This is a genomic window from Brevibacterium epidermidis NBRC 14811 (assembly GCF_001570805.1).
GTDB lineage: Bacteria > Actinomycetota > Actinomycetes > Actinomycetales > Brevibacteriaceae > Brevibacterium > Brevibacterium epidermidis.
On the sequence record NZ_BCSJ01000011.1, the window covers coordinates 228129 to 285523 of the forward strand.

At 63.8% G+C, this 57395-nt stretch carries 52 protein-coding genes and 4 tRNA genes (2 of these 56 cut by a window edge); 47 read left to right on the forward strand and 9 right to left on the reverse strand.

Features of this window, described 5'->3' with window-relative positions; all coding sequences use genetic code 11:
* The 29 genes from guaB1 to murA all read left to right on the forward strand — a co-directional run.
* Nucleotides 1-1243, forward strand: the 3' portion of a protein-coding gene (guaB1, locus tag BEP01S_RS08240; RefSeq protein WP_062242160.1) for a GMP reductase. The gene continues 215 nt to the left of window position 1, outside the view; the window shows 1243 of its 1458 coding nt (coding positions 216-1458); its start codon lies beyond the left edge, outside the window; the stop codon is at nucleotides 1241-1243.
* A 131-nt stretch (nucleotides 1244-1374) separates the two neighbouring features.
* Complete coding sequence (locus tag BEP01S_RS08245) at nucleotides 1375-2706, forward strand: hemolysin family protein (protein ID WP_039210646.1); 1332 nt, start codon at nucleotides 1375-1377, stop codon at nucleotides 2704-2706.
* Nucleotides 2703-3764, forward strand: a complete 1062-nt coding sequence (locus BEP01S_RS08250) for a hemolysin family protein (RefSeq protein ID WP_062242162.1) — start codon at nucleotides 2703-2705, stop codon at nucleotides 3762-3764. The genes BEP01S_RS08245 and BEP01S_RS08250 overlap by 4 nt, the downstream gene beginning before the upstream one ends.
* Nucleotides 3765-4121: 357 nt before the next feature.
* Entirely contained in the window at nucleotides 4122-5159 is a 1038-nt protein-coding gene (locus tag BEP01S_RS08255; RefSeq protein WP_062242164.1) for a M15 family metallopeptidase, read from the forward strand.
* Nucleotides 5160-5271: 112 nt separating this feature from the next.
* Nucleotides 5272-5347, forward strand: a tRNA-Arg gene (locus BEP01S_RS08260).
* 122 nt (nucleotides 5348-5469) lie between these two features.
* Nucleotides 5470-6240, forward strand: coding sequence for an ABC transporter ATP-binding protein (locus BEP01S_RS08265; protein ID WP_062242166.1), 771 nt, complete (start codon nucleotides 5470-5472; stop codon nucleotides 6238-6240).
* Nucleotides 6237-8786 (forward strand): ABC transporter permease, encoded by a 2550-nt coding sequence (locus BEP01S_RS08270; RefSeq protein WP_039210654.1) that lies wholly within the window; start codon nucleotides 6237-6239, stop codon nucleotides 8784-8786. Before BEP01S_RS08265 ends, BEP01S_RS08270 begins: the two co-directional genes overlap by 4 nt.
* A 49-nt stretch (nucleotides 8787-8835) precedes the next feature.
* Complete coding sequence (locus BEP01S_RS08275; RefSeq protein WP_062242168.1) at nucleotides 8836-10011, forward strand: MFS transporter; 1176 nt, start codon at nucleotides 8836-8838, stop codon at nucleotides 10009-10011.
* An 84-nt stretch (nucleotides 10012-10095) separates the two neighbouring features.
* Nucleotides 10096-10920, forward strand: coding sequence for a DALR anticodon-binding domain-containing protein (locus BEP01S_RS08280; RefSeq protein WP_161792717.1), 825 nt, complete (start codon nucleotides 10096-10098; stop codon nucleotides 10918-10920).
* The gene (gene lysA / locus BEP01S_RS08285; protein WP_062242170.1) at nucleotides 10920-12359 is read left to right on the forward strand and encodes a diaminopimelate decarboxylase; all 1440 of its coding nucleotides are present in this window, start codon (nucleotides 10920-10922) and stop codon (nucleotides 12357-12359) included. Before BEP01S_RS08280 ends, lysA begins: the two co-directional genes overlap by 1 nt.
* Nucleotides 12360-12393: 34 nt before the next feature.
* On the forward strand, nucleotides 12394-13701 hold the full coding sequence (locus tag BEP01S_RS08290) for a homoserine dehydrogenase (protein WP_039210660.1): 1308 nt from the start codon (nucleotides 12394-12396) through the stop codon (nucleotides 13699-13701).
* Nucleotides 13702-13703: 2 nt separating this feature from the next.
* Complete coding sequence (thrC, locus tag BEP01S_RS08295; RefSeq protein ID WP_062242171.1) at nucleotides 13704-14789, forward strand: threonine synthase; 1086 nt, start codon at nucleotides 13704-13706, stop codon at nucleotides 14787-14789.
* Between the two features lie 2 nt (nucleotides 14790-14791).
* On the forward strand, nucleotides 14792-15694 hold the full coding sequence (gene thrB / locus BEP01S_RS08300; protein ID WP_062242173.1) for a homoserine kinase: 903 nt from the start codon (nucleotides 14792-14794) through the stop codon (nucleotides 15692-15694).
* Nucleotides 15695-15918: 224 nt separating this feature from the next.
* Nucleotides 15919-17940 (forward strand): transcription termination factor Rho, encoded by a 2022-nt coding sequence (gene rho, locus BEP01S_RS08305; protein WP_062242175.1) that lies wholly within the window; start codon nucleotides 15919-15921, stop codon nucleotides 17938-17940.
* Between the two features lies 1 nt (nucleotide 17941).
* Nucleotides 17942-19018 carry a peptide chain release factor 1 gene (prfA, locus tag BEP01S_RS08310; RefSeq protein ID WP_062242177.1) on the forward strand — a complete coding sequence of 359 codons (1077 nt, stop codon included), beginning with the start codon at nucleotides 17942-17944 and terminating at the stop codon, nucleotides 19016-19018.
* A gap of 37 nt (nucleotides 19019-19055) precedes the next feature.
* A complete protein-coding gene (gene prmC / locus BEP01S_RS08315) occupies nucleotides 19056-19937 on the forward strand; it encodes a peptide chain release factor N(5)-glutamine methyltransferase (RefSeq protein WP_280512734.1) in 882 nt (293 codons plus the stop codon).
* A gap of 78 nt (nucleotides 19938-20015) precedes the next feature.
* Nucleotides 20016-20666 (forward strand): L-threonylcarbamoyladenylate synthase, encoded by a 651-nt coding sequence (locus BEP01S_RS08320; protein ID WP_062242181.1) that lies wholly within the window; start codon nucleotides 20016-20018, stop codon nucleotides 20664-20666.
* Nucleotides 20667-21776 (forward strand): MraY family glycosyltransferase, encoded by a 1110-nt coding sequence (locus tag BEP01S_RS08325; RefSeq protein WP_062242183.1) that lies wholly within the window; start codon nucleotides 20667-20669, stop codon nucleotides 21774-21776.
* On the forward strand, nucleotides 21773-22219 hold the full coding sequence (locus BEP01S_RS08330; protein ID WP_062242185.1) for a Cg1360 family ATP-synthase-associated protein: 447 nt from the start codon (nucleotides 21773-21775) through the stop codon (nucleotides 22217-22219). The genes BEP01S_RS08325 and BEP01S_RS08330 overlap by 4 nt, the downstream gene beginning before the upstream one ends.
* Nucleotides 22220-22482: 263 nt before the next feature.
* Complete coding sequence (gene atpB, locus BEP01S_RS08335; RefSeq protein WP_228281799.1) at nucleotides 22483-23295, forward strand: F0F1 ATP synthase subunit A; 813 nt, start codon at nucleotides 22483-22485, stop codon at nucleotides 23293-23295.
* 81 nt (nucleotides 23296-23376) lie between these two features.
* A complete protein-coding gene (atpE, locus tag BEP01S_RS08340; protein WP_039210675.1) occupies nucleotides 23377-23601 on the forward strand; it encodes a F0F1 ATP synthase subunit C in 225 nt (74 codons plus the stop codon).
* 19 nt (nucleotides 23602-23620) lie between these two features.
* Nucleotides 23621-24172 (forward strand): F0F1 ATP synthase subunit B, encoded by a 552-nt coding sequence (locus tag BEP01S_RS08345; protein ID WP_039210678.1) that lies wholly within the window; start codon nucleotides 23621-23623, stop codon nucleotides 24170-24172.
* On the forward strand, nucleotides 24172-24978 hold the full coding sequence (locus BEP01S_RS08350) for a F0F1 ATP synthase subunit delta (RefSeq protein WP_062242187.1): 807 nt from the start codon (nucleotides 24172-24174) through the stop codon (nucleotides 24976-24978). Before BEP01S_RS08345 ends, BEP01S_RS08350 begins: the two co-directional genes overlap by 1 nt.
* 81 nt (nucleotides 24979-25059) lie before the next feature.
* Entirely contained in the window at nucleotides 25060-26694 is a 1635-nt protein-coding gene (gene atpA / locus BEP01S_RS08355; RefSeq protein WP_062242190.1) for a F0F1 ATP synthase subunit alpha, read from the forward strand.
* Between the two features lie 31 nt (nucleotides 26695-26725).
* Nucleotides 26726-27658, forward strand: a complete 933-nt coding sequence (locus BEP01S_RS08360) for a F0F1 ATP synthase subunit gamma (RefSeq protein ID WP_062242192.1) — start codon at nucleotides 26726-26728, stop codon at nucleotides 27656-27658.
* Between the two features lie 26 nt (nucleotides 27659-27684).
* Nucleotides 27685-29133 carry a F0F1 ATP synthase subunit beta gene (atpD, locus tag BEP01S_RS08365; protein ID WP_062242194.1) on the forward strand — a complete coding sequence of 483 codons (1449 nt, stop codon included), beginning with the start codon at nucleotides 27685-27687 and terminating at the stop codon, nucleotides 29131-29133.
* Between the two features lie 3 nt (nucleotides 29134-29136).
* Nucleotides 29137-29397 carry a F0F1 ATP synthase subunit epsilon gene (locus tag BEP01S_RS08370; RefSeq protein WP_025776911.1) on the forward strand — a complete coding sequence of 87 codons (261 nt, stop codon included), beginning with the start codon at nucleotides 29137-29139 and terminating at the stop codon, nucleotides 29395-29397.
* A gap of 22 nt (nucleotides 29398-29419) precedes the next feature.
* Nucleotides 29420-29887 (forward strand): DUF2550 domain-containing protein, encoded by a 468-nt coding sequence (locus tag BEP01S_RS08375; RefSeq protein WP_025776910.1) that lies wholly within the window; start codon nucleotides 29420-29422, stop codon nucleotides 29885-29887.
* Nucleotides 29887-31200, forward strand: coding sequence for a UDP-N-acetylglucosamine 1-carboxyvinyltransferase (gene murA, locus BEP01S_RS08380; RefSeq protein ID WP_039210690.1), 1314 nt, complete (start codon nucleotides 29887-29889; stop codon nucleotides 31198-31200). Before BEP01S_RS08375 ends, murA begins: the two co-directional genes overlap by 1 nt.
* A 194-nt stretch (nucleotides 31201-31394) precedes the next feature.
* Here the strand turns inward: murA and nucS are convergent, their stop codons facing one another.
* Entirely contained in the window at nucleotides 31395-32090 is a 696-nt protein-coding gene (gene nucS, locus BEP01S_RS08385; protein ID WP_062242196.1) for an endonuclease NucS, read from the reverse strand.
* 30 nt (nucleotides 32091-32120) lie between these two features.
* Here nucS and BEP01S_RS16580 point away from each other — a divergent pair, with 30 nt between their 5' ends.
* Nucleotides 32121-32417 carry an Rv1322 family protein gene (locus BEP01S_RS16580; protein WP_082018987.1) on the forward strand — a complete coding sequence of 99 codons (297 nt, stop codon included), beginning with the start codon at nucleotides 32121-32123 and terminating at the stop codon, nucleotides 32415-32417.
* A 127-nt stretch (nucleotides 32418-32544) separates the two neighbouring features.
* Here the strand turns inward: BEP01S_RS16580 and BEP01S_RS08390 are convergent, their stop codons facing one another.
* The gene (locus tag BEP01S_RS08390; protein WP_062242198.1) at nucleotides 32545-34191 is read right to left on the reverse strand and encodes a coiled-coil domain-containing protein; all 1647 of its coding nucleotides are present in this window, start codon (nucleotides 34189-34191) and stop codon (nucleotides 32545-32547) included.
* A 231-nt stretch (nucleotides 34192-34422) separates the two neighbouring features.
* Between BEP01S_RS08390 and BEP01S_RS08395 the strand changes: the two genes are divergently transcribed.
* From BEP01S_RS08395 to ettA, 9 genes are all read left to right on the forward strand, one after another.
* On the forward strand, nucleotides 34423-35613 hold the full coding sequence (locus tag BEP01S_RS08395; RefSeq protein ID WP_062242200.1) for an acetyl-CoA C-acetyltransferase: 1191 nt from the start codon (nucleotides 34423-34425) through the stop codon (nucleotides 35611-35613).
* An 86-nt stretch (nucleotides 35614-35699) separates the two neighbouring features.
* Complete coding sequence (locus BEP01S_RS08400) at nucleotides 35700-36014, forward strand: thiamine-binding protein (RefSeq protein ID WP_039210699.1); 315 nt, start codon at nucleotides 35700-35702, stop codon at nucleotides 36012-36014.
* 88 nt (nucleotides 36015-36102) lie between these two features.
* Nucleotides 36103-36309, forward strand: coding sequence for a hypothetical protein (locus BEP01S_RS08405; RefSeq protein ID WP_039210701.1), 207 nt, complete (start codon nucleotides 36103-36105; stop codon nucleotides 36307-36309).
* Between the two features lie 118 nt (nucleotides 36310-36427).
* Nucleotides 36428-36501, forward strand: a tRNA-Arg gene (locus tag BEP01S_RS08410).
* A gap of 124 nt (nucleotides 36502-36625) precedes the next feature.
* On the forward strand, nucleotides 36626-38323 hold the full coding sequence (locus BEP01S_RS08415; protein ID WP_062242202.1) for a dynamin family protein: 1698 nt from the start codon (nucleotides 36626-36628) through the stop codon (nucleotides 38321-38323).
* Complete coding sequence (locus BEP01S_RS08420) at nucleotides 38320-39900, forward strand: GTPase (protein ID WP_062242204.1); 1581 nt, start codon at nucleotides 38320-38322, stop codon at nucleotides 39898-39900. The genes BEP01S_RS08415 and BEP01S_RS08420 overlap by 4 nt, the downstream gene beginning before the upstream one ends.
* Nucleotides 39901-40091: 191 nt before the next feature.
* The gene (locus BEP01S_RS08425; protein ID WP_167348269.1) at nucleotides 40092-40778 is read left to right on the forward strand and encodes a single-stranded DNA-binding protein; all 687 of its coding nucleotides are present in this window, start codon (nucleotides 40092-40094) and stop codon (nucleotides 40776-40778) included.
* A gap of 101 nt (nucleotides 40779-40879) precedes the next feature.
* Complete coding sequence (locus tag BEP01S_RS08430; RefSeq protein ID WP_039210708.1) at nucleotides 40880-41593, forward strand: DUF6993 domain-containing protein; 714 nt, start codon at nucleotides 40880-40882, stop codon at nucleotides 41591-41593.
* Between the two features lie 108 nt (nucleotides 41594-41701).
* Complete coding sequence (gene ettA, locus BEP01S_RS08435) at nucleotides 41702-43384, forward strand: energy-dependent translational throttle protein EttA (RefSeq protein ID WP_039210712.1); 1683 nt, start codon at nucleotides 41702-41704, stop codon at nucleotides 43382-43384.
* A 178-nt stretch (nucleotides 43385-43562) separates the two neighbouring features.
* Here ettA and BEP01S_RS08440 read toward each other — a convergent pair whose 3' ends face one another.
* Entirely contained in the window at nucleotides 43563-43808 is a 246-nt protein-coding gene (locus tag BEP01S_RS08440) for a hypothetical protein (protein ID WP_062242208.1), read from the reverse strand.
* On the reverse strand, nucleotides 43805-44713 hold the full coding sequence (locus tag BEP01S_RS08445; RefSeq protein ID WP_062242210.1) for an acyl-CoA thioesterase: 909 nt from the start codon (nucleotides 44711-44713) through the stop codon (nucleotides 43805-43807). Before BEP01S_RS08445 ends, BEP01S_RS08440 begins: the two co-directional genes overlap by 4 nt.
* Before the next feature lie 167 nt (nucleotides 44714-44880).
* On the opposite strand from BEP01S_RS08445, the gene BEP01S_RS08450 reads away from it, so the two are divergent.
* Both BEP01S_RS08450 and BEP01S_RS08455 read left to right on the forward strand, forming a co-directional pair.
* Complete coding sequence (locus tag BEP01S_RS08450; RefSeq protein ID WP_244882168.1) at nucleotides 44881-45351, forward strand: acyl-CoA thioesterase; 471 nt, start codon at nucleotides 44881-44883, stop codon at nucleotides 45349-45351.
* Nucleotides 45348-46019 (forward strand): DUF8185 domain-containing protein, encoded by a 672-nt coding sequence (locus tag BEP01S_RS08455; protein WP_062242212.1) that lies wholly within the window; start codon nucleotides 45348-45350, stop codon nucleotides 46017-46019. Before BEP01S_RS08450 ends, BEP01S_RS08455 begins: the two co-directional genes overlap by 4 nt.
* Before the next feature lie 48 nt (nucleotides 46020-46067).
* Here the strand turns inward: BEP01S_RS08455 and BEP01S_RS08460 are convergent, their stop codons facing one another.
* The 3 genes from BEP01S_RS08460 to pepN are packed head-to-tail and all read right to left on the reverse strand — an operon-like array spanning nucleotide 46068 to nucleotide 50202.
* On the reverse strand, nucleotides 46068-46469 hold the full coding sequence (locus BEP01S_RS08460) for a globin (RefSeq protein WP_039210718.1): 402 nt from the start codon (nucleotides 46467-46469) through the stop codon (nucleotides 46068-46070).
* Nucleotides 46453-47544, reverse strand: a complete 1092-nt coding sequence (locus tag BEP01S_RS08465) for a mechanosensitive ion channel family protein (protein WP_167348270.1) — start codon at nucleotides 47542-47544, stop codon at nucleotides 46453-46455. Before BEP01S_RS08465 ends, BEP01S_RS08460 begins: the two co-directional genes overlap by 17 nt.
* Nucleotides 47545-47556: 12 nt before the next feature.
* A complete protein-coding gene (pepN, locus tag BEP01S_RS08470; RefSeq protein ID WP_062242214.1) occupies nucleotides 47557-50202 on the reverse strand; it encodes an aminopeptidase N in 2646 nt (881 codons plus the stop codon).
* Nucleotides 50203-50395: 193 nt separating this feature from the next.
* Between pepN and BEP01S_RS08475 the strand changes: the two genes are divergently transcribed.
* From BEP01S_RS08475 to BEP01S_RS08485, 3 genes are all read left to right on the forward strand, one after another.
* Entirely contained in the window at nucleotides 50396-51001 is a 606-nt protein-coding gene (locus tag BEP01S_RS08475; protein WP_039210721.1) for a mycothiol-dependent nitroreductase Rv2466c family protein, read from the forward strand.
* 64 nt (nucleotides 51002-51065) lie between these two features.
* Nucleotides 51066-51539 (forward strand): ribose-5-phosphate isomerase, encoded by a 474-nt coding sequence (locus BEP01S_RS08480; protein WP_039210723.1) that lies wholly within the window; start codon nucleotides 51066-51068, stop codon nucleotides 51537-51539.
* Between the two features lie 13 nt (nucleotides 51540-51552).
* Nucleotides 51553-52665 carry an alcohol dehydrogenase catalytic domain-containing protein gene (locus BEP01S_RS08485; protein WP_062242216.1) on the forward strand — a complete coding sequence of 371 codons (1113 nt, stop codon included), beginning with the start codon at nucleotides 51553-51555 and terminating at the stop codon, nucleotides 52663-52665.
* A 10-nt stretch (nucleotides 52666-52675) separates the two neighbouring features.
* On the opposite strand, the gene BEP01S_RS08490 is transcribed toward BEP01S_RS08485, so the two are convergent.
* Both BEP01S_RS08490 and BEP01S_RS08495 read right to left on the reverse strand, forming a co-directional pair.
* On the reverse strand, nucleotides 52676-53902 hold the full coding sequence (locus BEP01S_RS08490; protein WP_062242219.1) for a hypothetical protein: 1227 nt from the start codon (nucleotides 53900-53902) through the stop codon (nucleotides 52676-52678).
* Between the two features lie 172 nt (nucleotides 53903-54074).
* Nucleotides 54075-54148 (reverse strand) — tRNA-Pro (locus tag BEP01S_RS08495).
* Nucleotides 54149-54313: 165 nt separating this feature from the next.
* On the opposite strand from BEP01S_RS08495, the gene BEP01S_RS08500 reads away from it, so the two are divergent.
* The 3 genes from BEP01S_RS08500 to tig form a co-directional block, all read left to right on the forward strand.
* A tRNA-Gly gene (locus BEP01S_RS08500) sits at nucleotides 54314-54387 on the forward strand.
* Between the two features lie 63 nt (nucleotides 54388-54450).
* On the forward strand, nucleotides 54451-55857 hold the full coding sequence (locus BEP01S_RS08505; protein ID WP_062242221.1) for a glycoside hydrolase family 15 protein: 1407 nt from the start codon (nucleotides 54451-54453) through the stop codon (nucleotides 55855-55857).
* Between the two features lie 212 nt (nucleotides 55858-56069).
* Nucleotides 56070-57395, forward strand: the 5' portion of a protein-coding gene (gene tig / locus BEP01S_RS08510; RefSeq protein ID WP_039210727.1) for a trigger factor. It continues 36 nt past the right edge of the window; only the first 1326 of its 1362 coding nucleotides appear in the window; it begins with the start codon at nucleotides 56070-56072; its stop codon lies off the right edge, out of view.

A 57395-nucleotide genomic window follows, 5' to 3' on the forward strand; every position in this document is an offset into this window, starting at 1 on the left:
GCCCCAGGACATCCCGCTGACCGCCGCGCAGGAGACCATCGCCTGGGTGAAGAGCCGTGACCGGATCTTCGAGTCCGCTCTGCGCTTCGCACCCGAGGACACAGTCCTCAACGCCCTGCATGTGCTGGCCAAGCGTCCGCACGGCTTCGGCGTCGTAGTCGATGCCGCGGGACGGCTCGAAGGCATCATCAATGCCGCGGACCTGCGCGGAGTCGACCGCTTCACCTCGGTGGCGGAGCTGCTGGACTCCTCACCCCATGTCATCCGCGCCTCCGAGGTCGACTGGGAGGACACTGCACAGCTGGAGTCCCTCTTCGAGTCGATGACGGAGTCGCGAGCTGAGTTCGCCGCCGTCGTCGACGACGAGAGCACTGTGCTCGGCAGCCTGACTCCGAAGTCGCTGCTGCGCTCCTCTATATACACGCCCAATGTCGATGAGCAGGGACGGCTGAAGATCGCCGTGGCCATCGGCGTCAACGGCGCAGCTGTCGAACGCGCCACGTCCCTGGTCGAGGCCGGTGCCGACGTCCTCGTCGTCGACACCGCCCACGGCCACCAGGTGAAGATGCTCGACACGCTCTCGGCGATCGCCGATGCCGAGCTCGGAGTGCCGATCGTGGCCGGCAACGTCGTCACCGCCGAAGGCGTCCGTGACCTCGTCTCCGCCGGAGCCGACATCGTCAAGGTCGGAGTCGGCCCCGGAGCGATGTGCACGACCCGGATGATGACCGCCGTCGGTCGTCCGCAGTTCTCCGCAGTGTTGGAATGCGCCGAGGCGGCTCGCGAGCTGGGTGCTCATGTGTGGGCCGACGGCGGAGTCCGCTACCCCCGCGACGTCGCCCTGGCTCTCGCCGCCGGTGCCTCGCAGGTGATGATCGGGTCCTGGTTCGCCGGAACCCACGAATCTCCAGGGGATCTGCTCGTCGACGGCGAGGGCCGGAAGTACAAGGAGAGCTTCGGTATGGCTTCGGCTCGGGCCGTGGCCAATCGCACCCGCACCGAATCGGCCTTCGCGCGGGCACGGAAGGGACTGTTCGAAGAGGGCATTTCTTCATCAACCATGTACATCGACCCTGAATCTCCTGGGGTTGAGGACCTGCTCGACGGCATCACTTCGGGCGTGCGCAGCTCGTGCACCTACGCCGGAGCCGGTGATCTCGGGGAATTCGCGCGCTTGGCCGCGGTCGGAGTCCAGAGTGCCGCCGGATACGAAGAGGGCCGACCGCTGTCGGGAAGTTGGTAAGATCTCCTCATGCACAGTGACAGTCCCGGCCGGCGGGAAGCCGGCGCCCCAGATGATGACCCTCACCCCGCGAGGGTCTCAGACTTCACCAGCTCTGCTGAGCAGATAGCGATCGGCGGGGACAGTCACTGATGGAATGGATACTCCTCGCCCTCGCACTGCTGCTCATCCTCGGCACCGGCGTCTTCGTCGCAGCCGAATTCTCACTGCTGACCCTCGACCGCCATACTGCCGATAAGGCGGTCGAGGAAGGCGTCTTCGGTGCGAAGACGCTGCGGGCCTCGATGACCCACCTGTCCACCCAGCTCTCGGCCGCTCAGGTGGGCATCACGATCACCACTCTGCTCACCGGTTACCTCATGGAACCATCGTTGGGCAGGCTGCTCGCGCCTCTGTTCGAGACCTGGGGCCTCGGCCCCGGTGTCGCGGCACCGCTGGCACTGACCATCGCCCTCATCGTCTCCACCGTGGGATCGATGATCTTCGGAGAGCTCGTGCCGAAGAACCTCGCCATCGCCGTGCCGCTGGCGACAGGCCGCATCGCCGCCCCGATGCAGTACGTATTCTCGATCGTCTTCAAACCGGTCATCGCGGTCCTCAACGGCACGGCGAACAAGATTCTCTTGTCGATGGGCGTCGAGCCTCAGGAAGAGGGTTCGGTGGGCCGCTCCCCGGAGGAGCTGACCTCACTTGTGCGCCACTCCGCGGAGGAAGGTGTGCTCGACGAGCAGACGGCAGGTCTGTTGGAGAGGACGCTGAGCTTCTCCGAGCGAACGGCAGAGGACGTGATGACTCCGCGCACACGCATGTCCACTGTGGACAAGGACACCACCGCCCGGCAGATCATCGAACAGGCACGGGACACCGGATTCTCCCGGTTCCCCGTCGCGGCCGAGGACAAAGACCACATCGTCGGCGTCGTCCACGTCAAACAGGCCTTCGCTGTGCCTCCTGGCAATCGTGATGACGCCTACGCCGGAGGGCTGATGACCGAAGTCCGTGAGATTCCCGAGACCCAACGTCTCGATCCGCTTCTCCTGGAGCTGCGGGCCACCGGCCTGCAGATGGCCGTGGTCGTCGACGAGTTCGGCGGAACAGCCGGAGTCGTCACCCTCGAGGACGTCGTCGAAGAGCTTGTGGGCGAGGTCGCGGATGAGCATGACCGAATGCGTGTCGCGGCACGACCTGCCCGCGACGGCTCCTGGATCGTGCCCGGACAGCTGCGACCCGATGAGATCTCTTCGAGGGTCGGGGTGACCATCCCGGAGGACTCGGACTACGAAACTCTGGCCGGATTCGTGCTCAAGGAGCTCGGGCGGATTCCCGAACCGGGGGACGAAGTGCGTACGGAAGATGCCCGCATCGTGGTCGAACGGATGCACGGACGACGCATCGAACGCCTCCGGGTGGTGCTGCGCGCCGCCGATGCAGGAGCGTTCGACACAGGAGGTGAGAGCCGATGAGCGCCGATTGGTTCGGACTGGTCTGGCTGGTCGTTCTGCTGCTGGGCAACTCCTTCTTCGTCGCCGCCGAATTCGCCGTGGTCGCGGCCAAACGCTCACAGATCGAGCCTCGGGCAGCCGAAGGCTCTGCAGCGGCGAAGACAGCGCTCTACGCGATGGAGCACGTGTCGCTGATGCTGGCGATCTGTCAGCTCGGCATTACCGTCTGCTCCCTGCTCCTGGGTAATGTGGCCGAGCCGGCCATCCATCATCTGCTCGCAGGTCCGCTCGAGGGCCTGGGCATTCCAGCGGGACTGTCCTCGACGATCTCCTTCGTCCTGGCACTCGGCGTCGTGACCTACCTGCACGTGGTGATCGGCGAGATGGTGCCGAAGAACTTGGCTCTGGCGGCGTCCGGCCAGGCCGTGATGCTGCTGGCGACACCGTTGGTGTTCCTGGCCCGCGTCTTCGGCTTCGTCATCCGTCCTCTCAACGGACTGGCCAATGGGATCCTGCATCTGTTCAAGATCGAGGCCCGTGACGAGGTCAACGAGGCCTACACGATCGAACAGGTCGAATCGATCGTGGCCGAGTCGAAGAGAGAGGGTCTGCTCAGCGATGACACCGGACTGCTCAAGGGTGCTATCGAATTCAGCGACAAGACCGCCTCGGACATCATGGTTCCGATGTCCGAGCTCATCACGATCTCGGACAAGGTGACTCCGAACGAGCTTGTGACACTGGTCGGGAAGACCGGGTTCTCGCGGTACTTCGTCGTCGGTGATGACGGGTATCCGCAGGACTACCTCCACATCAAGGACGTCCTCTACGCGGACACCGAAGAGTCCTTCGACGCTCCTGTGCAGAGCAAGCGCTTCCGCCCCCTGTTCACTGTCACCGCCGATGACGAGGTCGAAGAGGCTCTGGCGCAGATGCAGAAGGCGGGAATCCACGTCGCTCGTGTCATCGACTCGCAGGCACAGGTGCTCGGTCTGCTGTTCCTCGAGGACGTGCTCGAAGAGCTCGTCGGCGAGGTCCAGGACGCGATGCAGCGGGGACGTTTCGACTTCCGCAGATAGCAATCCTCGCCGCCTGAACAGCCGGCCGCGCTCAGTCGCCTCGGCGGCGGTCTCCCGAAGACAGGAGGCCGCCGCCGAGGCGCTGTACGGCGGTCTTCGCCGCCGTCGATCGGCATAGAGTCCGATTCGTGACCGTCTGTGTAACGGTTCATAACGAAACAGTGATTCAGGACACCTGGATTATGGCGCCTGTAGTGATTCGTGATCAGTCATTTTCAGAGAATGGCCTGGTCACACGCCGTGTATGAACTGAAGGTGACATTCTGTAACGATGTCGTTATAGTGTTGTGACATAAGCTTTCGGGCGCCCGGCAGAGGGCTTCCACCGCACAACTTTCATCAACAGTATGGAGCACTATGTCGAGTGAGCTCTCGACCGTCGAGGCGCCGCCGGTTCGCCGGCGTGATCTGCGCAAGCAGAACGCCTCCTCGCAGGTTTCGACGATCAACTCTTCGCATCCCGTGACATCGCAGTCGCGGAGCAGCGCATCCGCAGCCCTCTCGCCCCGTCGTGCGGCCATGGCCGCCGAGGCCCGCGCCGCAGCGGGTTCACCTCGACGGGCAGCGATGGCCAAAGAGGCCGCTCGGCCGATGACCCCCGCAGGTCATACGTCGACTCTGGCTGCAGCACAGCTCGGCAGCCGCGGTTCCGACGGCTCGCTTCTGCGTTCGGTCCGCCGCCGCCAGGTCACGACCTTCTCCGCTCTGGCCACCGTCTCGGTCACCGGCACCGCCATCGCCGCTGTGATGGTCGCCGGAAACATGAGCGGCAACCAGGAAGTCAAGGTCGATGACACCGCCGCGCAGTCCCAGCCGCGTGCGATCAACGCCGAATCGGTGTCTGCCGACATCAAGGTCGACGAAGACGACAAGACCTCTATGACCATCGGCGCCCCGAGCGCCAAGCAGACCAAGGTCGACGCGGCGTCGCGTGCGATCACGAAGACTGTTCTGCCCGGTTGTGACGAAGCCGCGCCGAAGGGCGACGCCAGCAACGGCGAACTGCCCGACGAATGGCTGTGCGAGATCGGTGTGGGCAATCACAAGCTGCGCTCCGATGCGGCCGTGTCATTCGCAAAGATGAACGCAGCCTTCAAAAAGGACACCGGGAAGGACCTTGCAGTCACCGACTCCTATCGGTCGCTGGACGCGCAGGTCTCCGTCGCCTCGCGCAAACCCGGCTTCGCGGCTCGCCCGGGAACCTCCAACCACGGTTGGGGCCTCGCGCTGGACCTCGGTGCGGGAACGCAGAACGGAACCGGTGTGCAGTATGAGTGGCTCGTCGCCAACGCCGACAAGTTCGGGTGGGAGAACCCGGACTGGGCCAAGCGCAATTCCTATGAACTCTGGCACTGGGAATACGTGCCGGGCCGCAAGGCCATGAAGGGCGCCTGATCTGGTCGAACACCGCTGATCACAGCCTCACGAAACCGCGTGCAATCCTTCGGGACTGCACGCGGTTTCGTTTTGGGAGCTGGTGCCCAACGGTGATAGAGTTGCATCCGTTGCCCGCGTAGCTCAGTGGATAGAGCGTCTGCCTCCGGAGCAGAAGGTCGTAGGTTCGAATCCTGTCGCGGGCACCACAACACCGCCCATCTCAACTGCTGAGGTGGGCGGTTCTGCATTCGCGGCCCGAGTGGTCGGCGATGCAGACAGCACCTAAGGTAGTCGGAGACGAGACCCGAACCGTGATTTGAGGCATGCGATGTCGGAACCTGCTGATGAGCCCGTCCGGACGAGCACGGACGACGATATCGTCCTCCGCGCGCAGAGCCTGCGCAAGAGCTTCGGCCGCGGTGATACGGCGGTCGATGCCCTCGACGACATCAGCGTCGACTTCGAATCGGGTCGCTTCACAGCCATCATGGGACCCTCCGGCTCCGGGAAGTCCACATTCATGCATGTGCTCGCCGGACTCGATCGCGTCGATTCGGGCTCGATCATCATGCGCGGTCAGGACATCACCCGCCTCAACGACCGGCAGCTGACCCAGCTGCGACGAGACCGCGTCGGCTTCATCTTCCAAGCCTTCAACCTCGTCCCGACGCTGAGCGCCGAACAGAACATCGAACTGCCGGTGTCGCTGGCCAGGAAGAAGATCGACCGAGAGTGGAAGGCCGAAGTCGTCGAACGACTCGAACTCGGCGACCGTCTCCAGCACCGCCCGCACGAGCTCTCCGGCGGTCAGCAGCAGAGAGTCGCCGTAGCCCGGGCCCTGCTCACCCGACCGGATGTCATCTTCGCCGATGAGCCCACGGGAAACCTCGACTCCCACGCCGGCGCAGAGGTCCTTTCCCTGCTCGGTCGGGCCACGACCCTGTACGGACAGACCATCATCATGGTCACTCACGACCCCGTCGCGGCATCGCACGCCGGACGGGTCGTCCTCCTCAAGGACGGGCGCGCCACGGGCGAAGTCCGTCAGCCGACCCGAGAGAGCGTGGTCACCGCACTGAGCGAACTGAGCTCTCTGTGATCGCAGTCGCCCTCGCGCAGATTCGGATCCACTGGGCCCGGTTCCTCGCAATCGGCCTCGGTATCGCATTGGCGGCGGGATTCGTCGCGACCACACTGATCATCAACTCCTCACTGCAGGACAGCCTCGAACATGCCGTCGGTCGTTCGTTCGAGAAGTCCGACCTCACCGTCATGCCGAGCAGAGATGTCTTCGTCGGGGGAGACGAGGCCTCCCCGCTGCTGGGACCCTTAGCCGAGGTCGACGGGGTGGAGACTGCGTCTCTGTCGGCCCGCACGGTATCCACTGGCCGAGGAGCAACATTCTCCGAGAGCTCATTCGCGCTGTCTCCGGTGCCTGCCGATGAACGGCTCGACACGTTCGACATGGTCTCCGGCCAGCGGCCGGAAGCGAAGACCGACCTCGTCCTCGACACCCGCACAGCAAAGGATCTCAATGTCGGAGTCGGTGATGAGATCCGCTTCACCGTCGACGCCGTTCCGGTGGAGAGCGGGAACGATGACATGCCCATCTACCGGGGCCCGAGCCAGAGCAGCGTCGCCTTCTCCGTCGTCGGCATCGCGGAGATGGGACAGGACCCGGCGATGCCCGGAGCCACTCGGGCCCTGACGACGGCCTCGGGCTATCAGGAGTACTTCGCCCAACAGGGGGACGTCATCGCCATCCAGATCGCCCTCGAGGACGGTGCGGACCCTGAGGCGGTGCGCGCTCAGCTGCAGAGGGTCATCGACGGTTCGGAGCTGAATGGCAGCCTCGAAGCACTCACGGTGGACGAAGCTGTGAGTGCGAAGACCGATCGCCTCTCCGGCGGCAACGCCGTCGTGACCGGGCTGCTGCTCGTGTTCGCCGGAATCTCCGTCATCGTCGCCATCCTCGTCGTATCCAACACCTTCTCCGTGATCGTCGCCGGGCGTCGTCGCGAATTCGCACTGCTGCGCTGCCTCGGCGCCACCCGCGTGCAGATGTACGGCTCCGTCGTGGCCGAAGGACTCTTCGTCGGATTGCTCGGGTCGATCTTCGGCGTCTTCGCAGGTGTCCTCGTCAGCCGTGGACTCATGGCCGCAGCCGTGCGCTACTGGCCGGAGGAATTCCCCTACGACACGCTCACCGTGCCCGTCTCCGCCCTGGTCAGCGGGGTCGTCGTTGGTGCGCTGCTGACGATCGTGGCCACTATCCGTCCGGCTCGCAGCGCCATCGCAGTGACCCCGCTCGAAGCACTCCAGCCGTTCGACGCCTCCATCTCACCGAACACTCGCGCCCGGCCCCGCCACCTCGTGGGCTTCGGCTTCATCGGCCTTGGCATCGTCCTCGTCGTCGTCTCCGTCTATGCGGTGTCGACCTCGCAGCTGTGGATCCTCGGCGGAGCGTTGGGAGGAGGGCTCGTGGTCACGGGACTGGTCATCAGCTCGGCGAAGATCATCCCGCCCGTCGTCGCGTGGATCGGGGAAGTGCTGTTCAGCCCCTGGGGCGTACCCGGACAGTTGGCGACCCTGAACACCCTCCGCAATCCGCGCCGCACCGCGGCCACCGCCACGGCGCTGATCATCGGTGTGACCCTGGTGGCGACGATCCTCGTCGGCGGAATGTCGACGAAGGCGACGCTCAGCCACGGGCTCGACCAGCGCTATCCCGTCGACATCTCCGTACCGCTGTCTGGCCTCGTCGACGATGACGACCTCGAGGATGTGCGTCAGATCCCCGGAGTGTCCGCCGCGGTCATCGCCCACCGCGCCGAGGCGGTCGAGGACTTCAAGGGCTCCCGTCCCGAGATCTTCGTCATCGACCCCGACAGTGCCGAGGCCGTGCTCGGTGACGCCGCCGCCGATATCGTGTCCGGTCGAGTCACCGTTCCCGAGGACTATCGTGATCCGACCGTGCGGGTGAAAGGGCTCAACGAGATGAGCGTGCCCGTGCACAAGGACGGACTCTCCAGCCTCGCCTTCTTCACCACCCCCGATGTCGGCAACGACCTCGGCATCTCGGCAACGACGACGGCCGTGCTCGTCCGTCTCGATGAGGACATCGAGGTCGACGAGATCACACGCATCCGCCAGTCCGTGGCAGAGACACTCGACGTCTCCAGCGAGGAGGTCGGCGGTTCGGCTGTCGCCCGCGGCGCCTATTCCGAACTCATCGACGTCATGCTCGCCGGGGCCGTAGCCCTCCTCTTCGTCTCCGTGATCATCGCGCTCATCGGCGTCTCGAACACGGTCAGCCTCTCCGTCATCGAACGTCGGAGGGAGAACGCACTCATGCGCGCGCTGGGACTGAGCATCTCGCAGCTGCGGACCCTGCTGGCGCTCGAGGCGGTGCTCATCTCATCGGTGGCCGCACTGCTCGGACTCGTCCTCGGCGGTGCCCTGGGCATCGTCGGCACACGGCTGGTCACGTACGACTATTCCACCGATCTCATCGTCGACTTCTCCGCGCCGTCTTTCCTCGGCATCCTCGCAGTGGCGGTCATCGCCGGGATCCTCTCCGCACTGGCACCGGCCCGGCGCGCGTCTCGGCTCTCACCCGTCGAAGGACTCAAACTCGACTTCTGATGTGCCCCGGCCGTCTGGCCGGAGGTGGGCGTCTGATAGGAAAGAGCTCATGACTTCCGCGCGCATCCGCATTCTGATCATCCTCGGAATCGTCGTCGCCGCATTCAATCTGCGGCCCGGAGTCACCGGTCTCTCACCGCTGCTCGACGCCATGGGCGAAGAGATCCGGTTGAGCGCGACGTTCCTGGCGATCATCGGCATGCTGCCGCCGCTGCTCTACGGCCTCAGCGGCTTCATCACCCCGCGCCTCTACGCCCGCTTCTCCGGACTCGGACTGACCCTGGCCGCGATGGTCATGGTCACGATCGGGCTGGGAGTTCGGGCGGTCATCGATTCTCCGTGGATCTTCCTCGCTCTCAGCGTGCTCGCCCTGCTGGGGATGGGCATCGGCAACGTGGTCCTCCCGCCTCTGGTGAAGTCGTATTTCCCCGACAAGGTGGCGCTCATGTCGACCGTGCACGTCGGGCTGCTCCAATTCGGCACCTTCATCCCGCCGCTGGTCGCAGTGCCCCTCGCCTCAGATTTCGGGTGGCGTGGGTCCCTGCTCGTATGGGCCGGATTCGCAGCTCTGGGTGTTCTCGCCTGGATCGTCATCCGCATCGTCAGGCCCGCACCCGCCGCCGAGGTGGCCGCCGCAGTGGTCGGCGGAAGCGAGCTTTCTCGCCTGCTGCGCAGCCCACGGGCCTGGGCGCTGATGACGATGACGGGACTGACGTCGTTCAACAACTTCATCCTCTTCACCTGGCTGCCGAGCCTGCTCACCCGCTCCGGATTCGATGCGGCCTTCGGTGGTGCGATGCTCGCACTGGTCACGGCCATTCCGCTCGTTCTCGGGTTCGTCCTGCCCACCCTGGCACAGAAGATGACTTCGGCCTATCTCATCGTCGTCGGCTTCTGCATCAGCCTGGCCGTTGGGTATCTGGGTCTGTGGCTGGTGCCGACGGCGGCTCCCGTCCTGTGGACCGTGCTGCTGGGCATCGGCATCTCCACCTTCCCGCTGGCACTGACGCTGATCACCCTTCGCGCACGCGATGCGAAGGGAGCAGCCGCGCTGTCCGGCTTCGTCCAGGGCGGCGGCTACCTCCTGGCGGCCACAGGACCGCTGATCTTCGCGTTCCTCATCCAGAGCTTCGACAGCATGTGGCCGGCATTCGCCGTGGTGCTCGCCTCGGTTGTCGTCAAATTCTTCGTCAGCCACGCAGCGTGTCGGCCCGGTGCGATCTGAGGCCCAGTGGGCATCCGTCTCGTCATGAGAGCGAAGATGACACCGGATTCGTCCTCGCAGTCCGGCCCCGAGTACTCTGTTCGAGTGACCCCGGAAGACCTGCAGACTGCACTCGCGCGCGCCTTGGCGACGGCCGATGCCGGTCTTGTGGCACCGGAATTCGCCGCGCAGATCGATGTTCTCGCTCCGACTCGTCCCGAACTCGGTGACTGGACGACACCCGTGGCGCTGCGCGCCGCCGCTTCACCCACGAAGAGAACCGAACTTGCCGCACATCTGTGCACCGAGCTGCGCACCTTCCCCGAGGTGGCCGACGCCGTCATCGCCGGACCCGGGTTCGTCAACGTGACCCTGACTCCGGCCGGCAGGGCGCACGTCATCTGCGACATCGTCACCGCCGAGGAGACTGACGCAGGTGGGGGAGCAGGACCGGACCCGACGCCGTTGCGTGCGCTGCTCTCCGGTTCCGACCAAGAGTCGGTCCAGGCGCCGCTCGTTTATGGAACCGATGTGCACATCGATCCGGTCTCCGTGGACGCCCTCCAACGCGGTCATGCCGCCGCCTGCCGTGAACAGCGGCGGGCACACCGAGCGGGAATCCAGACGGAGGGAGTCGATATTGCGAGACTCGGACACCCGATCGAGGCTCGGATGCTCAACGCCGTGGCGGGACTGCCGTCGGCACTGGAACGCTCGCGCCGCCTCGGCGAGGCCGATCCCTTCCTCACAGCGCTTGTCGAACTCGGGGATTCCGTCGAAAACTGGATCCGCCGATGCCCGGTCACTCCGACGGTCGATGAGGACATCACCGTCACCCATACCTCCAGGCTCCTTGCTCTGAGAGCCGTCATCATCGTCCTCGCCGCAGGACTACGACAATTGGGCGCTTCGGCCCCGGAGAGGATCTGATGCCCGCACATATCGCAGGGACTCTGCACGCGACACCGGCCCCGGTGTGGCTGCCCTATCCCGATGACGTCAACGCGCTGCTGCCGAGCCTGTGGTCGGACAATGTCATGAAAAATTCCGACGGCGTGCTCACGATCGCCGGTCATCCCGTGACGGAGCTGGCCGAACAGTACGGCACTCCCACTCTCGTCATGGACGTCGATGACTTCCGCAGTCGCGCCGAGACCTACCTGAGCACGTTCTCCAATGCGTTCTCCGTCGAGAAGGGGCTGGCCGGAGCCGACGTCTTCTACGCTGGGAAGGCCTTCCTGTGCACGGCCGTGGCCCGCTGGGTCCACGATGCCGGCCTCGGTCTCGACACATGCTCCTTGGGGGAGATGATGATCGCCCGCGCCGCCGGGGTCCCCGGCGACCGCGTCGGGCTGCACGGAAACAACAAATCCGCGGCAGAACTCGAATACGCCCTCGACTATGGGGTGTCCAGGATCTTCGTCGACAGCCTCGACGAGGTCGCACGCCTGGAATCCATCGCCGCGGCCAGAGGGACAGTCGCACCGGTCATGCTGCGCGTGACCGTCGGAGTCGAAGCGCACACCCACGACTTCATCGCCACCGCCCACGAAGATCAGAAGTTCGGGCTCTCCCTGGCCGACGGCACCGCGGCCGCGGCCGCTCGTCTCGTTGCGGAATCCGAACATCTGCGCCTCGACGGTCTCCACTCGCACATCGGTTCGCAGATCTTCGACATCTCCGGCTTCCAGGTCGCCGCAGCCCGCGTGCTCGCCTTCCGTGCCGAGATCATGGGCGAACACGGCATCGATCTTCCCGATGTCGACCTCGGCGGCGGTTTCGGCATCCGCTACACCTCCCAGGACACACCGATCCCGGTCGCCGAGATGGCCGAGGAGCTCGCGTCCGTCGTGGCCAAGGAATGCCGCGGGCTGGGCACGAGCGTCCCCCGGATCTCCATCGAACCCGGTCGCGCCATCGTCTCCCCGGCGGTATTCACACTCTACGAAGTCGGCACCGTCAAGCAGGTGAGCACGGACAGCGGACCACGCACCTATGTCGCCGTCGACGGAGGCATGAGCGACAACATCCGCACCGCTCTCTACGACGCGGACTATTCGTGCACTCTGGCCAACCGGAACTCCAGCGCCGAGCCCGCAATCGTTCGGGTCGTCGGCAAACACTGCGAATCCGGAGACATCATCGTCCGTGATGAGTACATGGGCGCCGACGTCACCGCGGGCGACCTCGTCGCTGTCCCCACCACCGGAGCGTACTGCCGGTCGCTGTCCAACAACTACAACCACCTGCCCCGGCCGGGCGTGCTCGCTGTCGAGGCCGATAGAGTTGAGTGGATCGTGACACCCGAGGACCACACGCAGATGTTCGCCACCGACCCGGGCATGGCCGGGGGAGGAGAGCCGAACTGATGAGCGTGAGAGATAAGAGCGGAAAGGTGAGGAAATGCAGGCACTGAAGGTTGCCATGCTCGGATGCGGAGTCGTCGGCACGGAAGTCGCCGCCCGCATTCAGAACCGTGCAGAAGGCCTGGCCGAACGCATCGGCGCTCCGCTGGAGCTGAGCGCCATCGTCGTCCGCGATGCCTCGAAGGCCCGTCCGGGAATCGATGAGAAGCTGCTCACGACCGACGCCGAGGCGGCCATCGCCGGAGCCGATATCGTCGTCGAGCTGATGGGCGGGATCGAACCCGCCCGCTCGCTCATCACCGCGGCGCTGCGCCAGGGATCATCCGTCGTGACCGCGAACAAAGCGCTGCTGGCCGCCAGCTACGGCGAACTCATGTCCGCGGCCGATGCCGCCGGTGTGCGCCTCGAGCACGAAGCTGCAGTGGCCGGTGCGATTCCGATCATCCGCCCCGTCGGCGATTCGCTGGCCGGTGACCGGATCGAGCGCATCATGGGCATCGTCAACGGAACGACGAACTATATCCTCGACCAGATGGACTCTGAGGGCTGGGACTTCCAGCAGGCCCTCACCGCCGCTCAGGAACTCGGATACGCAGAGGCTGATCCGACCGCTGACATCGGCGGACACGATGCGGCGGCCAAAGCCGCGATCCTCTCGTCTCTCGCTTTCCACGCTCCCGTATCGATCGACGACGTCCACGTCGAAGGCATCGAAGGCATCACCGCCGAGATGGTCGAGACCGCCCGAGACCAGGGCTTCGTCATCAAACTCCTGGCCGTGTGCGAACGCGTCGCCTCATCGCCTGCAGGCGCCGGACTCTCGGCGCGCGTGTACCCGGCGCTGCTCGACAGGAACCACGCGCTGTCATCCGTTCGCGGTGCCTTCAACGCCGTATTCATCGAAGCCGAAGCCGCCGGTGAGCTGATGTTCTACGGTCAGGGAGCCGGGGGAGCCCCGACTGCCTCCGCAGTCCTTGGAGACCTCGTCTCAGTGGCCAGACGCAAGGTGCTCGGTGGACGCGGACAGTACGAACGTCCCTTCCACGAGGACTACCCGATCCTGCCGATCTCGGCGATCACGACCAGGTATCACATCACCCTCGACGTGGTCGACCGTCCCGGCGTGCTCGCCGCGGTCTCCGAGGTCTTCGCCGACGAAGGAGCTTCCATCGAACTCATGCGACAGACGATCGGGGACATCGACGACGAGGGCATCCAGCATGCGAAGCTCGTGCTGGCCACCCACTCGAATACCGACTCGACTCTGCAGAAGACCGTTGATCGACTCATCGATCTGCCTGTCGTCCACACCGTCAAATCCGTGATCCGCGTAGAAGGACAGTGACAATGAACTACCCCAGACACCAGTGGCAGGGCGTCATCGAGGAATACCGCAGCCTCCTCGACATCTCCGCTGACACTCCCGCAGTCACCCTCGGAGAGGGCGGGACCCCGTTGATCAAGGCGGAGAAGCTCAGTGCGCGCACCGGTGCCCAGGTGTGGGTGAAGTACGAGGGCCTCAACCCGACCGCGTCTTTCAAGGACCGCGGCATGACGATGGCGATCACGAAAGCCGTGGCCCACGGCGCCAAAGCCGTCATCTGCGCCTCGACGGGCAACACCTCAGCCTCTGCCGCTGCGTATGCCACGAAGGCCGGTCTGACCTGTGCGGTGCTCGTGCCCTCCGGCAAGATTGCGCCGGGGAAGATGAGCCAGGCCATCGCCCACGGGGCGACCCTGCTCGAAGTCGACGGAAACTTCGACGACTGTCTGACGCTGTGCCGCAAACTCTCCGAGTCCTACCCGGTCCACCTCGTCAATTCGGTCAACCCCGATCGAATCGAAGGCCAGAAGACCGCATCCTTCGAGATCGTCGACGTCCTCGGTGATGCCCCCGACATCCATGTTCTGCCCGTCGGCAATGCCGGCAACATCACGGCGTACTGGAAGGGCTACAACGAATACCGCGAACACGGGATCTCCAAGAAGCTGCCGCAGATGTGGGGCTTCCAGGCCGCCGGAGCCGCACCGCTGGTGCTCGGCCATCCGGTCGACGAACCGGATACGGTGGCGACCGCCATCCGCATCGGCAACCCCGCCAGCTGGACGCAGGCCGAGACGGCGCGTGACGACTCCGGCGGCATCATCGATTCGGTCACCGACGACGAGATCCTCGCCGCCCACAAGATCCTCTCCAGCGAAGAGGGCATCTTCGTCGAGCCCGGTTCGGCCGCCTCGGTGGCGGGACTGCTGAAGATGGCCGACGCAGGCCGTGTCCCGGCTGGTGCGACCATCGCGGTCACCGTGACCGGTCACGGACTCAAGGACCCGAGCTGGGCCCTGCACACCGCAGACGGGTCCGATATCGAAACCAAGCGCGTCTCCGTCGACGCCGTCAGCGCCGCACGTGCGCTGGGACTCGAGGACAGCTGAGCGTGCGCGTCCGACTCGAGGTCCCGGCCACCTCGGCGAATCTGGGCCCCGGCTACGACTCGTACGGGTTGGCACTCGACATCGTCGACACCCTGACCCTCACCGTCCACGACGCAGCGGTCGATCCTGACCGCTGCGTCGAGGTGACGGGGGAGAGTGCCGATGTGCTGCCCCGGGACCGCTCGCACCTGATCATGCGGATCATCGGGGAAGTGCTCGAATCGGAGTTCCCCGACGTCGCTGCCGATCTGAGTCCGCGACTGTCGCTCGAGTGCGTCAACCGGATTCCCCATTCCCGCGGAATGGGTTCGTCGGCAGCCGCTGTCGTGGCCGGAATCGGACTCGCAGCGGAACTCGGAGCCTGGTCGACCGGAGCGGAGCTGAGCCGCGATCGGATCCTCGAGATCGCCACCGCTGTCGAAGGGCACCCGGACAATGCCGCGCCCGCGATCTTCGGCGGACTCACCGTCTCCCTGTCCGCGCCCGTGAAGTCATGGCAGGTGCCAGTGCGCACCCTCGAGACGGTCACGGTTCTCGTGCCCTCCTTCCGCCTCGACACCGAGGTCGCCCGTGGGCTCATCCCCGCGGGCATCGATCATGCGATCGCGGCAGACAACTCGGCACGGGCCGGCCTGCTCGTCCACGGGTTGAGCAACGACGCGCAGGTGCTGTTCGAGGCTACCCGCGATCAGCTCCATCAGGAGTTCCGTCGCAGCGCCTATCCGGACTCGATGGCGCTCGTCGACTCACTGCGCGCCGAGGGTCTCCCAGCCGTCATCTCCGGAGCCGGACCGACGGTCCTCGTCCTCGCCGAGGATGTGCCCGAAACCCTTGTGCCTGCAGGCTTCGTCGCACAGCGGACCGCGATTGACCTCGGCGGTTATCGGGTGAGCCGAGAAAATTGAGAAAACGATTCGCCAGATCGGCTCCGAACAAGTAGACTGTGGGTGTTCCGACAGGGCACGGCTTCCCGCTGTTCTTCACAGGTCCGTCGCCGATGTCATACATTCTGGAACATCTCCTGCTCATTCTTTAGCAGGTTTTCTTTCACAACGCACCGTCAATGGTGTTTCCGTCGCCGTGAGCAAACGGCACATGCCGCACGGCCGAAAGAGGGAGAAGGACCTTCGTGTCTGAAACCACCACTCAGGATTCCACCCCGCGCACAGGCAGCCTCACAGCGCTGCGGCTGCCTCAGCTCCAGGAAATGGCTGCCGGTCTGGGAATCAAGGGTTACCGTCGGCTTCGCAAGAGCGAACTGATCGACGCCATCAACAGCCACTCGGGCGGATCCGCAGAGACGAAGTCCGCCCCCGCCGCGAAGAAGCCCGCCGCCGAACCGGCCGTCAAGGCTGAGAAGCCCGCGGAGAAGCAGGAAGAGAAGAAGCAGGAGCCGACGAATCGTCGCTCTTCGCGTCGTTCTGCCGCTTCCGCATCCGAGGATGCCCCGGCGCTCATCATCGAACCGAACTCGGAGGCCTCGTCGGAGAACGAATCCGGCGCAGCTCAGTCCGGGGGAGCACCTTCCGAAGAGTCGAACGGCGACCAGGATCGTCAGCGGTCCCGTCGCAGTCGTTCGCGCTCCCGGGGCTCCGAATCCCAGGGCGAGAGCCGCGATAGCAGCGGTGAGGAATCGTCCGATCGCGGCGGCAATGACCACTCAGGTGATCAGAACCGCTCGGGCGACCAGGACCGTTCGGACCGTGACCATCGCGGAGGACGCGACAACGACCGTCGCGGTCGGAACAACGATCGCTCCGACGACAACCGCGGCGGCAATGACCGCAACGGCGGAAACGGTCGGGGCAACAACGACCGGGACGGCGGAAACGATCGCGGACACCGCAACGACCGCGGCGGCAACAACGACCGCAACGACCGTCGCAACCGCAACAACGACGATGACGATCGCGGCAACAACCGTCGCGGACGGGGCCGGGACCGGAAGCGTCGCGGCCGCGGCAACGACGAGCCGGACATCCGCAACGACGATGTGCTCATCCCCGTCGGCGGCATCCTCGACGTTCACGACAACTACGCCTTCCTCCGCACCTCCGGCTACCTGCCGGGACCGAACGACGTCTATCTCTCGGCCTCCATGGTGCGCAAGAACGGTCTGCGCAAGGGCGACGCCGTCGCCGGTGCGATCCGTCAGCCGCGTGAGAACGAACAGCGCAACAACAAGCGTGAGAAGTTCGACGCACTCGTCCGCCTCGACTCCGTCAACGGACTCACAGTCGACGATGCGCGCAGCCGTGTCGAGTTCTCGAAGCTGACCCCGCTCTACCCGCAGGACCGTCTGCGCCTCGAGACCACCTCGAAGCTGCACTCGACCCGCCTTATCGATCTCATCACCCCCATCGGCAAGGGCCAGCGCGGACTCATCGTCGCTCCTCCGAAGGCGGGCAAGACGACGATCATGCAGCAGATCGCCAACGCGATCACCGAGAACAACCCCGAAGCGCACCTCATGGTCGTCCTCGTGGACGAACGTCCCGAGGAAGTCACGGACATGCAGCGTGCGGTCAAGGGCGAAGTCATCGCCTCGACCTTCGACCGTCCGGCAGATGACCACACCACGATCGCCGAGCTCGCCATCGAACGCGCCAAGCGTCTCGTCGAGATGGGCTCCGACGTGGTCGTGCTGCTCGACAACATCACTCGCCTGGGACGCGCCTACAACATCGCCCAGCCGGCATCCGGCCGGATCCTCTCCGGCGGTGTCGATGCCAATGCGCTCTACCCGCCGAAGAAGTTCTTCGGTGCAGCTCGCAACATCGAAGGCGGCGGCTCGCTGACCATTCTGGCCACGGCCCTCGTCGAAACCGGTTCGAAGATGGACGAAGTCATCTTCGAAGAGTTCAAGGGCACCGGCAACATGGAGCTGCGTCTGAGCCGTCAACTCGCCGACAAGCGCATCTTCCCGGCCATCGACGTCAACGCGTCGAGCACCCGCCGCGAAGAGATGCTCATGACGAAGGAAGAGACGAAGGTCATGTGGCAGCTGCGCCGACTGCTCTCGGGACTCGAGCAGCAGCAGGCAGTCGAACTGCTCATGTCGAAACTCAAGGAGACCGGCTCGAACGTCGAGTTCCTCATGCAGGTCCAGAAGACGACCCCGCTGCCGAAGTCGTCGACCGACAACAGCTGAGATGGTCGACGACACCCTCACGGCCAGCGTCAGCGCACTGCTCGATGAGCATGCCCGGGTGCAGGAGGAACTCTCCGACCCCGCGGTCCACGCTGACGCCGGCCGGGCCAAGAAGCTGACCAGGCGGTACGCGGAGCTCGACAAGATCGCCGCGGCCGCCCGGCACTTCGACCAACTCGAAGCCGACCACGCAGCCGCCGTGGAACTGGCCGAGGACGATGCCGATTTCGCCGCAGAGGCGAAGCGGCTGTCCGCAGAGATGGAAACGGCCGAGGGTGAGCTCAAGGATCTCCTGGTCCCCAGCGACCCGGACGACTCCCGTGACGCGATCATCGAGATCAAAGCCGGCGAAGGCGGAGACGAATCCGCACTGTTCGCCGGCGATCTGCTGCGGATGTATCAGCGGTGGATCGATTCGCGAGGCTGGTCGAGCCAGATCCTCGACGCCACTCACTCGGACCTCGGCGGATATAAGGACGTCACCATGGCCGTCAAAGCCAAGAATGACGGTGCCTACGGCTGGGTGAAGTTCGAAGGCGGGGTGCACCGAGTCCAACGAGTCCCGGTCACCGAGTCACAGGGGCGCATCCACACCTCCGCAGCCGGCGTTCTCGTCTTCCCTGAAGTCGACGAGCCCGAAGAGGTCCAACTGGACGAACACGATCTGCGCATCGACGTCTATCGTTCATCCGGCCCCGGCGGCCAGTCCGTGAACACCACGGATTCCGCCGTGCGCATCACCCACCTGCGGACGGGAATCACCGCGAGCTGCCAGAACGAGAAGTCGCAGCTGCAGAACAAGGACGCTGCGATGCGCATGCTCCGCGCCCGTATCCTCGCCAAACAGGCGGAAGAGGCCGCCGCGGAAGCCGCGGACATCCGTCGTTCGCAGGTGCGCACCGTCGACCGTTCGGAACGTATCCGCACGTACAACTTCCCGGAGAACCGGATCACCGATCACCGCACCGGGTACAAGGCCTACAACCTCGATCAGGCGCTGGCAGGGGATCTCGATCCCGTCATCGGGTCCTGCCGAGACGCCGACAAGGCCGCTCGCCTCGACGCGCTGGGGGACTGAGCTGGACACCGTCAGGCCGAACCTCGTCTCCGATCTTCTGCGCGGGGCCACCACTCTGTTCACCGAAGCAGGAATAGCGAGCCCCGAACCCGACGCGCTCGAGCTGCTTGCTTACGCATGGGAGATCGATCGAGCTGCTCTGAGCCGCCGCCGACTCTTCGACGATCCAGTGCCGGAATCTGTGAGCACGCGATTCGCCGAACTCTGTGACCAACGCCGGCAGCGGACACCTCTGCAGCACCTGACCGGCATCGCCCACTTCCGGCACCTGCAGCTGCAGGTGGGACCCGGAGTCTTCGTGCCCCGGCCGGAGACCGAGCTGCTGGCAGGGGCCGTCCTGACCGAACTGTCCGAGCTCGACTCGAGGACCGAGAGCGACGAGGGGCGACGTCCTTTCGTCATCGACCTGTGTTCAGGATCCGGAGCGATCTCGCTGTCGGTCGCCACTGAATCCGAGCGAGTCGACGTCCTCGGCGTCGAACGCGAACCTGCCGCCCTGGATTGGTCACTGAAGAACCTCGAGCACAGCCGCCTCGGCGAGTCGACTGTCGAGTTCATCCTCGGTGACGCGACGGCGGTCACCGAGGCGCGACCCGATCTGTGCGGACGTGCCGACATCGTCGTGACGAACCCGCCCTATGTCCCTGACGCCGCGGTGCCGCGGGATCCGGAGGTCGCCGAACACGACCCCGCGGCCGCGCTCTATGGCGGAGATTCGGGTCTGGAGATTCCCGGACTCATCATCAACGAGGCCGAACAGCTGCTGCGGCCCGGCGGACTCTTCCTCATGGAACACAGCGAGGAACAGGGCGCCGGAGCACGAGATCTGCTGGCGGCCACGGCCAGTCTGAGACATGCCGCAACCTTCCAGGACTACACTGGACGCGACCGCTATACGGTGGCACGCCGCGAGGCGTAGGAGACAGCGGAGCTGATTCCGTGCCCTGCACGTTGGAATCACCAAGACCACAGCCCGAACATTCGAAACGGAGAACTCGTGTCGAGACGATTCGACGTCAGCCAAGCCGAAATCCGTGAGCTCGTCTTCGACGAGTGCGCGCGAGTCGTCGACACAGGAAACCTGCTCGTCATCCCCACCGACACGGTCTACGGGATCGCCGCTGATGCCTTCAGCGCTTCGGCCGTCGCGGCACTGCTTGCGGCCAAGGGCCGCGGCCGGGATATGCCGCCACCGGTCCTCGTCCCGCGCGCGGAGACCATCTTCGGCCTCGTCGACGGTGTCGATGAGACCGTGCTGGCACTGACCGCGAAGTTCTGGCCCGGACCGCTGACGATCATCGCCAACGCCCAGCCCTCGCTCGATTGGGACCTCGGCGACACCCACGGGACCGTGGCCGTGCGCATGCCCGATGACGAATCAGCACTTGCGCTGCTCGGTCGCACCGGGCCGTTGGCCGTGTCGAGTGCCAATATCTCCGGACAGCCCGCCGCCCAGACCGCCGATGAAGCGCAGGAGATGCTCGGCGACGACGTCGATATCTACGTCGACGGGGGAGTGCGGGATTCGGGAATGTCCTCGACCATCATCGACCTCAGCGGGGACGTGCCCCGTATCCTGCGGCGCGGCCCCATCACCGCCGAGGAACTGCGCGAAATCGTCCCCGAACTCATCGACCTGGACGGCTGAGTGCGCGCCTACCTCTTCATCCTCATCGTCTCCGCCCTCGTGGCGTACCTGCTGACACCGATGGTCAAGCGGGTGGCCGAACGAGGCAAGATCTTCTCACCGCTGCGTGACCGCGACGTCCATTCCGTTCCCACGCCGAGGTTGGGAGGAGTGGCGATGTTCGGCGGACTCATCGCCGGACTCATCTTCGCCTCCCAGATGCCCTTCCTCAATCGGATCTTCGTCGAACTGGGACCGATCATCGGCATCGCGGGAGCCGCCGGACTGCTGTGTCTGCTCGGAGTCATTGACGACATCTGGGACCTGCATTGGATGGCGAAGCTCGCCGGCCAGGCCCTCGCAGCGGGCTTCATGGCGATCAAAGGTGTGGCGCTGCTGTCGATTCCCTTCGGAGGGGTCATCATCGGCTCCCCGCGGATGTCGATCATCATCACCGTGCTCGTCGTCCTTGTGACCATCAACGCAGTGAACTTCGTCGACGGTCTCGACGGACTCGCCGCGGGCGTCGTCGCCATCGGTGGCAGCGCCTTCTTCATCTACTCCTACTGGCTGGCACGCGACGCCTCCCCGGAGTCCTATGCGAACCTCGCCTCGCTCATCATCGCGATCCTCGTCGGCACCTGCCTCGGCTTCCTGCCGCACAACTTCAACCCGGCCAGGATCTTCATGGGCGACTCCGGATCGATGCTCATCGGCCTGCTCCTCGCGGCTTCGACGATCAGGGTCACCGGCCAGGTCGACCCGGCACTGATCGGCCAGGAGCGAGCCTTCGCCACCTTCATGCCGATCATTCTGCCGGTCGCGGTGATGTTCCTGCCTCTGCTCGACCTCGGCCTGGCCGTTGTGCGTCGACTGCGAGCCGGCCAGTCCCCATTCTCCGCCGATGCCAAACACCTCCACCACCGGATGCTGCGCCTGGGCCACTCACATGCTCGTGCAGTGCTCATCCTCTACACCTGGACGGCGCTCATCGCCTTCGGCTCAGTGCTGCTTCTGTTCAAGGGATGGCTGTTCTCCGCCTGCGTCATCGGCGGCCTTGCGGCCATCACCCTGATCTTCACCTTCTATCCCCTTCGCATGCGTCAGAAAGCCAGAGAGGAAATCTCGTGACGGACCCGAAACCGCGTAAAGAGACCGACGTCGAAGCAGCCTGGACCCGTGTGTGGAGGACGCTGCTCATCCGCGGCATCATCCTCGTCCTCGTCGTCGCTGCCCTCGGAATGGGCATCGGCTGGCTGGTCTCGGGGATGACGGGACTCGTCGGCGGCGCCGTCGGCGGGGGACTGGCAGCAGTCTTCATCATCATCACCCTCGTCATCATGTATCTAGGACGGAACATGGGGCTGACCGCGATCGCCGGGTTCCTCGGGATCGGGTTCCTGTTCAAGGCCTTCATCTTCATGATCGTCATCTGGCGCATCAAGGACGCGACTTGGCTCGACGGCACGGTCGCCTTCTTCACGATCGTCGTCGCCGTGATCGGTTCGTCTCTCGTTGAAGCGATCACCGTGGTCAAGGGACGCGTCCCATACGTCGATCCGGAAGCTCGATAGGCGAGCAGAGGCTCGTCTGCGGACCCATCCGAGACACGTGGAGGGGTGCTGCGCATGATGAATGACGTGTCGTATAAAATCGTTGACAGAAATTGCACAGAGAAGCCTGATGAATTTGTCGGTGGCTCTCTACAGTTGGTAGAGTAGTCCCGGTGCTTGGGCGGATCTTCGCCCTTTGTCGCTCCTGAACCTCAAGCCTCGCCTTCAGTGCGGGGCCAAGGCCAGGCCATCAGGGCCCTTGACCATGGGAGAGTAGTAAAAACGTGGGAACACTCAACGCCGCGAACACAACAGTCAGTGCTGCAGAAGGCGGCTTCCACGCACCGTCGATGGCTGAGTTCTTTCCAGCCTCGTTCCTCTTTGAGGGCACACCGTTCGAAATGAACCGCGTGATGCTCATCCGCATCATCGCCACCGTCGCAGTCGTTGTGCTGCTGGCCGTCTGGGCCAAGCGCATGAAGCTCATCCCGACTCGCTTCCAGTCGAGCATGGAGCTCGCCATGGAGTTCGTGACCGTCGGCATCGCCGAGGACACGATGGGCAAGGAGAAGGCCAAGAAGTTCATGCCGCTCATCGTGGCGATCTTCTTCGGCATCCTGTTCTGGAATGTCACGAAGCTCATTCCGTTCCTCAACATGCCGGGCACCGGCGTCATCGGCATGCCGATCGTGCTCACCCTCGTGGTCTATGTGACCTACCACTGGGCCGGCATCGCAGAGAAGGGCCTCGGCCGCTACTTGAAGGATTCGCTCATCCTGCCCGGCGTTCCGCCGGCCATGCACATCCTGCTCATCCCGATCGAGTTCATCACGAAGTTCGTCACCCAGCCGTTCACTCTGGCGATCCGACTCTTCGCGAACATGATGGTCGGCCACCTCCTGCTCGTGCTCTGCTTCTCCGCTACGAGCTTCTTCCTCTTCGACGCCGCGAACGGATTCCAGTTCTTCGGCATCGTCACCTTCGCCGGCGGCATGTTCGTCTTCATCCTGGAGATGCTCATCGTCGTGCTGCAGGCCTACATCTTCGCTCTTCTGTCCTGTGTGTACATCAATGCCGCGATCTCGGACGAACACTGAGATCGCACCCCTAGATCCGTAACTCACGAGTTGCACGGTCGGGCCAACCACCCGGCTTCATTATGAAAGGAAAAGCATCCTATGGATATGCTCGCCGCAGTTGAAGGTAGCGTCTCGACGATCGGTTACGGCCTCGCCGCAATCGGCCCCGGTGTCGGTGTCGGCATCGTCATCGGCAAGACCATCGAAGGAACCGCCCGTCAGCCCGAGATGGCCGGCGCCCTGCGCGGAAACATGTTCCTCGGTATCGCTCTGATCGAGGCCCTGGCCCTCATCGGTATCGCCACCCCGTTCTTCCTGCCCTGATCTCGAAGAGGACTGAAAGATGACTCCGGTAAACATCGTCGCCTCCGCGGAGAACCCGCTTCTCCCGGCGCTGTACGACATCGTCTGGAGTGCCGTCTGTCTGCTGATCGTCTTCCTGGTTGTCTGGAAGTACGTCCTTCCCGCCTTCAACAAGACCCTCGACGAGCGCGCTGAGCGCATCCAGGGTGGAATTGAGAAGGCTGAGAAGGTGCAGGCCGAAGCCGATCAGGCTCTGGCCGAGTATCAGAAGCAGCTCGCCGACGGTCGTGCCGAAGCTGCACGACTGCGCGCCGAGGCTCAGGAAGAGGGCGCCCAGATCATCGCCGACATGAAGGCTCAGGCTCACTCCGAGGCTGATCGCATCATCGCTCAGGCACAGACTCAGATCGACGCCGAACGTCAGTCCGCCATGGTGCAGCTGCGTTCCGAGGTCGGCACTCTGGCCACGGACCTGGCTTCGCGTATCGTCGGTGAATCTCTCACCGATGATCAGCGCTCGGCCAATGTGGTCGATCGCTTCATCTCCGATCTCGAGTCCAACTCGTCCGCGCAGCCGGTCAAGGGGGCGTGATGCTCCAGTCGAGCAGATTGTCCCTGCAGGCCGTCCTCGAGACCGCGAACTCCGAGATCTCCGGGGGAGACCCTCGACAGATCGGTGAGGGGACCCTGGCAGTCGTCGGCGTCCTCGCCGAGAATGTCGGACTGCGCAAGGCTCTGGCAGACTCCTCCGAGTCGGCCGAGAGGAAGCAGCAGCTGCTGCGGACTCTGTTCTCGACTCGGATCTCGGATGCGGCACTGCGCATCAGCGATAAGGCCGTCGGCCACCGCTGGGCGCGGACCCAGGACCTCGTCACCAGCCTCGAAGTCGCCGGTGTGACAGCGGTTGCCGCTGCCGCAGAGGCAGATGGGCAGCTGGGGCAGGTCGAAGAGGAGATCTTCCGCTTCGCGCGTCTGCTGGAATCCAACCACGAGCTGTCCCGCGCGCTTGATTCGCAGGCTACCGACGAGAGCAAACGCACTCTCGTCTCCGACCTGCTGGGCGGCAAGGCACAGCCAGACACCATCAAGCTGGTCGAACAGGCTGCTCTGCACCCCCGCGGACTCCGCGTGGCGAAGGCACTCGACCAGTACAGCGATATCCTCGCCGCCCGTCAGCAGCGGTCGGTTGCGGACGTCACCGTCGCCAGACCCCTGAACGAAGCGCAGACCGAAAGGCTGCAGGCGGCATTGTCGGCCAGCTATGGTCGCGAACTCGTCCTCAATGTCCAGGTCGATCCCGAGGTCCTCGGGGGAGTCCGGGTGCAGGTCGGCGACGAGATGATGAACTCGACCGTGGCCGATCGACTGGCCGATGTGCAGCGCAAGCTCGCAGGTTGACACTAGTGGCCGGCTTCTCCGGCATCGGCGGCCCACCGGTCGCCGGACGCAAGATTTGAGTAAAGGAAGCAGGGAAACCAGATGGCGGAACTGACAATTCGCCCGGAAGAGATCCGGGACGCTCTCGGGAAGTTCGTTGACTCGTACAACCCCGAGAGCTCGGAAAAGACCGAGGTCGGCAAGGTCGTCACCGCTGGTGACGGTATCGCTCACGTTTCGGGACTGCCCGGCACCATGGCCAACGAACTCCTGCGGTTCGAAGACGGCACCCTGGGCCTGGCGCAGAACCTCGACGAACGCGAGATCGGCGTCGTCATCCTCGGTGAGTTCTCCGGAATCGCCGAAGAACAGAACGTGTACCGCACCGGCGAGGTCCTCTCGATTCCGGTCGGCGACGGCTACCTCGGCCGTGTCGTCGATCCGCTGGGTCGCCCCGTCGACGGCCTCGGCGACATCGAGACCGTCGGTCGTCGTGAGCTCGAGCTCCAGGCCGCCGGCGTCATGGACCGCCAGGAAGTGCGCGAGCCCCTCCAGACCGGCTACAAGAGCATCGACGCGATGATCCCGGTCGGCCGTGGACAGCGTCAGCTGGTCATCGGTGACCGCAAGACCGGTAAGACCGCTCTGGCGATCGACACGATCATCAACCAGAAGGCCAACTGGGAGACTGGAGACCCGAAGAAGCAGGTGCGCTGCATCTACGTGGCCGTCGGCCAGAAGGGCTCGACCATCGCCGGCGTCCGCCGTTCGCTGGAAGAGGCCGGTGCGCTCGAGTACACGACCATCGTGTCCTCGCCCGCCTCGGACCCCGCAGGCTACAAGTACCTGGCTCCTTACTCCGGTTCTGCAATCGGTCAGCACTGGATGTACGACGGCAAGCACGTCCTCATCGTGTTCGACGACCTGTCGAAGCAGGCTGAGGCCTACCGCGCCGTGTCTCTGCTGCTGCGTCGTCCGCCGGGCCGTGAGGCTTACCCCGGCGACGTCTTCTACCTGCACTCGCGTCTGCTGGAACGCTGTGCGAAGCTCTCCGATGAGCTCGGCGGCGGTTCGATGACCGGTCTGCCGATCATCGAGACGAAGGCCAACGACGTCGGCGCGTTCATTCCGACCAACGTCATCTCGATCACCGACGGTCAGATCTTCCTGCAGTCCGATCTGTTCAACGCCGGTCAGCGTCCCGCTGTGGACGTCGGTGTGTCCGTGTCGCGAGTCGGTGGTGCCGCTCAGACGAAGGCTCTCAAGGGAGTTTCGGGCACGCTGAAGATCTCGTTGGCTCAGTACCGTTCGCTCGAGGCATTCGCGATGTTCGCATCCGACCTCGACGATGCGACCAAGCGCGATCTGGCCCGCGGTGCGCGCCTGACCGAACTGCTCAAGCAGGGTCAGTACGCTCCGATGCCGTTCGAGAAGCAGACCGTGTCGATCTTCGCCGGAACCAACGGCTACCTCGACGAGATCCCGGTCGACGATGTGCTCCGCTTCGAGACCGAACTGCACGATCACATCGAGCGCAAGACCGGCATCTTCACGACCATCCGTGAGACGCTGAAGCTCGACGATGATACGACCGAAGAGCTGAAGAGCGTCCTGGCCGAGTTCACGCAGAACTTCGCCAGCTCGGACCAGAGCGGGTCGAATGCCGGCAGCGAAGACACCGCAGCCGCGTCCTCTGACGAGGTCGAGCAGGAGCAGATCGTTCGGCAGAAGCGTTGAACCTGTTCCGTAACGGCGAAAGGAAGAACTGATGGGAGCCCAGCAGAGGGTCTTCAAACAGAAGATCCGCTCGACTCAGTCCTTGAGGAAGATCTTCAAGGCGATGGAGCTCATCGCTGCTTCGCGGATTCAGAAGGCCATTGCCCGTTCACAGGCTGCAAGCCCGTACGCGAATGCCCTGACAAGGGCCGTGTCGGCCGTGGCCAGCGAGTCGAACGTCGACCACGTTCTGACCACCGAGTCGGACAACGTCAAGCACGCTGCCGTCCTGGTGATCGGTCCCGACCGCGGATTCGCCGGTGCCTATTCGGCGAACCTGCTGCGCGAAGCCGAAGAACTCATTCGGCTTCTGCGCAACGAGGGCAAGAGTGTGGATCTGTTCACGGTCGGCAGCAAGGCCAAGAACTACTACACCTTCCGCGATCGCAAGATCGAGAAGTCCTGGACAGGTATCTCCGAGAACCCGTTGGCCGAGCATGCCCGCGAGATCGGTGAGGCGCTGTTGGAGAACTTCGACCCAGAGTCGGCCGACTCCGGGATCGACGAGATCTACATCGTCTTCACCCGTTTCGTCTCCAGCGTCACGCACGACCCGGAATACCGGCGACTGCTTCCGTTGGAGGTCGTCGACGCCGAAGAGGCGTCGACCGGCGGACAAGCAGGCGCATCGTCCGACGCACCCGCGTTCCCGCTCTACGAGTTCGAACCGAGTGCGGAGGCTGTGCTCGACGCTCTGTTGCCGCGATACATCGATTCGCGAATCCTCTCGGCGCTGCTCAGTGCAGCAGCTTCCGAGCAGGCCTCGCGACAGGCGGCGATGAAGACAGCCACGGACAACGCGGATGATCTCATCAAGACCTACACCCGGTTGGCCAACACGGCTCGCCAGGCGGAAATCACCCAGGAACTCACCGAGATCGTCGGTGGGGCGGATGCCCTCGCGGCATCGGCAGCCGGCGACTGACCGGCGAGAGCAGAGAGAAAGAGACCATGACTGCCACAGCAACGGAAACCTCTCCGGCACAGGGCACTGCCCTCGGCCGGATTTCCCGAGTCATCGGCCCGGTTGTCGACATCGAGTTCCCGCTCGACTCCGTGCCCCAGATCTACAACGCCCTGACCACGTCAGTGGACCTGTCCGAAGGAACCCGGAAGCTGACCTTCGAGGTCGGGCTTCACCTGGGCAACGGACTGGTCCGCGCCGTGTCGCTGCAGCCGACCGACGGCCTTGTCCGGGGACAGGAAGTCGTCGACACCGGCGCGCCGATCTCCGTTCCCGTCGGAGACGTGACTAAGCACCACGTGTGGAACACCACTGGTGACTGCCTCAACCTCGCCGACGGCGAGGAGCTGGAGATCTCCGAACGGTGGCCGATCCACCGTCCGGCTCCGGCTTTCGACGAACTCGAGTCCAAGACCGAGATCCTCGAGGTCGGAATCAAGAGCATCGACCTTCTGACCCCTTATGTTCAGGGTGGAAAGATCGGTCTGTTCGGTGGCGCCGGCGTCGGCAAGACCGTGCTCATCCAGGAGATGATCTTCCGTATCGCGCACAACCACTCGGGCACCTCGGTGTTCGCCGGTGTGGGCGAGCGTACCCGTGAGGGCAACGATCTCATCATGGAAATGGATGAGGCAGGAGTCTTCAAGGACACCGCGCTGGTGTTCGGCCAGATGGATGAGCCCCCAGGCACCCGTCTGCGCGTGGCGCTGTCGGCGCTGACCATGGCGGAGTACTTCCGCGATGTGCAGAACCAGGACGTGCTGCTGTTCATCGACAACATCTTCCGCTTCACCCAGGCCGGCTCCGAGGTCTCGACCCTGCTGGGTCGCATGCCCTCCGCCGTGGGCTACCAGCCCAACCTGGCTGACGAGATGGGTCTGCTGCAGGAGCGCATCACCTCTACGCGTGGCCACTCGATCACGTCGATGCAGGCGATCTACGTTCCCGCCGATGACTACACGGACCCGGCCCCGGCGACGACATTCGCTCACCTCGATGCGACCACGGAGCTCAGCCGTGACATCGCCTCGCGCGGTCTGTACCCGGCGATCGACCCGCTCGCTTCGTCCTCGCGCATCCTCGATCCGCTGATCGTGGGTGACGAGCACTACCGCGTGGCCAACGAGGTCAAGGCGATTCTGCAGAAGAACAAGGAACTGCAGGACATCATCGCCATCCTCGGTGTCGACGAACTCGGTGAAGAGGACAAGCTCGTCGTCCACCGCGCACGTCGCATCGAGCAGTTCCTCTCGCAGAACACCTACACCGCTGAGAAGTTCACTCAGGTTCCCGGTTCGACCGTGCCGCTGGCCGACACGATCGAAGGCTTCTCGAAGATCTGCTCCGGCGAAGTCGACCACATACCGGAACAGGCATTCTTCAACGTCGGTGGCCTTGACGATGTCATGCGCAACTACGAAGAGATGCAGAAGTAAGCCATGGCGACACTCGAAGTGAATGTCGTGGCTGCTGATCGCGAGGTATGGGCCGGTGAGGCCAAGCGCGTCATCGCCCGTACCCTCGACGGCGAGATCGGCATCCTGCCGGGCCACGAGCCCGTGCTGGGTGTCGTCGCCGACGGCGAAGCGCGGATTCTCACGCCCGGAGAGGACACCATCAGGGTCAAAGCCGATGGTGGTTTCCTCTCGGTGGAGAACAACCGTGTGATCATTGCCGCTGATCAGGCCGAACTTCTCTGATCCGCAGGTTACACTGGCAACCGTGAACCCTTCTGTCCTGCTGATCGTTCTGCTCTCGTTGGTAGGACTCGCGCTTGCTCTGATCGTGGTCGTCACGATCCGACGCAGGTCGATCTCGAAGCTCTCGGGTGCCTTTGACTGTTCCATCAACGTGGGCGAGGAGTATTCTTCTCGCCCACGTTGGCGTCTGGGTGTGGCCGTGTTCTCGGTCACGTCGCTGGACTGGTACCCGGTCTTCGCACTGACTCGACGCGCGGCTTTCCGACTTCCGCGTGCGGACCTCGATATCTTGGTGCGGCGCAAACCCACATCGGGAGAGCAGTACTCGGTGCTGCCCGAAGCAGTCGTCGTCGACTGCTCCTATGGAAAGGCGGACGGTCGTCCGCGTTCCGTGTCCCTGGCAATGGACACCGAATCTCTGTCCACGATGGCATCGTGGCTCGAATCATCACCCCCTGGCTTCAATCCGACGATGGGACGTTTCACTTAATGGATGTCTTCCGCTTGACCGGACCCGCGCAGATGGCGGGAACCATCGATGTCCGTGGCGCCAAGAACAGCGTCCTCAAACTCATGGCCGCGAGTCTCCTCGCAGTCGGACGCACCACCATCACAAACGTTCCGGCCATCCTCGACGTGAGAATCATGGTCGAACTTCTCGTCCGCCTCGGCTGCGAGGTCGACTACGATGCCGCTGCGGGCGTCGTCAGCATCGATGTCCCCGCCGAGGTCGGCATCCAGGCCGACTACGAACTCGTCCGCGCCATGCGGGCTTCTATCTCTGTCCTCGGGCCCCTGACCGCAAGGATGCGGTCCGCCCATGTGGCTCTTCCCGGCGGTGACGCCATCGGCTCCCGCGGACTCGACATGCATCAGGCCGGCCTCGAAGCTCTGGGCGCCGTCGTTCACCTCGACCACGGCTACTTCGTCGCTGAAGCGCCGGAAGGCCTGCGCGGCTCCGAGATCGTCCTCGAATTCCCTTCCGTCGGCGCGACTGAGAATCTCGTCATGGCAGCGACGCTCGCTCATGGCACCACGACCATCGCCAACGCCGCACGCGAACCCGAGATCGTCGACATCTGCACGATGCTCGTTGAGATGGGCGCTCAGATCGAGGGAATCGGCACCTCAGACCTCACGATCACGGGCGTCGAGTCTCTGCAGCCGGTCACGCACAGAACTGTCGGCGACCGCATTGTTGCCGGAACCTTCGCCTTCGGCGCTGCTCTGAGCGCTGGAGACGTCACTGTGCGCGGAGTCGGACTCGACATCATGCCGAACATCGGAATGAAGCTGCGGGACTCCGGGGCGACTGTCGAAGACCTCGGCGAGATCACCCTCGGTGACGGGACCCTTGGAAAAGGATTCCGCGTCATAGGCGCTGAGCGACCTCATGCCATTCGGGTCGCCACCATGCCTTTCCCGGGTTTCCCGACCGACCTGCAGCCGTTTGTCATCGCCCTGAATTCTGTCTCCGATGGAATCGGGCTGCTATCGGAGAACCTGTTCGAAGCGCGCTGGCGTTTCGTGCAGGAGATCGCCCGCCTCGGTGCGAAGGTCCGCATCGACGGCAATCATGCGCTCGTCACCGGCAGCGAAGGTCTCTCAGGCGCCGAAGTCGAAGCCTCCGATATCCGAGCAGGCGCGGGCCTCGTCATGGCTGCGCTGCGCGCCGGGGGAGTGACCGAAGTGTCCGGTATCGACCACATCGAACGCGGTTATGAGAACTTCGTCGTCAATCTCCGCAGCCTCGGTGTCGACATCGAACGCGTCGAGAAACCGGACGTCCTCAGCTTCGATTGATTCTCCTGAAAAGGAGCGTTCCCAGAAGTTCTCATCGGTAGGGTCGCTGCTCCCGATTCTCTGTTCTCCGCTTGAAAGCCGTCGGACTGAGCCGGCCACGTCCGCCTGATGGTGTGCGGACCGCCAGCTTCCTTTCGGGTAATTGCAGTCGGCGCTGAACGTCGATCAGGTCGGACAGCGTCGACCGTAGATTGTCAGAAGAGACGGGTCTCGGGGTCGTCCATTCCGCGCAGAGCATCGTAGTCGAGTACGACACAGCGGATGCCGCGATCCTCGGCAAGTGTGCGTGCCTGCGGCTTGATCTCCTGAGCTGCGAAGACTCCTTGGACGGGGCTGAGGAGGGGGTCGCGATTCATCAGTTCGAGATAGCGGGTGAGCTGCTCGACGCCGTCGATATCGCCACGGCGTTTGATCTCCACGGCCACAGACTTCTGCCCGTCGTCGCGAGCCAAGATGTCCACCGGGCCGATCGCAGTCATGTATTCGCGTCGAACCAGGCTGAAGCCTTCGCCGAGGGTCTCGATGTGCTCGGCGAGCAGCTCTTGCAGATGGGCTTCCACCCCGTCTTTGACCAGTCCCGGATCGACTCCGAACTCATAGGTCTCGTCAGAGAGTACCTCGGCGATGGAGATGACGAGACGGTCGCCCGTCTTCGTCTGCGAGACCTCCCACAGTTCGGTGAGACCGGCTTCTGCCTGCTCGGCATCAGGTTCCATATGCCGTACCGTGCACGGGGGAGTCATCCAGTTCAGCGGCTTATAGGAACCGCCGTCGGAATGGATGAGCACCGAGCCGTCGGACTTGAGCATAATGAGGCGGGTGGCCATCGGAAGGTGGGCGGTCAGACGACCGGCATAATCAACGGAGCATTGGGCTATGACTAGACGCACGCGCTTCAGCCTACGTGAGACAATGACTCAATGCCACGATCTTCATCCTCGCGTCGCAAGAACAAATGGCAGCAGTCTCCCCGTGATCTGTCCGAGTCCGTGGCAGGCATGAGAACGAGCCGTTCGCTGCCGGACGGAACTTGGTCTGTGCAGACCGTGAAGGGCAACGAAACCGGCAAGGTCTATGTCTGCCCGGGCTGCGGACGTGATGTCAGCGCAGCCTCGAGCCATATCGTTGCGTGGCGTCAGGACGCCCCGCACGGAATCGAAATCGGGGTAGAGAGCAGGCGGCACTGGCACCAGCGCTGTTTCGACCGTTTCCGGTGAGAACAGGCTGTCTGAGGGCAGTTGGTCAAGGCATTCGGCAGAACGGCCGCAACTGTCCGAGATCCGAAGCTGACAACGACGAAGGGACCCGCATCGGCAGGTCCCTTCGTCGTTGTCTCAGTCGGACTCAGCGCAGTGAGTTGCGCGAGCGTGAGGTCTTCGAGCTGTTGTTCTTCGAACCGGAGACCTGAGCATCGATCGAGATTGTGTCCTCGTCGGTGGCCCCGTTGGGCAGGTCCTCGCCCGCCGTATTCTCCGCATCTTCGGCGGAGTCGGCGTTCGCCCCCGAATCGTTCTTCGAGCCGGGAGTCGGCTTCGAGTTGTCGGTCGACTGTGCCGATGCCTTCGCAGAACCGCTGTCCTTGGTTCCGGCGTCATCCTTCTTCGCAGGTCCGGCTGACTTCGAACTGGTGGATCCGGCGGACGCGCTCTTCGTGGAGTCAGCCTCGGCGCCGGTCGACTTTGCGGAATCGCCGGATTTCGCGTCGTCGGTCTTCTTCGCCGAATCGTCGGCCTTCGCCGCATCCGAAGAGTCATCGTCGGCCAGCAGGTCTTCGAGCTCCTGGCCGTCTGCGATCTGCTCGGTGGCGTGAGAAGCCGATTCGGCCTTCGCCGGATCCACTGAGTCGCCGCCCATGACTCCGGGCATGGCGAACAGCGAACGGAGCTGATCGAGCTGAGCGGTGATCGTCTTGCGCTGCTTCGTGAGCAGATCGACCTGCGACTGTGCGGAGGCGACATTGCGCTTGGCCTCTGCCGCGGACTCCTCGATGGTCGCCTCGGCGGTGGCCCGAGCCTCGGAGATGAGCGTCTGGGCACGGGACTTGCCGTCGGCGATGATCTCGTCGGCTTTCTTCACTGCATCGGTGCGGGTCTGCTCCGCACGTTCGGCAGCTTCCTTGGCCTCGGTGTCGGCCTTCGCCGCACGTGCCTGAGCCTCTTCGACGAGCTTCTTGTTCTCTGCCTGAGCCTCTTCGTAGCGCTTCTTGCGCTCGGACTCGGCATCCTTGCGCTTGTTCGCAAGTTCGACGTCGAAGTCGTTTCTGGCCTTCTTCGACGCCTCATCGCGGGCCTTCGCAGACTTGAGCAGCTCATCGGCCTGTGCCTGAGCGGCTGCGATGATCTCTTCTGCTTCGGTCTTGGCCTCGGCACGCAGGTCCGCAGCTTCCTTCTCGGCGGTTGCCCGCAGCTCGGAGAGCTCGACATCGAGGCTCTCGCGAGCCTCCTTCGCGGAAGCGGCATTCGCTTCCTTGGCCTGGTTGGTCTCGCGTTCGGTAGTCGCGCTGAGTTCGGCCGCACGCTTCTCCGCGGCCTTGATCGTCTCTTCGGCGCGCAGTTCGGCCGAGGAAGTGATCGCATCGGCTTCCGAGCGTGCATTGGACAGAGTGTCGTTGCTCTCGGTGTGCATCCGCGCGCGAGCGGAAGCCGCCTCCGCGCGGGCCTTGTTGCGAATCGTCTCGGCATCGGAATTGGCCTGAGCCAGGGTCTCGCGGGCCTGCGATTCGGCGATCTTGAGCAGGTGGTCGATGCGGCTTCCGGGAGGTCCGGCGGCCTCTGCGTTGTCGTTGGCAGCCTTCTTCAGCTGTGCCTTGGCTTCCGAGAGCTCTCCGGCAATCTGCAGCTTCGCCCGATCCGCATTGATGACCTGGCTGCGCGCATCGGCCAAGGCCTTGCGGACCGACTCGACCTCGGTGCGCAGCTGCTGCAGACGCGAATCGACTTCACTCTTCTCGTAGCCGCGCATCGCTGTGCGGAATTCTTCGGTGGGCGTCACTGAAGCGAACTCCTGTCATCTTGGAAAGGGGGTGTTCTTAGGCTGTCCTCGTCCTACTCTAACGGAGACTCTATGAGTGTTGGATGCGAATGCGAGAGTGTGGACAGGGTCTGCGACCGCCGTCGGACGGACCCCGTGATGCAGGCCACATGGGCCTCGACTAGGCTGGTGGATGTCGAAATGCATACGTGCCGGGACACGAATCCGGGTGCGGATATCCGAGGAGGAAATATGGCTGATGCAGTGATCGTCGCCGGAGCGCGCACACCGTTCGGGCGACTGCAGGGAGGGCTGTCGAAACTCAGCGCCGTCGAACTCGGCGCCGAGGCCATCACGGGCGCTCTCGATCGTGCCGGAATTCAGGGCTCTGACGTCGACTACGTGATCATGGGCCAGGTTCTGCAGGCCGGCGACGGCCAGGGACCCGGCCGTCAGGCGGCCGTGAAAGCCGGCATCCCCATGTCCGTTCCCGCCGTGACAGTCAACAAGCTGTGCCTGTCGGGAATCAACACGATCACCCAGGCCGCTCAGCTGATCCGCGCCGGCGAGTACGACGTCGTCGTGGCAGGTGGGCAGGAATCGATGAGCCAGGCGCCGCACATGCTCATGAAATCGCGCTCGGGCTACAAGTACGGCGATGTCGTGGCCAAGGACCATATGGACTTTGACGGCCTCTGGGATGCGTTCACCGATCAGGCCATGGGCGGACTGACCGAGGAAGCCAATGCCGGTGACCGCGAGTTCTCGCGCGCCGAGCAGGACGAATTCTCCGCTCGTTCGCACCAGCGAGCTGCGGCAGCCCAGAAGTCCGGAGCCTTCGACAACGAGATCGTTCCCGTGACCATCAGCTCACGCAAGGGCGATGTCACGGTCTCCACCGATGAGGGGGTGCGCCCGGATACGACAGCCGAGTCGCTGTCGAAGCTGCGTCCGTCCTTCCGTAAGGACGGGACGATCACCGCCGGCAACGCTTCGCAGATCTCTGACGGTGCCTGCGCCGTTGTCGTCATGTCGCGTGAGAAGGCCGAAGAGCTGGGTGCTCCGATCCTCGCGGAGATCCGGTCGCATGCCTGGACCGCCGGTCCGGACTCGACTCTCCAGCACCAGCCCTCGCAGGCCATCAAGGTCGCTGCCGAACGTGAAGGCGTCGCAGTCGATTCCTTCGATCTCTATGAGATCAACGAAGCCTTCGCCGCCGTGGGCCTGGCCAGCACCAAGGACCTCGGCATCGACGAGGACAAGGTCAATGTCAACGGAGGAGCCGTCTCCCTGGGCCACCCGATCGGAGCTTCGGGAGCTCGAATCGTCCTCACCCTTGCCCTCGAACTCCAGCGCCGAGGCGGCGGCTCAGGTATCGCCGCGCTGTGCGGCGGCGGTGGCCAGGGTGACTCGCTCATCGTGACAGTGCCTGCACAGGCCTGACCCGAGGCGTTCGACCCGAGCCAGACAGTTGGTGCGATGGGGAGCCAGTCGGCTCCTCATCGCACCGGATAGAAAGGACCAGCACCATGCTCGCAGCATTCTCAGTCGCCCCCAGCGGAGGAGAAGGGGCCGATGCATCGGTTCACGACGCCGTCGCGGCGGCTGTCGAGATCGTCCGCAACTCGGGTCTGCCGCACCGGACGGATTCGATGTTCACGACCATCGAGGGTGAGTGGGACGAAGTCTTCGCCGTCATCAAGGAAGCCACCGAGGCTGTCGGTGAGTTCGGTACGCGGATAGCGCTGGTGGTCAAGGCCGATATCAGGCCAGGTTTCACCGGCGAGATCGACGGAAAACTCGATCGTCTGGAAAAGGCGATCGACGCCCGCGGCGATAACTGAGGCGAATTCTTCTGAAATTCTCAGCGACGTGAGTCTCATCTGGCGTTAGTCTTTCTTCATCGGATGCATCGATCGAAGGAGATTGACAATGAATGGTGCAAAGCTCTTCTCTGTTGCCACGGCACTCACACTTGTCGCGTTGCTGGGCTTCATGCTCGCAGGATTCTTCCCGATTATCGTCGACTTCGCTTTCGGCATCGAAGCCGTGGCAGTCATCCTTGCGATGACGGGAGTGGCAGTCGTGTCATTCGTGACAGTGCGCAAGTCGATGGAGAACGCGGCCCGTCACTACTGAGGTTCCCCTTCGAGGCCCTGACGACAGCAAGACGGCCCTGGTTCGAGGCGGCTGAGACAGTCCGCGCTGAACCGGGGCCGCTTTCTGTTCTCATCCGGGCATCGGTTACGATATTTGAGCCTCCGTAGCTCAGTCGGATAGAGCAACCGCCTTCTAAGCGGTAGGTCGCGGGTTCGAGCCCCGCCGGGGGCGCTTCTCATGCCCGCATTCGCTGATCGGACGGGTCCGACCGATGAGGGCTGCCGGTGAGCAATTCCGCGTCGATACGGCGTGGCAGTTGGTGCCGAGCTGGGAAAACATAGAGAGTGGAGGCGTGATGACTGAGAGCAAGAGCGCCGTGACGCCGCCGGTCGGCCAAGCGTTGAACGATATCGTCAAGCGGGTCTCGGAGACCCGCTTCACCCTGCGCAGCGACGACTTCGCCGAAGCTCGGACAGCACACTCGGCACTGACCGCGGAGCTGAACGACTACGTGCTTCCGCGCATCAACCGTTCGCGGACGCCCTTCCTCATCGCCGTGGGCGGATCGACGGGCGCTGGCAAATCGACACTGGTCAACTCCCTCGTGGGTCGCAATGTCAGCCCTGCCGGAGTGCGTCGGCCCACGACGGGCAACCCGGTCGTCATCTTCAACCCCGCCGATGCCAAGTTCTTCGAGTCGGAGCACTACCTGCCTGATCTGCCGCGCAGTACCGACCCGCAATCGAGCATGCCCGGAGTCGTTCTCATCGCCGATGAGAACATCGAACCCGGCACCGCCATCCTCGACTGTCCCGATATCGACTCCATCTCGGAGACGAACCGCGCGCTTTCGCGCCGGGTGCTGCTCAGCGCCGATCTGTGGCTCTTCGTGACGACAGCGAACCGGTACGCCGATGCCGCTCCTTGGGCTCTGCTGAAGACGGCCGCGGCTCGCAGCACCTCGGTGGCCATCGTCCTCGACCGGGTTCCGCCCGAAGCCAACCGCGAAGTCAGGCATCATCTGTCCAGCCTGTTGTCCGAAGCAGGTCTTGCGAATTCACCGATCTTCTCCGTCGCCGAGCTCGAACTCGAAGACGGACTGCTCCCTCACGCGGCTATCTATCCGATTCGCTCGTGGATCTCTCAGGTCGGCACGGAGGGCACCTCCCTCGAACGCATCCGGAATCGTACACTCACCGGCGCTATCGCTGCCCTGCCCGCACGAGTCAGTGAGCTCGCCGACTTCGCCGAGACACAGGAACAGGCTCACATCACCTTGGCCGGTTCGTTGGAGAAGAGCTTCCGATCTGCTCAATCCGGACTCGCCGAGGTCTTCTCCGACGGGCGAGTCCTGCACGGAGAGGTCAATGCCCGCTGGCAGGACTTCGTGGGCACCGGACAGCTGTTCCGCGGCCTGGAGCCGACTATGGCGCGGATGCGCGACCGCATCTCCGCAGCGGTGACCGGCAAACATGACGCTGCCACACCTCTGCATGTGGCTATTCTGCGCAGCGCGGCGGTCTCCCTGCGCGAACAGGCCATCGACGTGGTAGACGAGGTCAATGCCGAGTGGCGCAACACGGCGGCCGGTGCGGCTCTCATCGAAGACCAGCCCGAACTCCGCACAGTCGGCGCAGGTCTCGAGGACGCAGTGAAGACAGCCGTGAGCACCTGGTCCGATGAAGTCAATGCGCTCGTGCGCGACATCGGCCAGGGCAAGAAGTCCAAGGCCCGAATCCTCTCCTTCGGCGTCGCAGGCGTCTGCGCCGTCGTGGAGTATGCGGCATTCTGGGATCCGCAGCGCGCCCACGATGCAGGGCAGAGCACCCGGCAAGGAGCCGGTGTTGCACTCAACCTCGCAGAGACGATCTTCGGAGCAGACGAGGCCGCCGGGCTCATCGCATCGATCCGCCAGCGCTTCCTCGATGCCGCTGTGGGAATCGTGGCGGACTGCCGCACTCCCTTCGACAACGCACTGAGACTATCCGCGGTACCGGCGCGGCAAGCAGGCGCCCTGCGCGCCTCCGGTGAACGACTTGAGGTGGCATTGTGAACAGTTCTGCACAGACCGAGATCCGGAAACTGGCCGAAGGCATCCGACATGCGCTGTCTTTGAGCGACGACAAGCTCGCCGGGGACGTTCGCACAGATGCGCAGAATCTGCTGGATCGGGCCGAAGATCGCCTTGGCCTCGGCGAGGATTTCACCGTCGTAGCATTCGCCGGCTCCACCGGATCGGGCAAATCCTCACTGTTCAACGCGGTCGCCGGACTCGAGATCGCCCGCGTGGGCGTTCGCCGACCGACGACCTCACGACCGACCGCGTGTGTCTGGGGCGAGGGCGGAAATGATGTCCTCGACTGGCTGCACGTGCCCGAACGCAGCCGCACCTGGCGCGAGTCGGCACTCGACGGCGATGACCAGAGGCGTCTGCACGGACTGATCCTTCTCGACCTGCCCGACCACGACTCCACGGCAGCCGCACACCGGATCGAGTCAGATCGGCTGGTGGGACTCGTCGACGTCGTGTTCTGGGTCGTCGACCCACAGAAATACGCCGACTTCTCACTGCACTCCGAATACCTGACGAAACTCGCCGAGAACAGCGCGAACATGGTCGTCGTCCTCAATCAGATCGACAAACTCAGCCCGGAAGAGCAGAAGGCCGCAGCCGACCATCTCCGTCAGCTGCTCAACGAGGATGGTCTGAGCGAGACGAATGTGCGCATCTCTTCGGCAGTGACCCGAGAGGGCATCCCGGAGATCCGCAGCATCCTCGCCGACACCGTCGATTCGAAAGACGCCGCAGCCGAAAGACTGCTGGCCGATATGCAGGCGATGGCCAAACGGATCCGCAAGGAGCTCGGAGAGCCGGTTGCCTCCCCGGACGAGCTGGCAGGCGCATCGCGCTTGGTCGAGACGATGTCGGAAGCCGCCGGAGTCGAAGCCGTGGCACAGACCGTGCACGATGATTACATCCGCCGCGCCTATCGCAAGACCGGGTATCCCGTACTCGCGTGGGCACAGCGCAATGCGCCCGACCCCTTGGGTGCCAAGCACGGTCAGGACAGGGACGAACTCGTCCGTGCCTCGGTGCCGGCGACGACGAAGGCTCAGAGCTCGCATGTCCGGCTCATGGCGCATGAACTCATCGCCGAGTCCGTATCGACAATGCCGCAGGCCTGGCAGAACGAGGCCGCGGAGGCGGAGAAGAAGAGCACGGACGAACTGTCCGAGAACCTCGACTCGGCCGTCACAGCTGTGGAGATCACTCGCCAGAGCCCTGGTTGGTGGTCGCTCGCGCACACTCTGCAGATCGTCTTCTTCGTCGCCTCGATCGTCGGTCTCCTCGGCATCATCGCCTCCGCGCTCGTCGCCGTGATCGGTTCGGGCGCCTTGCCGGCGTGGTGCTGGATCGTCAGCATGGGACTGTTTCTGATCGGCGTCATCGGGTCCTTTGTGACCTCGCTGATGGCGAAGTCGGCACGGGCCAAGGGGGCCAAAGAGGCGGCTGCTGAGGTCGACGGCAGGTTGCGAGACGCGGTCGGACGCGTTGCTCAGAGTTCCTACCTCAACCCGGTCAAGAGTGTCATCGGAGAGCATCGACAGGCGTACGAGATGCTCGGCTGAGATTCAGACGCGTCTTTCCGACTCGAACACACCGACGTGTGCGACTCGGACTGTGATGCCCTGTGGACGAAGAATTGCTGTCCACAGGGCATTTCCCGTCTCTGGACGCCGGACGACCTGATCGGGCTGACTGGAGCTCCATGCGGAAGCAGACGACCGTATGGTTCCACCACACCGATTTGGAGACACCGATGTCCGCAATCCCGATCACCGTCACCGGCACCATCGCCACAGAGCCGACAGCGCGCACGTTGCCATCCGGGCGAGCCTGCGCCTCGTTCAGGCTCGCCGTGAATCACTGGAGAGTCGATAAGAACACGGGCGAGTTCGTCTCGGACGGCACCTCGTGGTTCGGCGTCGACTGCTACGGCGACCTGGCCAGCAATTCCGCGATGTCGCTGAGCACCGGAGCCGCGGTGATCGTGTCGGGCAGTCTGCGAAACCGGGAATGGGCCACCGATGAGCGAAGCGGAATCTCGCCGACGGTGATCGCGGAGCATATCGGCCCCGATCTGAGATACGGAACCGCTCATTACAAACGAGCCAAGGCATCCGATCGCTCACAGTCGAATTCCGGACAGGCGAACACTGAGTCGTCCGGAACCAGTGATGCGGTCTGGGGGTCCTTGGGCCCCGCTGAAACGCCGACAGGAGTCGGCGGCGAGGACGAACCGGCTGACGCTGCTCGGCCCGCTGTGACCGGACCGGACAGCGCGATGCAGACAGGCCCGGATGACGATCGGACTGCCGAACCCGACGGCACCGTCGATCGCGACTTCACCGACGATTCCGGAGGCAGCGTCGGAACCGACAGCAACGCCGGCGACGCAGAGGATCCGATCGCTCGTGAGACCGCGAAAGCCGCGGCGCCGTTCTGATCGCGTGGATTCCTTGTTTCGGGGCCGTCTCACTACCGCACCCGACGCGTGTGATCCGCTAGAGTGAGACTGTCAATCGTCCCCTCTTGCCGAGGTTGTAGATGCGTCTCGTTCCTGTGCTGGGTGCTGCAGCACTGACTCTGGCATTGTCGGGCTGTTCACTTCTCGGCTTCGGTGCCGATGATTCTCAGCCCCAGCCGAAGCAGACCCAGGCGAAGCCCGTTGCCGAAGTCGACAAGGTGCTCAAAGCACTCAAGCCGCTGACCGGTGACAAGGAGTCGGTGCCGTCGACGAAGAAGTTCTTCTCAACGATGCTCGACGCCGGATACGAACCCGAGCAGCTCGAGGCGACGATCGACGAATCACCGCTGGGCAATGAGGTTCCCTCGAAGATGTTCGGGGTCAAGACCGACAAAGGCTGCGTCGTCGGAGAGATCCGGGCGGGGAAAGCCAGCGCGGACCTCGTTGAGCCCACGGAGTCGACAGGCTCGTGCCTGTTCGGCGATGTCGAGCGGCCCAAGGGCGTCAAAGCGCCCAAGGGTGAGAAGCGCGACGAAGACGGCGACTCGAACGGAGCCGGCCACCTGCCCGGCGAGGACATCAACGGCAAAGACGGTGAGACCGAGAGCCCCGCGCCGACTGAAGACGATTCCTCGACAAGCACCGGGGGAGCCGAAGGTACTGCAGGCTCCGAAGGTTCCGACAGCGCCGACAGTTCTGAAGGCACCGCCGGAACGTCCGGGGAGGGCGGATCCGAGGAGACCTCGAGTGAGGGCGACACCTCCGGCGAAGCCCCGTCACTCGGCGGCGGCTGATTCCTCTTCAGCGGAGTACGGGCCAGCTTGATGAAAACTCAACATCCCAGGCGGTTGTCGGGCGTCAAGTAGCGCTGGAGTGCGCCGAACCGATAGCCTGAGAGCACTATGGCCGAATTCATCTACACCATGCACAAGGCGCGCAAAGCGCACGGTGACAAAGTCATCCTCGACGATGTATCGATGTCGTTCTATCCCGGAGCGAAGATCGGTATGGTCGGCCCGAACGGCGCCGGCAAATCAACGATCCTGAAGATCATGGCGGGAATCGAGCAGCCTTCCAACGGCGAAGCTCGGCTCAGCCCCGGATACTCCGTGGGCATCCTCATGCAGGAACCGCCCCTGAACGAAGAGAAGACCGTCCTCGGCAACGTCGAAGAAGGCGTCGGCGAGATCAAGGCGAAGGTCGACCGGTTCAATGCCATCTCCGAGGAGATGGCGAACCCGGACGCCGACTTCGACGCCCTGATGGACGAAATGGGCAAGCTGCAAGAGGCCATCGACGCCGCTGATGCCTGGGACCTCGACTCCCAGCTCGAGCAGGCGATGGACGCGCTGCGCTGCCCGCCGCCGGACGCAGACGTCTCCGTGCTCTCCGGTGGTGAACGTCGCCGCGTGGCACTGTGCAAGCTTCTGCTCGAGAAGCCCGACCTGCTGCTCCTCGACGAGCCGACCAACCACCTCGACGCAGAATCGGTGCTGTGGCTCGAACAGCACCTGCAGAGCTACCCCGGCGCCGTCATCGCGATCACGCACGATAGGTACTTCCTCGACCACGTGGCCGAATGGATCGCCGAAGTTGACCGCGGCCACCTCTACCCCTATGAGGGCAACTACTCGACGTACCTCGAAAAGAAGCAGGAACGCCTCCAGGTCCAGGGCAAGAAGGACGCGAAGCTGTCCAAGCGGCTCAAGGACGAACTCGAATGGGTGCGTTCGAACCCGAAGGCGAAGCAGACGAAGTCGAAGGCTCGTCTGGCTCGCTATGAGGAGATGGCAGCCGAAGCCGAGAAGACGCAGAAGCTCGACTTCGAAGAGATTCAGATTCCCGCCGGCCCCCGCCTCGGTGATGTCGTCATCGAAGCAGACAAGATCGAAAAGGGCTTCGACGGGCGCAAACTCATCGACGGTCTGAGCTTCTCACTGCCGCGCAACGGCATCGTCGGCGTGATCGGACCCAACGGCGTCGGCAAGTCGACGCTGTTCAAGACCATCGTCGGCATGGAAGAGCTCGACGGAGGAAACCTCAAGGTCGGCGACACCGTGAAGATCTCCTATGTGGATCAGTCCCGCGGCGGAATCGATCCGGACAAGAACCTCTGGGAGGTCGTCTCCGACGGACTCGACTTCATCCAGGTCGGCAAGGTCGAGATGCCGTCTCGCGCCTATGTCTCGGCCTTCGGATTCAAGGGCCCGGACCAGCAGAAGAAGGCCGGCGTCCTCTCCGGCGGTGAGCGCAACCGTCTCAACCTCGCGCTCACGCTCAAGCAGGGCGGAAACCTCCTCCTGCTCGATGAGCCGACGAACGACCTCGATGTCGAGACCCTAGGCTCCCTAGAGAACGCTCTGCTCGAATTCCCCGGCTGTGCCGTGGTCGTCTCGCACGACCGTTGGTTCCTCGACCGCGTGGCCACGCACATCCTCGCGTGGGAAGGCACAGAGGAGAACCCGGCGAACTGGTACTGGTTCGAAGGCAACTTCGAAGCCTATGAGAAGAACAAGGTCGAACGACTCGGCGAAGACGCGGCCCGTCCGCACCGAGTCACACACCGCCGACTCACCCGCGACTGATCTCAGTCCCGCGTGAGCCGATCTGGCTCTGACTCTGAAATCCCAAACGTGATGCCCCGGTCATAGCGACCGGGGCATCACTGTGTTCGAACTGTTTCGAGGGTTCACGCGGTGGTTCCGCTGCAACCGGCCTCGCCTCGACGGGCAGGTTCGGCAGACTGCGTGATTGAGTGGGGAGTCAGCTCTCTGAGCGGTCGGACAATCCTACGAGGGCTGCTATCCCTCTGAACAGAAGTCGGACGAGGATCGTGCCGATGATTCCCGCGACGATGGCGAGCAGCACGCAGACGCCCAGATGCAGATCGGTGCGTCCCACGAAGGCGACGAGCGCGAGCAGGCCGATGACGAGGAACAGCGCCACGCTCACCAGCCGGCTGAGAATGTTGCCGATGATGTCCATCATCGTCGGGTCCTTACTCGTCACTGAACCTCCTTGACCCGGACCATGCCCTCTTGCGCCACAGTGGCCAGCAGGGTTCCGTCCTGAGCGAAGATGCGTCCATAGCCGAGCCCGCGTCCGCCCTGCGCTGCAGGAGATTCCTGCACATAGAGCATCCACTCGTCGACCCGCACCCGATGGTGCCACCACATGGCATGGTCGAGGCTGGCCACACGCAGACCCGGCGTCTGCCAGGTCAGTTCGTGGTGCCGCAGCACCGGCTCGAGCAGATTGAAGTCACTGGCATAGGCCAGTGCAGCGGCGTTGAGCACCGGATCGTCGCCGAACGGAGCGCTGGCCCGGAACCAGGAATGCTGTTCGGTGATGGAGGAATCGGAGACCCCGGAAGTGTGCAGCGACGGCTCGACAGGTCGGACTTCGAAAGGACGCTTCTTCAGCCAATCGCTGACGAGCGGAGAATCCTCGTCACCGATGTAATCGAGCAGCTCCGGGCAGTCCTCGGGGGCCGGCAGACCGGTCGGCATCTGCTCGGCATGGTTGAGACCAGGCTGTTCGTCCTGGAAGGAAGCGCTGAGCGACAGGATCGGGGCTCCCTTCTGATACGCGTGCACTCGGCGGGCAGAGAACGAACGTCCGTCGCGCAGCCGCTCGACTCCGAATTCGATGGGTTCGCTGACATCGCCGGCACGCAGGAAGTACCCGTGGAGCGAATGGATCAGACGGTCGCTGGGAAGCGTCGCCGCAGCAGCGATGACACACTGCGCGAGGACCTGTCCTCCGAAGACCCGACCGTCAGGCTTGTACTGGCTGTGCCCGATGAAGAAATCCGTCTCGCTCGAAGCCGCGGTGAACTCGAGCTTGCGGAGATCGAGGATCTCGTGCAGCCGTGCTACGTTCGCCTCCGCCTCGGTGGGTGCTTCGTCGGTCATGGGTTTCTCCCTCGGATGACTGTGCCAATGATGCGTACGAGTGACGATCCTATCGTGTGGGGCATCGGGGTGATGAAGGTGGCATGATGGGAAATATGCATTCAGGCGCCACCAACCCCCTTCTCGAAGAATTCACCCGAGTACTGCTGGAACTGAGATGGGGTGATATGGATGCGTACGGTCACGTCAACAACGTCACTCAGCTCAAACTGCTGGAAGAAGCGCGTGTCCGTGCTCTCGGCTCGCCTACTCACAGCTCGGATGCACCGACCACGCCTGGACAGCATGGAGTGTCCGACACCGTCAGTGGCGTGGAGATTCCGACGATCTTCGCCGACGCCTCGGCGACGACGGAGCTGCTCGTGGCCTCCCACGCGATCGAATACCGCGCCCCGATTCCCTATCGCACCGGACCCATCGCCGTCGATCTCGTCATCAGCGAGGTCAGGCCCGCCTCGGTGACGGTGGGATACGTCATCTGCGAACCGGACGGTTCGCGCACATATACGGTCGCCGAGACCGTTATCGTCTTCATCGACATTGCCAGCGGCCGACCACGTCGGCTCAGCGAAGCCGAGACCGAAGCAATGGAATCGGTGCTCGGCACGCCCGTCCCGCTGCGGAGGGCCCGCCGATGACTGACCTTCACATCAACGACCCGCTGGCGATGCGAGACCTCTCCGCGTTCACCTCTCTGGCACATAGGGCGGATTCCGACGGAGCGATGCGGCTGCAGGTGGCTTCTGACGTCCTCGCGGCTACCGTCGCTCCGCTGTTCCCACACGGACTCGGCGATTCGACACCGCTGGTGCTGGCCATGAGGATGCTGCGCCTGGACGACCATGACCTCGATGGATTCGACGAGGCGGTGCCGCTGTCGAATCTCCTCGACCGCTTCGCGCGCGTTGAGAACGGAACGACTCTGCCGGTGCCGCCGAACTCCGTGCTCGTGTCGTGGACGGGGATTGCGCCTCCACGCGGAGGCTGGGCCGAATACGACACGATCACGGTCGGACGACTCCATGAGACCGCGGAAGCAGGGATTGAGGAGATCAGCACCGGCGCGCCCGAGGGATCCGGAGGACACGCTGTCAAAGCGCTGCGCTCTCGGGTGTGGACACGTGAGATGACGGGCGAGCAGGGGACCGGGATGCCAGGGGGATTGGCGTTCGCCGCCACCGCTCTGCGCTTCGTCCCACCCGCTGGTCGCGATGACGACAAGCAGTTGCGGATTATGGAATCGGGAGGCTGGCTGCGCCTCGTCACCCCCGGCGGTCACCTGCTCACGCGTGGTCGTGGTCGGTGATCAACGTGGGCGGTGATCAGCGGGTCCTGTGGGCAACAGGATCCGTGATCAGCGAATATTCGAGTTCGTGTTGACCATCGCGGTCGCGGCCCGCTGGAAGTAGTCCCAGAACATCTCGTCGTACAGCGGCGGCAGACTCACATCGTCGAGAGCCGCACGCATGCAGCGCAGCCACCGATCCCGGGCATCGAAATCGATCGGATAATCGAAATGCCGCATCCGCAGCCGCGGATGGCCACGCTCCTCCTGATACGTCGACGGACCGCCGAAGTACTGTTCGAGGAACGTCTGCAGACGGTGCTTCGCTCCTTCCAGCTCATGGCCGTCCGGATACATCGCAATGAGCGGCGCATCCGCGTCGACATGCTGGTAGAACACGTCAACGAGGCGGGCGAAAGTGTCATGTCCGCCCACGGCGGCGAAGATGGAGCCGTCAGCTGTCTGTGTCATCACTGGATCCTTCACTGGGGGAGTCTTCCTGCACGGTGCTGCGGATCTCCTGGTCGCTGGGCAGCGGCGAGGGATTCTCGGAGTCGGTGGCGACTGCGGGAGCCACTGTCCCTTCCTTGGTCGGCAGCGTGCGCAGAACCGTCTCCTGAACCATACCGATCTGTCCGCCGCGCTTGGCCAACTGGGTCATGAGTTCGGCACGGAAGGCACGCTCGACCATCCACTGCAGGTTCGGTTTGGTCTTGACCATGGTGCGGATGACTCGGTGGGAGCCCGACAGCGACTGGACGCCGGCGATCTCCGGGTCCTCGAGCATCGCCTTCGACAGTTCCGGATCCTTCCGCAGAGACCGTGTGATCTCCTCGGTCATCTCGCGGTATTCGTCCATCGAAGTCCGGTAGTCGATGGGGATGTCGAGGACGGCGCGAGCCCAACCCTGGGACAGATTGCCCACACGCAGGATCTCACCGTTGCGCACGTGCCACAGGGTGCCGGTGAGGTCACGGATCTGGGTGCGGCGCAGGCCGACGTCCTCGACCTCTCCGACTGCCTCGCCGAGGTCGACGGTGTCACCGATTCCGTACTGGTCTTCGATGACGATGAAGAATCCCGACAGGTAGTCGCGGACGAGCTCCTGAGCACCGAAGGCGATGGCGACACCGGCGATACCTGCGGAAGCGAGGATCGGGGCGATGTTGAAGCTCAGAGCATCGAGGATCATGAGGACTGCGATGACACTGACGAGGATCGTCGTCACCGACGACAGCATCCGGCCCACGGTCTTCGCCCGCTGTGCTCGACGTTCCTTGATCGTCTGCTCGTCGATCCCGGTCCGTTGGGCCTCGAGCGCAGTGGCCGAGAATTTCGTGCGGCCGGCGCTTTCGGCCTTCTCGCTGCCGACGGTGCCCTTGGCAACAGCGGCGGTGAACCGTCGGATGAAGAGCCGGATGACGAGGTTGACGACGATGGCGCCGATGATGATGACGGTGATCTTCAGCGGAGCGCCGAGGAGGAAGGTCGTCCAATCGAATTCACTTGCGTTCTGAACAGTGTTGTCTATTGCATCGGAAGTCATGATCTCTCGAGATTAGCCGCGAAGGTTCAATGATCCCTTGGAAGCGCTGGACACACGCTGAACTTCCAGCGCGCGCTTCGCATCGGCGAGGTTCTCCCGCATCAGCCGCACCAGGCCCTTCGGTGCTGAAGGGTGATCGTCGAGCCACAGGGAAGTGGCGTCGACTGTGGCAGAACTCACCGGCGGGTAGAGCCGCAGAGTCATCGTCTGCGCCATCTCCAGCGTGCGCGTCTCCCACCAGCCGGCCACTCGGGCGAAGTACTCATCGGCGAAGGACCGCAGCGGTTCTTCGGCGGGAATGAGCTCCCCGGAGTCCTGCTGCAGGCCGGTTCCGAAGCCCAGCGCGAGTGCACCGAGTTCGGAGTTCGGCAGATCGGCATCGTCGACGATGCGAGTGAAGGTCTGGGATTTCGACGCCGAGGTGGGCCTGGAGGCACGTGCGGTCGCGGCGTGACGCACACCCGTGGCGCTGGGGTCCTTCCGACTCATCTCCGCCACGACCGAATCATCGACGGCATCGTTTGCGCACAGTCCGATGATGATCTCCCATGTCAGGTCGGTGTCCAGAGTGATCCCATAGACGCTTTCCGTCTCGGGCCGCAGCCATGACTTCAGCCGATCCAGCTGTTCGGGCGTGGTCGCATGACGGACGAAACCGCGTACGAATTGGAAGGCCTGATCCGTTCCTCCTTCGATCGTCTCGAACAGTTCGATGAAACGATCAGCCACCTCGGCGTGCTTGTCCTCCCGCTCCTGCAGAGGCAGGTAGGCAGCGACCGCAGTATCGAGCTGACGCATCTGCGTGAGCAGACCGGAGGAATGGGTGATGGCTCCCAGATGGGTGAGCACTGTGTTGATGTAGTCGTGGACGGGGCGTTCACCGTCACGGACCTCATCCCACAGGGTGGCCAGGACGAGCAGCTGAGTGAGCGAATCGTCGAAGTCGCTCAGTCGGTGCGCTGCTGTCTCCATGCTGCGTGAGTCGAAGCGGACCTTCGCATAGCTGAGGTCAGCGTCGTTGACGACGATGACGTCGGGCAGGGCGAGTCCCCGTGCCTCGGTGACCTCTGCGGCCTCGCCGTCGAGGTCGAGGGGGAACGAGTGGGTGCGCTCCAGACGACCCTGTTCATTGTCCGAGTAGAAGCCGATGGCCAGCCGGTGCGGTCGCAGCGACGGAGTGGGCTGCCCCGGAATTGACCAGGGCTTCTGAGTCACCTGCAGGTTCGAGATCGTCTGCTCGCCCTCTGTGGTGACGAGGGCTTCGAGGAGGTTGACTCCTGATTCCTCGAGCCACAGCTTCGACCAGCTCTCCAGATCCCGCCCCGAGGTGGCCTCGAGTTCACTGAGGAGATCAGAGAGTTCTGTGTTCGACCACGCATGTTTGTCGAAGTAGCTCTTGAGGCCGGAGAAGAATTCGTCGCGGCCGACCCAGGCGACGAGCTGTTTGAGCACCGAGGCGCCCTTCGCATAGGTGATCCCATCGAAGTTGACCTCGACATCGGCGAGGTCCTCGATCGGAGCGACGATCGGGTGCGTGCTCGGCAGCTGATCCTGGCGGTAGGCCCAGGACTTCTCGATCGTGGCGAACGTCGTCCACGCATCGGCGAACTCCGTCGCCTCGGCTGTTGCCAGGGTCGACATGAACTCGGCGAATGATTCGTTGAGCCACAGATCGTTCCACCAGCGCATGGTGACGAGATCGCCGAACCACATATGAGCCAGTTCGTGGAGGACCGTGACCGTCCGTCGTTCGACCAGAGCCTCGGTGGGCCGGGAGCGGAAGACGTAGTTCTCGAGGATCGTCACGGCTCCGGCGTTCTCCATCGCTCCCGCATTGAACTCGGGGACGAAGAGCTGGTCGTACTTCTCGAATGGGTAGGCGACCCCGAATTCTCGTTCGAAGAACTCGAAACCGGCCTTCGTGACCCGGAACAGCTTCTCCGCATCGAGGTACTCGAGCAGTGAGGCACGGCAGTACAGGCCCAGAGGCACGACCGATCCGTCAGAGGACGTCAGCTGCGAATGCACGGATTCATAGGGACCGGCGATGATCGCGGTGATATACGACGAGATCGGCGTGGTGGGAGCGAACTGCCATACCGCCATGCCTGCCTGTGGAGCCTCGCCGAGCTCGGCGAAGGTCTCCTTCGGATCGCTCGGAGTCGGAGTGGGGGAGTTCGAGACGACGGTCCACTTCTCCGGTGCGACGACGGTGAAGGAGTACGGAGACTTGATATCCGGCTGTTCGAAGACGGGGAAGACCCGGCGCGCGTCGGGGACCTCGAACTGGGAGTAGAGGTAGACCTCGTCATCGATCGGGTCGACGAAACGGTGCAGTCCCTCTCCGGTATTCATATAGGAGAAATGGGCGTCGACGATGAGCTCGTTCTCAGCGGCGAGGCCGGGAAGGGTGATGCGGGCCGGTGCGACCACCTCGGCGAGGTCGAGGTCTGTGCCGTTGAGACGGACGCGCTCGACGCTTGCGGTGATGGCGTCGATGAACGTCGTCGAATTCGGAGCTGCAGTGAAGCGGATTCGTGAACGGACGCGGAAACTCTCACCCACTCCCGTGAGGATCAGGGTGTGCTCGTAGCTCGAGACGTCCACGATGGCGGAACGTTCGCGTGCTTCGTCGCGGGTGAGATTGTGTTGCGGCACAGTGAGGTGACCTTCGCTTCGGGAACCGGGTGTACTCGGTCATTCTTTCATGGACAAGCGTTCCTGGCGCGATATCTGCACCACTGATCGGTATTCGGCCGCTGTACCCGCGATCGACCGGTATTGGTAGATTGAACACCGACACCTCGGGTGCCCGACAGGGTTCCCGCAAGCGGATGAAAGAGGAGAGACAGTGAGCAGAGAAACACTCGACCTGTGGTTCGACACGGCCTGCCCGTGGGCATGGATGACCTCGCGCTGGGGACTCGAAGTGGCCAAGGTCCGCGACGTCGACGTGAAGTTCCATCCGATGAGCCTGAACTTCCTCAACCGGGACAAGGACATTTCCGAGGACTACCGCGCACTGATGAACCGGGCCCTGGCCCCGATGCGCATCGTCACCGCCGCGATCGCCGAGCACGGTGAGGAGATCGCCGAACCGCTCTACACCGCGATCGGCACCCGCATCCACCCAGGTGGAGAGAAGGACTTCGACAAAGCTGTGACCGAGGCCCTCGCCGAGGTGGGACTGCCCGCCGATCTCAAGAAGTACGGCGAAACCGACGACTATGACGCACAGCTCCAGGCCTCTCATGACGAGGCTCTGAGTTTGGTCGGCGACGATGTCGGCACACCGATCTGCCGCGTCGCCGGAACCGCGTTCTTCGGCCCCGTCGTCACTCCCGCCCCGAAGGGCGAAGATGCTGGTCGTCTTTTCGATGGAGTTCTCGCAGTCGCCTCGACGCCGGGATTCTTCGAGCTCAAGCGCACCCGCGACCAGGGCCCGAACTTCGACTGAGACTCGACGGTCCGCGCAGTCAGCGGATCGACCGCCCCCCCACCACGCACCGAAAGGCAGACATATGAAGGTTCACCTCGGCACCGATCACGCCGGATTCGAATTCAAGGAGGTGCTCAAGGCCCACCTCGAGACGGGCGGGCACGAAGTCGTCGACCACGGCGCCCTTGAATTTGACGCACTCGATGACTACCCGGCATTCTGCATCGCCGCGGCACAGGCCGTCGTCGACGATCAGGCCGCCGGTCAAGAAGCGCTCGGAGTCGTGATCGGCGGATCGGGCAACGGCGAGCAGATGGCCGCGAATCTGGTCAAGGGCGCACGCACCGCTCTGGCGTGGAACCCGGAGATCTCGAAGCTGGCCCGCCAGCACAACAACGCGCAGATCGTCGCTGTCGGTGCCCGCCAGCACCCTGAAGCCGAAGCGATCGCCATCGTCGACGCATTCCTGGCCGAGCCGTTCTCCGGCGATGAGCGCCACGAACGACGCATCAAGATCATGGCCGACTACGAGGAGCAGGGCCAGCAGGCTCTGTGAAAGGGAGAACACTGTGAAGATCCACGGCGCCGTGCTGCGAGAGATGGAACGGCCCCGGCCCTTCGCCGATTCGCAGCCGATTTCGATCGAGACACTCGAACTCGATGAACCGGGCCCGGGTGAGGTGCTCATCCGGATGACGGCCGCAGGGGTCTGCCACTCGGATCTCTCCGTCGTCGACGGAAACCGTCCCCGCCCTCTGCCGATGCTGCTCGGTCACGAAGGTGCGGGAGTCGTCGAGAAACTCGGTGACGGTGTCGATGACCTCGAGGTCGGCCAACAGGTCGTCACAGTGTTCCTGCCCCGCTGCGGGGAATGCGCGAACTGCCGCACCGACGGCAAACTGCCCTGCACCCCGGGCAGTGCGACGAACGGTGCCGGAACCCTGCCGTTCGACGGTCACAAGGTGCGTCTCCACGACGACACCGGCGCCGAGGTGCTCCACCACCTCGGCGCGTCCGTGTTCGCCACTCATGCGGTTCTCAACCGCGCATCCGTCGTTCCCGTCGACGACGATGTTCCCGCCTCCATCGCTGCTGTGCTCGGCTGTGCCGTGCTCACCGGCGGGGGAGCGGTCCTCAACGCCGGACGTCCGGGGCCCGACGACGAAGTGATGATCGTCGGACTCGGCGGGGTCGGAATGGCCGCACTCATCACCGCGCTGTCCATTGAGACCGCCGGAGTCATCGGCGTCGACGCGAACCCGGACAAGCTCGTACGTGCGAAGGAACTCGGCGCTGTCGAGGTCTTTACGCCAGAGCAGCTGGGGGAGAGGAAAGCACCGATCGTCATCGAGTGTGTGGGGCATCCTCGGGCCTTCGAGACCGCGTTCACGGCCACCGCCGTCGGCGGGACGACAGTGACGGTGGGACTGCCCGCACCGGATGCGCAGTCGAACATCACCCCGGTGACCCTGACCGCCGAGGCCCGGACCGTCATCGGCTCGTACCTCGGGTCGGCGGTGCCAAGTCGGGATATCCCCGTCTACGCGCAGCTGTGGAGGGAGGGCAAGCTGCCCGTCGAGGAGCTCATCTCCGACGCGATCACACTGAGCGAGCTCAACGAGGCATTCGACTCGCTCTCCGACGGAACGGTCGTCCGGCAGGTCATCGACTTCGAGGCGTAAGCTCTGACCCCTATTTCCGAGGCAGCGCGACGACGCCGCCGTCGGGACTGGCGTAGACGACGAGGTCGCTGGACAGAGTGCCTTTAGGCGCGATCTGGTGCCGGCCGTCATCGCTTTCGGCATTGTCGAATTCGGAGATGACCTCGCCGTCTTTGAGCATCAGCACCGGATTCTTCACGAAGTCCTCGATCTGCGCGTCCCCGTGGCCCGTGTAGTCGTTGGCGATGACGGTGCCGTCGTCGAACACCGCTTTCCCCTGGGCTGTGGGTCCGCCCTTCGCGCTCAGGCAGGTGGCTTCGGTTCCCTCCCACAGGGCGTTCCCGGCGGCGATGAACTTCCCATTGGGGCTGATCTGAGTGGTGTGGACATCGCTGATGTTGTCGGGGTTGCAGTCTTCGATGATGCCGAGGCGTTTGCCCTTGCTGAAGTCGATCATCTCGGCTGCGCTCTCGCCGGTTCCTCCGGACTGCACCACGGCGGTATCGGCATCGACGATGAATCGCGGTGCGAGCTGTGCGACTCGGTCCGGGGAGGCACCGGCCAGGTCCTTATAAGTCGTGGCTTCGCCGGTACGTGCCCCAGTCGGATGCCACGTGATCTTTTCGCCGAACTCCTCATTGAGCGTGAGCACTGACTCTCCAGTCGCGTACAAGAGGTGCGCGAACTTATCGATCGAGCCGTCCGAGTTCACGACGAAGACGTTCTCATCGTCGTCTCCGGATTGGAACGGCAGTCCCCACTGGCGGTCGATCGTTCCTGGCACGAAGATCTCCCAATCGTCGGGGATATCGACCTCTTGAAGGTTCTTGCCAGTTTCCGCATCGAGGAGGAAGGTGTGGTCGGGTGAGACACTTTCCCCGGTTATCAGGCCCAACAGGCCGCCGGACATCTGCCGCACATCGATGAACGACTGGTCATCACCCACCTGCTCGGCCAGGTTCAGTTCCCACGCGACTGAGCCATCGGGATTGCGGGATTCGATCTGAGTTCCACCCCACCGGACCACGCGGTCGTCGTAGATCTCAGCGCTGGCTCCGTCGTCGACGGACAAGGCTTCTGCTTGCCACGCAGGTGTGCCGAATCCATCGGCCGGGTACTTCACATCGGCCTTGCCGGCGCCCTCGTCTTCCTGCGAGGCAGAGCTGGACTCCTCTGTGCCTCCTCCGGAGCACCCTGCTGCCACCAATCCGATGGCCGTAGCCACAGCCGCAATCTGTCCCCGTCTCCACCGTGTCATCTCTGAGTTCCTTCACTCCGTCTGAACAAACGGCACCATGCTACAACACGTGTGATTGCGTCATCCCACCAACCCCGGGGTTGGTGTTTTTCCTGGTGAAAGGGGATGAGAGCCTCTGATCCGGAGCATGAAAAAGCCGCTCGAACCAAGTGGTCCGAGCGGCTGGAGTCTGTCGGGATGACAGGATTTGAACCTGCGACCCTCTGTTCCCAAAACAGATGCGCTACCAAGCTGCGCCACATCCCGCGACGGCTCCTATCTAACCACAGGCGGGTCGGGACTTGCACCTTGCGAATCGAGCAAACCCGCTAATGCGACGCACCTCACAGTGCGATTCGACCAGTGACGCAGGTCACCGAATGTCGATTTGGCGGTCGAGGAAGTTCTCGACTATAGTCGAACTCGCAACACGGGGATGTAGCTCAATGGTAGAGCCTCAGTCTTCCAAACTGATGGTGCGGGTTCGATTCCCGTCATCCCCTCCACAAGCCGGTCTGACCCGTTGGTCAGGCCGGTTTTCTCATGCTCGGACAGGTAGGATCCTCCTCATGACCACCGCCGTTCGACCGGTGCAGGGCACGCTCCCGCAGAATGCACAGAGCACCGCGCGGCCCAGCCGGCGAGCGATTCTCACCGGTGCCGCTATCGGGATCGGTGCGATCGGTCTGGGTTCAGCGATCACGACAGCCCTCGCCGAGGCGGCCCGGCCCGATCCGGTCCGTTCCGTCACAGCCGCCTTTACTTCCTCAGGACGTCGTGAAGCCCTCGACGCCGAATCCGCGCAGAGTCTGCCCGCGCAGTCGCGAGTCTTGCCGAACCTTGCTGATCCCGGCCCTGCGCGTCGGCAGCAGGAGTTCCTCGCCGCCTGCGAACCGTGGCTCCGGGAACTCCCGGTTCAACGGCGTGATCTGGCCATCTCGGCTCTGCTCGACCTGTGGGTGCTCAGCGACGAGCTGCCCGCCACGGTGGCCGGATGGGCCGGCCCCTGGCGGTATGTCTGGCCCCGCGACACTGCCTTCTCCGCAATCGCGCTGGCTCGAATCGGCCGGCCGGACTTGGCATGGAGTCAGCTCCTGTTCCTGCAGTCCGTGCAGGCGGTCGACGGTTCGTTCGCCGCCCGGGTCGACCCCACTACGGGAATGGCGCCGGACGACCGCGAATCCCAGTTCGACTCACTAGGCCTCGTCCTCTGGGCGATCTCCGAGGTCCATGCTGTCTCTGAGGCGTCGGCTGCTCCGTTCGATCTCGGGGAGCTCGATGACCTGCTGCGACGGACCAGCCGGCGCATCTTCAACCTCACCGCCTACGGGCGCAGCCTGCCTCCCGTCGGCCCTGACTACTGGGAGGTCGGCGAATCCCGGGTCTCACTCGGTCTGGCCGGACCCACTCTGGTCGGGATGAACTCACTCACCGCATTGACGAGGGCGAATCCGGAACTGTGGAGCCGCCTCGGCGGAGATCCGGAATCCGTCCGACGCGCGGCGGATGACTACCGCGCGACCTTCACTCGGACCTTCGTTGCCAACGGGATGCAGCGGTACCCGACCGCGGGTGGGCCCGATTCGGCCATCGCGTATCTGCCCGCAGCTGGACTGGTGCCGAATGCGGTGGACGCGATCTATGCACTCGAACCCGAGCTCCTCGGGGGAGTCTGGGACCGGCTCGAGCAGCCGGCGGGAGGGATCAAGCCCGGGCACGGCTGGATCATCGACCGTTCCAGTTGGACGCCGTCGACCTCACTCATGGGGCTCGGCTTCGCCCGCCTGGGACAGACGGAGAAGGCCGAGTCGATCCTCGACTGGCTCTCCGCCCACCGCACGAGCGCCGGATCCCTGCCGGAGAAGATCACCGCCGAGGGTGCCCCGGTCTCCGTGGCGCCCCTGTCATGGACGGCGGCCAACGTCATCATCACCCTCGACGAGCTCTACGTGCGCCGAAGGGGAGCGGGGTCGTGAAATCACCCCTGTTTCGCGTAACGGGCGGGGTTTCGCGTAACATAGGTGATTGCGTCTTGCGGACGTGCGCGAACTATTCGTGGACTTTCGCTCCCTCTAAGGTCACGAGATGACCGATCAGGCTGTGAGATGGCCGTTTGCGGTCACGAACCCGGATGATCAGGTCGGAGATGACCGAAAATGCATGACTGTCGAATTTGAAAGGTCACACTGTGAAGAGCTCCGTCGAGCAACTCGACCCCACCCGGGTCAAGATCAGCGTGGAAGTCCCATACGCCGAACTCAAGCCGAGTGTCGACGAGGCATACAAGACCATCGGTGCTCAGGTCACCGTCCCCGGTTTCCGTAAGGGCAAGGTCCCCGCGCGCATCATCGATCAGCGCATCGGCCGTCCTGCTGTGATCCAGGAAGCCGTCAACAACGGTCTTGATGACTTCTACCGCAATGCGGTCGAAGAGCACGACCTCAAGCCGATGGGTCAGCCCGAGGTCGAGATCTCCGAGGTTCCCGGTCTCGACGGAACCGAAGACGGCGAGCTCGGCTTCACCGTCGAGGTCGACGTGCGTCCCGAGGTCGAACTGCCTGCCTACGACACGATCAACATCGAGGTCGACCCCATCGAGGTCACCGACGCCGATGTGGATGCCGAGCTCGAGCAGCTGCGCACCCGCTTCGGAACCCTGGTCGCCGTCGATCGTCCCGCTGCCAAGGACGACTTCGTCACCCTCGACCTCGTCGCCACCATCGATGACGAAGAGATCGACACCGCTTCCGACATCTCCTACCAGGTCGGCGCCGGAACCATGCTCGAAGGCATGGACGAGGCCCTCGACGGGCTCTCCGCCGGAGAGACCACGACCTTCGAGACCACCTTCGCAGGCGGCGAGCACGCCGGCGAACAGGGCACCGTGAAGATCACTCTCAGCGCTGTCAAGGAACGCGAACTGCCTGAGGCCGACGACGACTTCGCTCAGCTGGCCAGTGAGTTCGACACGATCGCCGAACTGCGTGAGGACCTGCGTGAGCAGGCCGGTAAGGCCAAGGAGACCGAGCAGGGCGTCCAGGCGCGCGACAAGGTCCTCGAACACCTCATGGAGACCCTCGACGTGCCGGTCCCGGCCAAGATCGTCACCGACGAGGTCGAGCGTCACCTCGAAGCCGAGAACCGTTCGGACGATGACGAGCACCGCAAGGAGGTCACCGAGGAGACCGAGCGCAACCTGCGCACCCAGTTCATCCTCGATGCCGTCTCCGAAGCCGAGAACGTCGAGGTCAGCCAGCCCGAGCTCATCGAGTACCTGATCTCCGCGTCGCAGCAGTACGGAATGAACCCCAACGAGTTCGCCCAGATGCTCGACAGCTCCGGCCAGGTCAATGCGCTGGTCGGCGAGGTCTCGCGCCGCAAGGCCCTGGCCGCCGTCCTCGCCGGTGCCACGGTCAAGGACACCGCCGGTAACGTCGTCGACATGGAGGCCTTCACCTCCGCCGGTGACGACGCCGAGGATGCCGACGCTGACGCGCAGAGCGCGGAAGCCGCA

What these genes read in the sequence shown, in the direction of transcription:
- BEP01S_RS08425 (WP_167348269.1), top strand. Translation starts at nt 40,092, where the DNA reads ATGTCCGCAATCCCGATCACCGTCACCGGCACCATCGCCACAGAGCCG.
- BEP01S_RS08480 (WP_039210723.1), top strand. Translation starts at nt 51,066, where the DNA reads ATGAAGGTTCACCTCGGCACCGATCACGCCGGATTCGAATTCAAGGAG.
- BEP01S_RS08275 (WP_062242168.1), top strand. Translation starts at nt 8,836, where the DNA reads ATGACTTCCGCGCGCATCCGCATTCTGATCATCCTCGGAATCGTCGTC.
- BEP01S_RS08395 (WP_062242200.1), top strand. Translation starts at nt 34,423, where the DNA reads ATGGCTGATGCAGTGATCGTCGCCGGAGCGCGCACACCGTTCGGGCGA.
- BEP01S_RS08490 (WP_062242219.1), bottom strand. Translation starts at nt 53,902, where the DNA reads ATGACACGGTGGAGACGGGGACAGATTGCGGCTGTGGCTACGGCCATC.
- BEP01S_RS08450 (WP_244882168.1), top strand. Translation starts at nt 44,881, where the DNA reads ATGGATGCGTACGGTCACGTCAACAACGTCACTCAGCTCAAACTGCTG.
- BEP01S_RS08350 (WP_062242187.1), top strand. Translation starts at nt 24,172, where the DNA reads ATGCTCCAGTCGAGCAGATTGTCCCTGCAGGCCGTCCTCGAGACCGCG.
- ettA (WP_039210712.1), top strand. Translation starts at nt 41,702, where the DNA reads ATGGCCGAATTCATCTACACCATGCACAAGGCGCGCAAAGCGCACGGT.
- thrC (WP_062242171.1), top strand. Translation starts at nt 13,704, where the DNA reads ATGAACTACCCCAGACACCAGTGGCAGGGCGTCATCGAGGAATACCGC.
- BEP01S_RS08430 (WP_039210708.1), top strand. Translation starts at nt 40,880, where the DNA reads ATGCGTCTCGTTCCTGTGCTGGGTGCTGCAGCACTGACTCTGGCATTG.
- BEP01S_RS08460 (WP_039210718.1), bottom strand. Translation starts at nt 46,469, where the DNA reads ATGACACAGACAGCTGACGGCTCCATCTTCGCCGCCGTGGGCGGACAT.
- BEP01S_RS08360 (WP_062242192.1), top strand. Translation starts at nt 26,726, where the DNA reads ATGGGAGCCCAGCAGAGGGTCTTCAAACAGAAGATCCGCTCGACTCAG.
- atpD (WP_062242194.1), top strand. Translation starts at nt 27,685, where the DNA reads ATGACTGCCACAGCAACGGAAACCTCTCCGGCACAGGGCACTGCCCTC.
- BEP01S_RS08445 (WP_062242210.1), bottom strand. Translation starts at nt 44,713, where the DNA reads ATGACCGACGAAGCACCCACCGAGGCGGAGGCGAACGTAGCACGGCTG.
- BEP01S_RS08265 (WP_062242166.1), top strand. Translation starts at nt 5,470, where the DNA reads ATGTCGGAACCTGCTGATGAGCCCGTCCGGACGAGCACGGACGACGAT.
- atpA (WP_062242190.1), top strand. Translation starts at nt 25,060, where the DNA reads ATGGCGGAACTGACAATTCGCCCGGAAGAGATCCGGGACGCTCTCGGG.
- BEP01S_RS08455 (WP_062242212.1), top strand. Translation starts at nt 45,348, where the DNA reads ATGACTGACCTTCACATCAACGACCCGCTGGCGATGCGAGACCTCTCC.
- BEP01S_RS08465 (WP_167348270.1), bottom strand. Translation starts at nt 47,544, where the DNA reads ATGACTTCCGATGCAATAGACAACACTGTTCAGAACGCAAGTGAATTC.
- BEP01S_RS08290 (WP_039210660.1), top strand. Translation starts at nt 12,394, where the DNA reads ATGCAGGCACTGAAGGTTGCCATGCTCGGATGCGGAGTCGTCGGCACG.
- BEP01S_RS16580 (WP_082018987.1), top strand. Translation starts at nt 32,121, where the DNA reads ATGCCACGATCTTCATCCTCGCGTCGCAAGAACAAATGGCAGCAGTCT.
- BEP01S_RS08345 (WP_039210678.1), top strand. Translation starts at nt 23,621, where the DNA reads ATGACTCCGGTAAACATCGTCGCCTCCGCGGAGAACCCGCTTCTCCCG.
- BEP01S_RS08370 (WP_025776911.1), top strand. Translation starts at nt 29,137, where the DNA reads ATGGCGACACTCGAAGTGAATGTCGTGGCTGCTGATCGCGAGGTATGG.
- BEP01S_RS08245 (WP_039210646.1), top strand. Translation starts at nt 1,375, where the DNA reads ATGGAATGGATACTCCTCGCCCTCGCACTGCTGCTCATCCTCGGCACC.
- BEP01S_RS08255 (WP_062242164.1), top strand. Translation starts at nt 4,122, where the DNA reads ATGTCGAGTGAGCTCTCGACCGTCGAGGCGCCGCCGGTTCGCCGGCGT.
- BEP01S_RS08415 (WP_062242202.1), top strand. Translation starts at nt 36,626, where the DNA reads ATGACTGAGAGCAAGAGCGCCGTGACGCCGCCGGTCGGCCAAGCGTTG.
- murA (WP_039210690.1), top strand. Translation starts at nt 29,887, where the DNA reads ATGGATGTCTTCCGCTTGACCGGACCCGCGCAGATGGCGGGAACCATC.
- BEP01S_RS08405 (WP_039210701.1), top strand. Translation starts at nt 36,103, where the DNA reads ATGAATGGTGCAAAGCTCTTCTCTGTTGCCACGGCACTCACACTTGTC.
- atpE (WP_039210675.1), top strand. Translation starts at nt 23,377, where the DNA reads ATGGATATGCTCGCCGCAGTTGAAGGTAGCGTCTCGACGATCGGTTAC.
- prfA (WP_062242177.1), top strand. Translation starts at nt 17,942, where the DNA reads ATGGTCGACGACACCCTCACGGCCAGCGTCAGCGCACTGCTCGATGAG.
- lysA (WP_062242170.1), top strand. Translation starts at nt 10,920, where the DNA reads ATGCCCGCACATATCGCAGGGACTCTGCACGCGACACCGGCCCCGGTG.
- BEP01S_RS08505 (WP_062242221.1), top strand. Translation starts at nt 54,451, where the DNA reads ATGACCACCGCCGTTCGACCGGTGCAGGGCACGCTCCCGCAGAATGCA.
- BEP01S_RS08400 (WP_039210699.1), top strand. Translation starts at nt 35,700, where the DNA reads ATGCTCGCAGCATTCTCAGTCGCCCCCAGCGGAGGAGAAGGGGCCGAT.
- BEP01S_RS08250 (WP_062242162.1), top strand. Translation starts at nt 2,703, where the DNA reads ATGAGCGCCGATTGGTTCGGACTGGTCTGGCTGGTCGTTCTGCTGCTG.